At 46.6% G+C, this 57,513-nt stretch carries 57 protein-coding genes; 19 read left to right on the forward strand and 38 right to left on the reverse strand.

The annotated features are described in order from the left end of the window. The 8 genes from RIF36_RS22930 to RIF36_RS22965 all read left to right on the forward strand — a co-directional run. Positions 1-446 (forward strand): hypothetical protein (locus RIF36_RS22930; RefSeq protein WP_350149660.1); only part of this gene is annotated, 446 nt, incomplete at its 5' end. A gap of 33 nt (positions 447-479) precedes the next feature. Next, on the forward strand, positions 480-974 hold the full coding sequence (locus RIF36_RS22935) for a hypothetical protein (RefSeq protein WP_350149661.1): 495 nt from the start codon (positions 480-482) through the stop codon (positions 972-974). Between the two features lie 312 nt (positions 975-1,286). Further along, a complete protein-coding gene (locus RIF36_RS22940) occupies positions 1,287-2,339 on the forward strand; it encodes a ThuA domain-containing protein (protein ID WP_350120511.1) in 1,053 nt (350 codons plus the stop codon). Between the two features lie 79 nt (positions 2,340-2,418). Beyond that, a complete protein-coding gene (locus tag RIF36_RS22945) occupies positions 2,419-2,607 on the forward strand; it encodes a hypothetical protein (protein WP_350072018.1) in 189 nt (62 codons plus the stop codon). Further along, positions 2,604-2,864 carry a type II toxin-antitoxin system death-on-curing family toxin gene (locus tag RIF36_RS22950; protein WP_350120508.1) on the forward strand — a complete coding sequence of 87 codons (261 nt, stop codon included), beginning with the start codon at positions 2,604-2,606 and terminating at the stop codon, positions 2,862-2,864. The genes RIF36_RS22945 and RIF36_RS22950 overlap by 4 nt, the downstream gene beginning before the upstream one ends. Positions 2,865-3,091: 227 nt before the next feature. Continuing rightward, positions 3,092-5,071: a hypothetical protein gene (locus RIF36_RS22955; RefSeq protein WP_350120505.1), complete on the forward strand. Its 1,980-nt coding sequence runs from the start codon at positions 3,092-3,094 to the stop codon at positions 5,069-5,071. 24 nt (positions 5,072-5,095) lie between these two features. Further along, positions 5,096-6,229, forward strand: coding sequence for a YncE family protein (locus tag RIF36_RS22960; protein ID WP_350149663.1), 1,134 nt, complete (start codon positions 5,096-5,098; stop codon positions 6,227-6,229). A gap of 146 nt (positions 6,230-6,375) precedes the next feature. Continuing rightward, positions 6,376-7,653 (forward strand): serine hydrolase domain-containing protein, encoded by a 1,278-nt coding sequence (locus RIF36_RS22965; RefSeq protein WP_350120499.1) that lies wholly within the window; start codon positions 6,376-6,378, stop codon positions 7,651-7,653. Positions 7,654-7,711: 58 nt separating this feature from the next. On the opposite strand, the gene RIF36_RS22970 is transcribed toward RIF36_RS22965, so the two are convergent. The 17 genes from RIF36_RS22970 to RIF36_RS23050 all read right to left on the reverse strand — a co-directional run bounded on the left by RIF36_RS22970 (position 7,712) and on the right by RIF36_RS23050 (position 24,413). Then, entirely contained in the window at positions 7,712-8,035 is a 324-nt protein-coding gene (locus RIF36_RS22970; RefSeq protein WP_350120496.1) for a putative quinol monooxygenase, read from the reverse strand. Between the two features lie 2 nt (positions 8,036-8,037). Next, complete coding sequence (locus RIF36_RS22975) at positions 8,038-8,817, reverse strand: glutaminyl-peptide cyclotransferase (RefSeq protein WP_350120493.1); 780 nt, start codon at positions 8,815-8,817, stop codon at positions 8,038-8,040. A gap of 112 nt (positions 8,818-8,929) precedes the next feature. After that, on the reverse strand, positions 8,930-9,340 hold the full coding sequence (locus RIF36_RS22980) for a DoxX family protein (RefSeq protein ID WP_350120490.1): 411 nt from the start codon (positions 9,338-9,340) through the stop codon (positions 8,930-8,932). Positions 9,341-9,462: 122 nt separating this feature from the next. Further along, positions 9,463-9,912, reverse strand: a complete 450-nt coding sequence (locus tag RIF36_RS22985; RefSeq protein WP_350120487.1) for an SRPBCC domain-containing protein — start codon at positions 9,910-9,912, stop codon at positions 9,463-9,465. A gap of 68 nt (positions 9,913-9,980) precedes the next feature. Further along, on the reverse strand, positions 9,981-10,976 hold the full coding sequence (locus RIF36_RS22990; protein ID WP_350120485.1) for a 2-hydroxyacid dehydrogenase: 996 nt from the start codon (positions 10,974-10,976) through the stop codon (positions 9,981-9,983). 181 nt (positions 10,977-11,157) lie between these two features. Then, positions 11,158-12,249 carry a signal peptidase I gene (gene lepB / locus RIF36_RS22995; RefSeq protein WP_350120482.1) on the reverse strand — a complete coding sequence of 364 codons (1,092 nt, stop codon included), beginning with the start codon at positions 12,247-12,249 and terminating at the stop codon, positions 11,158-11,160. Positions 12,250-12,411: 162 nt separating this feature from the next. Next, on the reverse strand, positions 12,412-13,146 hold the full coding sequence (gene dapB, locus RIF36_RS23000) for a 4-hydroxy-tetrahydrodipicolinate reductase (RefSeq protein ID WP_350120479.1): 735 nt from the start codon (positions 13,144-13,146) through the stop codon (positions 12,412-12,414). A 2-nt stretch (positions 13,147-13,148) separates the two neighbouring features. Then, positions 13,149-13,805, reverse strand: coding sequence for a DUF5683 domain-containing protein (locus RIF36_RS23005; protein ID WP_350120476.1), 657 nt, complete (start codon positions 13,803-13,805; stop codon positions 13,149-13,151). Then, positions 13,805-14,716: a ParB/RepB/Spo0J family partition protein gene (locus RIF36_RS23010; RefSeq protein WP_350120474.1), complete on the reverse strand. Its 912-nt coding sequence runs from the start codon at positions 14,714-14,716 to the stop codon at positions 13,805-13,807. The genes RIF36_RS23005 and RIF36_RS23010 overlap by 1 nt, the downstream gene beginning before the upstream one ends. Then, a complete protein-coding gene (locus RIF36_RS23015) occupies positions 14,716-15,504 on the reverse strand; it encodes a ParA family protein (protein WP_350072030.1) in 789 nt (262 codons plus the stop codon). Before RIF36_RS23015 ends, RIF36_RS23010 begins: the two co-directional genes overlap by 1 nt. Before the next feature lie 241 nt (positions 15,505-15,745). After that, entirely contained in the window at positions 15,746-17,566 is a 1,821-nt protein-coding gene (yidC, locus tag RIF36_RS23020; protein WP_350120470.1) for a membrane protein insertase YidC, read from the reverse strand. A gap of 24 nt (positions 17,567-17,590) precedes the next feature. Beyond that, positions 17,591-19,213: a CTP synthase gene (gene pyrG, locus RIF36_RS23025; RefSeq protein ID WP_350072032.1), complete on the reverse strand. Its 1,623-nt coding sequence runs from the start codon at positions 19,211-19,213 to the stop codon at positions 17,591-17,593. 197 nt (positions 19,214-19,410) lie between these two features. After that, complete coding sequence (locus tag RIF36_RS23030) at positions 19,411-19,983, reverse strand: YceI family protein (RefSeq protein WP_350072033.1); 573 nt, start codon at positions 19,981-19,983, stop codon at positions 19,411-19,413. Between the two features lie 100 nt (positions 19,984-20,083). After that, entirely contained in the window at positions 20,084-21,205 is a 1,122-nt protein-coding gene (locus tag RIF36_RS23035) for an aspartate aminotransferase family protein (RefSeq protein WP_350120467.1), read from the reverse strand. Between the two features lie 111 nt (positions 21,206-21,316). After that, positions 21,317-22,534 carry a DUF5050 domain-containing protein gene (locus RIF36_RS23040; RefSeq protein WP_350120464.1) on the reverse strand — a complete coding sequence of 406 codons (1,218 nt, stop codon included), beginning with the start codon at positions 22,532-22,534 and terminating at the stop codon, positions 21,317-21,319. A 90-nt stretch (positions 22,535-22,624) separates the two neighbouring features. Next, a complete protein-coding gene (locus RIF36_RS23045) occupies positions 22,625-23,530 on the reverse strand; it encodes an aminotransferase class IV (RefSeq protein WP_350120461.1) in 906 nt (301 codons plus the stop codon). Between the two features lie 163 nt (positions 23,531-23,693). After that, complete coding sequence (locus RIF36_RS23050; RefSeq protein WP_350120458.1) at positions 23,694-24,413, reverse strand: sulfotransferase-like domain-containing protein; 720 nt, start codon at positions 24,411-24,413, stop codon at positions 23,694-23,696. A 237-nt stretch (positions 24,414-24,650) separates the two neighbouring features. Here RIF36_RS23050 and RIF36_RS23055 point away from each other — a divergent pair, with 237 nt between their 5' ends. Continuing rightward, on the forward strand, positions 24,651-25,838 hold the full coding sequence (locus RIF36_RS23055; protein WP_350120455.1) for an MFS transporter: 1,188 nt from the start codon (positions 24,651-24,653) through the stop codon (positions 25,836-25,838). A gap of 4 nt (positions 25,839-25,842) precedes the next feature. Here the strand turns inward: RIF36_RS23055 and RIF36_RS23060 are convergent, their stop codons facing one another. From RIF36_RS23060 to RIF36_RS23070, 3 genes are read right to left on the reverse strand one after another with little or no spacing between them, the layout of a single operon-like run. Further along, positions 25,843-26,838: a nucleoside hydrolase gene (locus RIF36_RS23060; RefSeq protein ID WP_350120453.1), complete on the reverse strand. Its 996-nt coding sequence runs from the start codon at positions 26,836-26,838 to the stop codon at positions 25,843-25,845. A 34-nt stretch (positions 26,839-26,872) separates the two neighbouring features. After that, entirely contained in the window at positions 26,873-27,175 is a 303-nt protein-coding gene (locus RIF36_RS23065; RefSeq protein ID WP_350072040.1) for a DUF1330 domain-containing protein, read from the reverse strand. Positions 27,176-27,201: 26 nt separating this feature from the next. Next, a complete protein-coding gene (locus RIF36_RS23070) occupies positions 27,202-28,029 on the reverse strand; it encodes a LytR/AlgR family response regulator transcription factor (RefSeq protein ID WP_350072041.1) in 828 nt (275 codons plus the stop codon). Between the two features lie 179 nt (positions 28,030-28,208). Here RIF36_RS23070 and RIF36_RS23075 point away from each other — a divergent pair, with 179 nt between their 5' ends. Then, on the forward strand, positions 28,209-28,829 hold the full coding sequence (locus tag RIF36_RS23075; protein WP_350072042.1) for a hypothetical protein: 621 nt from the start codon (positions 28,209-28,211) through the stop codon (positions 28,827-28,829). A 10-nt stretch (positions 28,830-28,839) separates the two neighbouring features. Then, on the forward strand, positions 28,840-29,988 hold the full coding sequence (locus tag RIF36_RS23080) for a serine hydrolase domain-containing protein (protein WP_350120450.1): 1,149 nt from the start codon (positions 28,840-28,842) through the stop codon (positions 29,986-29,988). Between the two features lie 49 nt (positions 29,989-30,037). On the opposite strand, the gene RIF36_RS23085 is transcribed toward RIF36_RS23080, so the two are convergent. From RIF36_RS23085 to RIF36_RS23115, 7 genes are all read right to left on the reverse strand, one after another. Then, positions 30,038-30,481 (reverse strand): NUDIX domain-containing protein, encoded by a 444-nt coding sequence (locus tag RIF36_RS23085; RefSeq protein WP_350120447.1) that lies wholly within the window; start codon positions 30,479-30,481, stop codon positions 30,038-30,040. A gap of 118 nt (positions 30,482-30,599) precedes the next feature. Then, positions 30,600-30,746 carry a carboxypeptidase-like regulatory domain-containing protein gene (locus RIF36_RS23090; protein ID WP_350149692.1) on the reverse strand — a complete coding sequence of 49 codons (147 nt, stop codon included), beginning with the start codon at positions 30,744-30,746 and terminating at the stop codon, positions 30,600-30,602. Positions 30,747-30,983: 237 nt separating this feature from the next. After that, a complete protein-coding gene (locus RIF36_RS23095) occupies positions 30,984-32,666 on the reverse strand; it encodes a TonB family protein (RefSeq protein WP_350120444.1) in 1,683 nt (560 codons plus the stop codon). After that, the gene (locus RIF36_RS23100) at positions 32,663-33,025 is read right to left on the reverse strand and encodes a BlaI/MecI/CopY family transcriptional regulator (RefSeq protein WP_151997073.1); all 363 of its coding nucleotides are present in this window, start codon (positions 33,023-33,025) and stop codon (positions 32,663-32,665) included. Before RIF36_RS23100 ends, RIF36_RS23095 begins: the two co-directional genes overlap by 4 nt. 148 nt (positions 33,026-33,173) lie before the next feature. Continuing rightward, positions 33,174-34,430, reverse strand: coding sequence for a beta-ketoacyl-ACP synthase II (fabF, locus tag RIF36_RS23105; protein ID WP_350120441.1), 1,257 nt, complete (start codon positions 34,428-34,430; stop codon positions 33,174-33,176). Between the two features lie 37 nt (positions 34,431-34,467). Further along, positions 34,468-35,034 (reverse strand): TetR/AcrR family transcriptional regulator, encoded by a 567-nt coding sequence (locus tag RIF36_RS23110; protein ID WP_350120438.1) that lies wholly within the window; start codon positions 35,032-35,034, stop codon positions 34,468-34,470. Positions 35,035-35,088: 54 nt separating this feature from the next. Next, positions 35,089-36,669, reverse strand: coding sequence for an N-acyl-D-amino-acid deacylase family protein (locus RIF36_RS23115; protein ID WP_350120435.1), 1,581 nt, complete (start codon positions 36,667-36,669; stop codon positions 35,089-35,091). Positions 36,670-36,881: 212 nt separating this feature from the next. On the opposite strand from RIF36_RS23115, the gene RIF36_RS23120 reads away from it, so the two are divergent. The 4 genes from RIF36_RS23120 to RIF36_RS23135 all read left to right on the forward strand — a co-directional run bounded on the left by RIF36_RS23120 (position 36,882) and on the right by RIF36_RS23135 (position 43,947). Next, the gene (locus RIF36_RS23120) at positions 36,882-38,879 is read left to right on the forward strand and encodes a tetratricopeptide repeat-containing sensor histidine kinase (protein WP_350120432.1); all 1,998 of its coding nucleotides are present in this window, start codon (positions 36,882-36,884) and stop codon (positions 38,877-38,879) included. Positions 38,880-39,061: 182 nt separating this feature from the next. Beyond that, complete coding sequence (locus RIF36_RS23125) at positions 39,062-39,454, forward strand: BlaI/MecI/CopY family transcriptional regulator (protein WP_350095069.1); 393 nt, start codon at positions 39,062-39,064, stop codon at positions 39,452-39,454. Then, positions 39,451-41,547 (forward strand): M56 family metallopeptidase, encoded by a 2,097-nt coding sequence (locus RIF36_RS23130; protein WP_350120429.1) that lies wholly within the window; start codon positions 39,451-39,453, stop codon positions 41,545-41,547. Before RIF36_RS23125 ends, RIF36_RS23130 begins: the two co-directional genes overlap by 4 nt. 261 nt (positions 41,548-41,808) lie before the next feature. Then, complete coding sequence (locus RIF36_RS23135; protein WP_350120426.1) at positions 41,809-43,947, forward strand: hypothetical protein; 2,139 nt, start codon at positions 41,809-41,811, stop codon at positions 43,945-43,947. Here RIF36_RS23135 and RIF36_RS23140 read toward each other — a convergent pair. Beyond that, complete coding sequence (locus tag RIF36_RS23140) at positions 43,944-44,393, reverse strand: DinB family protein (RefSeq protein WP_350120424.1); 450 nt, start codon at positions 44,391-44,393, stop codon at positions 43,944-43,946. The two genes, RIF36_RS23135 and RIF36_RS23140, sit on opposite strands and share 4 nt — an antisense overlap. A 57-nt stretch (positions 44,394-44,450) precedes the next feature. Further along, positions 44,451-44,972, reverse strand: coding sequence for a hypothetical protein (locus RIF36_RS23145; RefSeq protein WP_350120420.1), 522 nt, complete (start codon positions 44,970-44,972; stop codon positions 44,451-44,453). A gap of 429 nt (positions 44,973-45,401) precedes the next feature. Between RIF36_RS23145 and RIF36_RS23150 the strand changes: the two genes are divergently transcribed. Next, a complete protein-coding gene (locus tag RIF36_RS23150; protein WP_350120417.1) occupies positions 45,402-46,319 on the forward strand; it encodes a ThuA domain-containing protein in 918 nt (305 codons plus the stop codon). Between the two features lie 10 nt (positions 46,320-46,329). Here the strand turns inward: RIF36_RS23150 and RIF36_RS23155 are convergent, their stop codons facing one another. The 4 genes from RIF36_RS23155 to RIF36_RS23170 all read right to left on the reverse strand — a co-directional run bounded on the left by RIF36_RS23155 (position 46,330) and on the right by RIF36_RS23170 (position 50,377). Then, positions 46,330-46,923 carry a hypothetical protein gene (locus RIF36_RS23155; protein ID WP_350120414.1) on the reverse strand — a complete coding sequence of 198 codons (594 nt, stop codon included), beginning with the start codon at positions 46,921-46,923 and terminating at the stop codon, positions 46,330-46,332. Positions 46,924-46,987: 64 nt separating this feature from the next. Continuing rightward, positions 46,988-48,181, reverse strand: a complete 1,194-nt coding sequence (locus RIF36_RS23160) for a Gfo/Idh/MocA family protein (protein WP_350120411.1) — start codon at positions 48,179-48,181, stop codon at positions 46,988-46,990. Between the two features lie 98 nt (positions 48,182-48,279). Beyond that, positions 48,280-49,470: a nucleoside permease gene (locus RIF36_RS23165; RefSeq protein WP_350072061.1), complete on the reverse strand. Its 1,191-nt coding sequence runs from the start codon at positions 49,468-49,470 to the stop codon at positions 48,280-48,282. Positions 49,471-49,519: 49 nt separating this feature from the next. Continuing rightward, complete coding sequence (locus tag RIF36_RS23170) at positions 49,520-50,377, reverse strand: phytanoyl-CoA dioxygenase family protein (RefSeq protein ID WP_350072062.1); 858 nt, start codon at positions 50,375-50,377, stop codon at positions 49,520-49,522. Between the two features lie 223 nt (positions 50,378-50,600). Here RIF36_RS23170 and RIF36_RS23175 point away from each other — a divergent pair, with 223 nt between their 5' ends. The 3 genes from RIF36_RS23175 to RIF36_RS23185 are packed head-to-tail and all read left to right on the forward strand — an operon-like array spanning position 50,601 to position 53,558. Beyond that, positions 50,601-51,914 carry a gluconate:H+ symporter gene (locus RIF36_RS23175; protein ID WP_350120408.1) on the forward strand — a complete coding sequence of 438 codons (1,314 nt, stop codon included), beginning with the start codon at positions 50,601-50,603 and terminating at the stop codon, positions 51,912-51,914. A gap of 58 nt (positions 51,915-51,972) precedes the next feature. After that, entirely contained in the window at positions 51,973-52,434 is a 462-nt protein-coding gene (locus RIF36_RS23180; RefSeq protein WP_350072064.1) for a RidA family protein, read from the forward strand. 11 nt (positions 52,435-52,445) lie between these two features. Then, complete coding sequence (locus RIF36_RS23185; RefSeq protein WP_350072065.1) at positions 52,446-53,558, forward strand: D-TA family PLP-dependent enzyme; 1,113 nt, start codon at positions 52,446-52,448, stop codon at positions 53,556-53,558. Positions 53,559-53,646: 88 nt separating this feature from the next. Here RIF36_RS23185 and RIF36_RS23190 read toward each other — a convergent pair whose 3' ends face one another. The 5 genes from RIF36_RS23190 to RIF36_RS23210 form a co-directional block, all read right to left on the reverse strand. Next, positions 53,647-54,621, reverse strand: a complete 975-nt coding sequence (locus tag RIF36_RS23190) for a glycosyl hydrolase (RefSeq protein ID WP_350072066.1) — start codon at positions 54,619-54,621, stop codon at positions 53,647-53,649. A 148-nt stretch (positions 54,622-54,769) separates the two neighbouring features. Next, positions 54,770-55,489, reverse strand: a complete 720-nt coding sequence (locus RIF36_RS23195) for a rhamnogalacturonan acetylesterase (protein WP_350072067.1) — start codon at positions 55,487-55,489, stop codon at positions 54,770-54,772. 12 nt (positions 55,490-55,501) lie between these two features. After that, a complete protein-coding gene (locus tag RIF36_RS23200; protein ID WP_350120405.1) occupies positions 55,502-55,930 on the reverse strand; it encodes a putative toxin-antitoxin system toxin component, PIN family in 429 nt (142 codons plus the stop codon). Then, entirely contained in the window at positions 55,927-56,130 is a 204-nt protein-coding gene (locus RIF36_RS23205) for a hypothetical protein (protein WP_350120402.1), read from the reverse strand. Before RIF36_RS23205 ends, RIF36_RS23200 begins: the two co-directional genes overlap by 4 nt. Positions 56,131-56,233: 103 nt before the next feature. Further along, positions 56,234-57,460: a DUF711 family protein gene (locus RIF36_RS23210; protein ID WP_350120399.1), complete on the reverse strand. Its 1,227-nt coding sequence runs from the start codon at positions 57,458-57,460 to the stop codon at positions 56,234-56,236. Positions 57,461-57,513: the final 53 nt, after the last annotated feature.

The raw sequence follows: 57,513 nt of genomic DNA on the forward strand, positions 1-57,513 counted from the left end.
GAAAATTATTTGTCCAACATGGCAAAATGATTAAATATCATCATTCCGGGTTTGCACAATATTTTGAGGAGGAAACAGTAGTTGAAATTCAGGAGGGTAATCTTATGGATCGCCAGCATTTTGTGAATGGCTATCGACCTGACGATACTGGCCTTCCAAGTAATCCCGACTCAATAATGGCAGAAATTTATAGTCGGATCAATTGGGACGGTTTACCAGGGTTTTCGAAAGACTATAAAGTATTTGTGGATCTAAAAATGGGTAAGGTTGATAGCCTCACAATTATTCGCAGTATTGCTCCCGGACTATACGTTCAGGAGGTTCAGAGAGTATTGATTAATTTTCCCCAGCTTCGAAAGTTCTATTCAAGAGGTGAACCTTTATACGAAAGCTACATACTCCCAGTGATTTTCAGTAATGAGCAACGAAAACGATTTGCTCGCTAATTCTCAGTTGTCGACCATACCTAGGCGCATAACATGCTGTATCAATTAACTCTGATTATTTTCTTTATAACTGTTGAGACCCCGACAACGGAACTTCCTGACTGGGCGTGCAAGCGTTTTGTTCAATTCTCTGAGAGGTTCGACATCTACGATCAGATTGAGCCAGCATTTATCGAGCTTGACCTTGATGACGACCAAACAAATGACGTGGCGATTTTTGTGAGAGAAAAGTCCATCAATAAAACAGGTATTCTATTTCTGTTCGACGGTGATGGAGAACGGTATTTTCTAGCTGGAGCTGGTGACTCATTTGGAGCAGGTGGCGACGACTTCGAATGGGCTGACAAGTGGGAAATCTTTCTAAAGTCGAAAACTCATCAAACAACGTTTCTTCCAAATGGAGACATCGATGGGACAAAAACAGTTGAACTTAAGAATCCAGCAATTAGCATAAGAGAGAATGAGGGGTCTGGAGGCCTCATCTACTATGACGGAAGCAGGTTTATCTGGATACATCAAGGCGATTAAAGCTCGCTAACACAGCGGTAAACATGAATGTGGGCTTCATCGGTTGTCATTGTCAGTTGGTTTGGATTGTCCGCCACAAAGTATAAATTTATCAGCGGCGTGGCTAACTGATAGTGGAGACAGAAGTGCATAACATTCCACCACTCATGTTAGTGAGGCGTCAGCAGCATTGTCAACTGACAGTAACAACCCCGACCAATCTATACCGCTTTTCACAAAGCTTTTTGTAGGCATTCTGTAATCCTTTAACTTATCTTTATTCCTGGCAAATGCCGGATGTCATTAGCATGACCCTATCTTAAACTACGTATAATGAAAAAAATCAATTGGATTGTTGCAGTCGTACTTCTGGCCACGGCTTGCGGCCCGGCCAACAAGGAAGAACAGGCCAGCAACGAAGAAGCTGAAGCTTCGAAACTCAAGGTGCTGATCGTTGACGGTCAGAACAACCACTACATCTGGCCTAAAACCACCATGATGATGAAGGACTACCTGGAGGAAACCGGTCTCTTCGAGGTAGACATCCACCGCATGGATTCTGTATGGCTGGGCATCAAATACAACAAATCACGTCCTGCAGCCTACGAGTACTATATCCAAACCTATCCGCTGGATTCAACGGCTTACGACATTTCTAAAGGGCCGGTGAAAACCTCCCGGTTTTCGATCGACTTCACTCAATACGATTTGGTTGTTTCTAACCTGGGGGCAGAAAGTCCAAGGTGGCCCGAGGCTACAGAAAAGGCTTTTGAAAAGTATATGAGCGAAGGCGGTGGACTGATTGTGGTGCACGCCGCCGATAACGCCTGGGGCGATTGGGAAGAATATAATAAAATGATTGGCGTGGGCGCCTGGGGTGGTCGTGACAGCATCACGGGCCCCTATGTATATTACAACGATGCCAACGAACTTATCATTGATCCTTCCGCAGGCTTTTGTGGATCGCACGGTGCTGAGTACGAATTTCTGCTGACGACACGTGCCCCCGAGCATCCCATCATGAAAGGTTTGCCTGCTGCATGGATGCACACCCAGGATGAGCTGTATGAGCGCATGAGAGGGCCATGGGAAAACGCCACCGTGCTGGCTACTGCCTATGCCGACGTAGAGGGCAATTCGCCTCCATGGAACCCTAAAGTAAAAGGTATGGGACAACATGTGCCCCTGCTGATGGCCATGAACTACGGGCAGGGCCGGGTGTTCCATACAGCATTGGGCCACTTCGACTACTCCATGGAATGCGCAGGCTTTATCACCACGCTACAGCGGGGTGCAGAGTGGGTGGCTACAGGTGCGGTTACCCAGGCAATTCCAACAGATTTTCCTTCTGAGGAAAAGGTGGCCGTAAGAAAATGGGATAAATAGAAACGACGGGCGTAAGTGTCTTTCGTTACCTTGAGTTCAGTGAGAGGCAAGTTTCACGGCGTTTTCGTAAATTTGAGTTATGAGCAGAGAAGAAGTAAAAACAGCCATTCAAGAGCTCCTGGATAATTCCTCTGAACAAGTGCTCAATGAGGTTTTTGAATACTTGAAAGCTACAGAAGGAAAGTCTTCGGAAGCCGTGTCTCTTTCCAGCCATCTTCGGACTATCCTGACTGAAGACAAGGAACTGCTGGAAAGACTAGCCCAATGATTTCAGAGCAGGAAGTTCTTGGAATTCACTCGATCCTGATTGAACGGTTTGGCGGATCAAATGGAGTCCGGGATGTAGGGCTTTTACAATCAGCGCTGGGTCGGCCTTACCAAACATTTGATGGTGGAGAACTTTATCCTACAGCAATTGACAAGGCAGCGGCAGTTCTGGAAAGTATCGTCAAAAATCATCCATTTATTGACGGAAACAAGCGAACTGGATATGTGCTGGTCAGGCTTCTGTTAATGAACGAATAAATGGATATTTCTGTCAGCCAACAAAAGAAGTATCAATTGGTGATTGCCGTTTCGACTGGCAAGCTGACTTTCGAACAGATCAGAGACTGGCTTAAAAGGAACTCAAAGTAAGCGAAGCAGGAATAGATATACCCGCTACGCCAGCCAACGACACCGCCATTTGTCCCATTCTATCATGGTCAGTACTTCACTTTTTGCTACATTCAACAATCAATCAAACCCAACCTATGAAAAAGTTTATACTCCCCTTTGTAGCCCTGTTCCTTAGCGCAGGATTTCTGCAGGCCCAAAAGCTGTCTCTTAAAGTCAGTTCAGAGAATGTGTCCATGAAAATCGGCCAGTCGATGCAGCTGGATGCTGTGGTGGTAGATGCCGCCGGAAAAAAAGTAGCAGACCGTGACTTTATTTTCTATTCAAGAAACCAGCGTGCTCTGTCTGTAGTAGACAGCACCGGAATGGCTACGGCCATCAGGCACGGAGAATATGGTGTGGTAGTGATAAGCCCGGGCGAGCCCATGCTTAGAGCGAACATTACTGTCAATATAGCGCCCGCACCTATAGCCAAGGTAGCCTTCGGGCCAATTCCTGACAAGATCTATGCTGGAGTGAACGTACCACTTACGCTGATAGTGACGGATGAAGCCGGATTTGAACGCCCGGAAGTCGCTGTCTCGCTGAAATCGTCGGATGAAAGCAAGGTCGCTGTTGCGCCGTTCTATAAAATAATTCCCCGTGAAAAAGGTAAAGTGACCCTGACGGCTTCAGTTGGCGGTGTGCAGGGAAAGCTGGAGGTGAATGTAATGGAAAATCCCATTGCAAAAATTGATCTGAAAGCCGACATGACGGAAGGCAGATCGGGTGACGTATTTACATTGACTGCCGTGGCGATGGACAAAAGCGGAAATGTGGTCAAAGACGCACCCATCAATTATTCATTTACCGGTGAGTCGTATGATGTGTCGGCGGCGCCGTCGGGTTTAATGACAAAAGAAGGGAAGTTTGTAGCCGATCAGCCTGGCCTCTATGTGTTGAATGCTACCTGTGGCCCGGCTGCAGCCTCTGTCACTGTGAGCGCTAATAACCGCAATATCTCACGGAAAATCGACCTGGTAGGTCAGGGTTCTGTCAACAACAAGCACACGTCTGATTTTTGGATTTGGGAGGGGGTTGATGGAAAAGACTACGCCGTAACAGGTACATGGGGTGCTGATGGCACAGCCTACTTCTGGGACGTAACCAACCCAGCCAGCATGCAACTGATTGACTCGGTGAAAGTAGATGCCCGTACCGTGAACGATGTAAAAATCTCGGAAGATGGGAAAATCTGTGTGATCTCAAGAGAAGGGGCTTCCAACAGGAAAAACGGCCTGGTAATTATCGACGTGACCAACCCAAGGGATGCGAAGGTTATCTCTGAGTTTTCTGAAAACCTAACGGGAGGGGTACACAACGTATTCATTTACAAGAAGCATGTTTATGCTTTGAGCGCAGGGAGAAAATACTACTCGATTAATATTGAAGACCCCGCCAAACCGAGAATTGTAGGGGAATTTGAGCTGGATACGCCCGGTCACGCCATCCACGATGTGTGGGTGCATGATGGCATCGCTTATTCTTCTAACTGGGACGACGGCGTGCAGCTGGTGGATGTGGGCAATGGCATTGCCGGTGGCTCTCCATCGAATCCGGTGCAGTTTGCCAGCTATGCCTATCCAAGCGGATCGAACCATGCGGCGTTCCCTTACAAAGACGAAAAGACGGGCAAATTCTACGTCATTCTCGGCGACGAAGAGTTTCCTTACGGCCTTGATCCCGACGGACGTAAACCTGGCAGGGCAGCAGGCTTCCTCCATATCATTGACTTCACAGACCTTAAAAACCCCAAAGAGGTGGCCTGGTTTCAGGTGCCGTTTGCGGGATCGCACAATTTCTGGATAGAGGGCGATGTGCTCTATGTCGCTTTCTACAATGCTGGTGTGCGGGTGGTTGACTTGAGCGGCGAGCTGCTGGGCGATTTGAACCGCCAGGGCCGTGAGATTGCCTGGATAGTGCCAGAGGATCCCGATGGTTATATTGCCAATGCGCCATTTACCTGGGGAGCGCAGCCGCACAAAGGCCACATTTTCTATTCCGACTGGAATAGCGGCTTGTGGTCGGCCAAGCTGAGACCAGTGGTGCCGGAGAATACCAAGATACAAACTAAGTAGGCTCACGCTTTGCATATGAACACTATGATTAAATCATTCCTGCTGTCAGCGGCCATCTTCTTCGGCTTCAGCGCAGGTGCGCAGAATTACTATGTGTATGTCACTGCGGAGTCGGAGGATGAAGTAGCGCTCATCAAATTTGACGGAACGAAGGCCACAGTAGAAGAGACCATTGCCGTGGGTATCTGGCCGGCGGAAATTGAAGGGCCTCATGGCATCAATGTAAGTCCGGATGGAAAGTACTGGTACCTGTCGCTGGCACATGGTAACCCTTACGGCACGCTCTATAAGTTTTCCACTGAAACCAACCAGGTAGTCGACACTGTCAGGCTGGGGCTTTTTCCGGCCTCTTTGCAGGTGTCAAAAGCGACTGGTCTGTTGTACTGTGTAAATTTCGACCTGCATGGCGACATGGTGCCCAGCACGGTGTCGGTGGTAGACCCGGAAGAAATGATCGAGATCGATCGCATAGAAACCGGGGTCATGCCACACGGTTCCAGGATCTCTTCCGACGGGATGTACCACTATTCCGTGGGCATGATGTCGGGTGAGCTTTTTGAGATTTCAACAACTAAGCTAAAGGTTACCAGAAAGCTGAACCTGGACGGAAAAGAGGAAGAGCCAAAAATGGCCAGCATGGGTGGTATGGATCACGGTGCCATGGATCATTCCCAAATGGGACATTCTATGATGGCTGCTGGCGGCGAGAAGATGTACCATAGCGCTGTTAAACCCACCTGGGCCATTCCCCACCCGACAGAGAGAAAAGTGTATGTGGCTGGCAACGGATCGGATGAGATACTGGAGGTGGACCTCGACAAATGGGAAGTCACCAACCGTTTCAAAACAGGGAAGGCTCCTTACAATGTGGACGTGTCACCAGATGGCCGTTGGATGGTAGCCACCTACAAAGGCAGCGCCGAGACGGGTGTTTGGGACTTGAAAAAAGCGAAAGAAACCGCCAGAATAAAGAATACCCGCAATGTGTCGCATGGCGTCTCCATTTCATCTGACAGCAAGTATGCTTTTGTTTCCGTGGAGGGAATTGGGGGCGAGCCCGGCACCATGGATGTGATCGATATCAAAAAGGGCACCAAGGTGGCTTCTGTAGACATGGGCAAGCAAGCCGGTGGGATTATCTTTTGGAAAATGGAATAGCTTAGTAGACCATAGGTATGCTAAAGTTAAGAAAGGGTCAGTTGCTGATCCTTTTTTTATTTTATAGCGACCCGTATTTGGTGGGCTAGATAAAAACCTTCACTATCTTTAATCAATTAGATTATTCAAATCCTACTCCACCTACTATGAAAGCTACCAAATACCTTTTCGCAATACCTCTCCTTTGTTTTATCGCCTGCAGCACTCCCAAAGAGGAAGCAGGTGTTGTTGCCAATAATGAAAAAGCCAAAGCACGACTTGATTCTACGCTCAATAGCCTGGTAGAAACAGGTATGGTGGCGGGCGCTTCTGCGCTGATTTTTGAAAAAGGTGAAGAAGTATACTTCAATGCCTATGGATATGCTGACCGGGAGGCCAAAGTGCCCATGGACAGAAACACCATCGCCATCATTTATTCAATGACCAAACCGGTGACGGGTGCGGCGCTGATGACGCTTTACGACAAAGGCGCCTTCCAGCTAGATGAGCCACTGTCGAAATATGCTCCGGAGTTTGCGGACATGCAGGTGTTTGCGGGGATTGACTCTGTTTCCGGAGAAATGATTTTAGAGCCGTTGGAACGCCCCATCACCATCAGGGACATTACCCGTCATACAGCGGGTTTTGCCAATAATCCCAATATGCCTGGCTTGGGCGACGTATTGAGGGCAGTTGATCCTGCCAACAGAGAGAACACCCTCGTGCAGATGGCAGAAAAGATGGGTACCATCCCGCTGATGTTTCAACCGGGCACGCAGTGGGCCTACGGGCCTTCGGTAGACGTGCAGGCTTTTCTGGTAGAACGGCTGTCGGGCGTGCCCTACGGAGAATACGTGAAGAAGAACGTGCTTGATCCTCTGGGAATGAACGAGACCAGGTATTTCGTACCAGAGAGTGATCGGGAGCGGATATCGGCTATATACAGAAAAAGTGAGGATAGGACGCTCACTCAGCTACCCGATTCGTCCGCCCATTCTTTCAATATCAACCAATGGGCGCTTACTCCGGGCGGCTTTGGTCTTACCTCTACCGTGGACGACTATATGCGGTTGGCTCAGATGTATGTGAATGATGGCACACTGGATGGAGCCACTATTCTAAAGCCAGAGACGGTAAAGCTCATGGCCACTAATCACCTCGATGAAAATATCAAGGAGCGCATGTGGCTACCCAGCAAAGGACAGGTCGGCTTTGGGATTGACTTTGCTGTGAGGTTACGTCCACCAGCATCAGCCGATGAGAACCATGGCATTGTCGGTGAGTTTTTCTGGGATGGCGCTGCTAGTACCCTGTTTTGGGTGGACCCTGTGAACGACCTGACGGCAGTGTTGTTTGTGCAGATATTTCCTTTTGCTGGCCAGGTGCACAAGAAGTTCAGGGACGCGGTGTATGGATCTTATGTGCCAGCACCTGCGGGTAAATAGAACAAAATGCTTTGTTCGCTGCTTTTACAATTGGTGGAAGCAGTGAACCTGTGCGTGATTACACGCCCAATCCACCCACTACTTCCCAAACAATACCCTTCTCAGGCATCCCGTCCAGCAGCGGCATGGCTTTGGCAATGGCGGCTCTCACACTTTCCAGTTTCAAGGAGTTAGCATGATCCTCTTTTGTTTCCCAAACCTCCGAAATGAGTATGGAGTCTTCGTTGTCAGGGTCTTTGCCAATAAGATATTGCAGGCAACCCGGCATGCGGGTGTCAGCCTGTGCGTTTTCCATTAGAATAGCGATGAGTTCATCGCCTTTGCCGGGCTTGGCCTTCAGCTTTCCGAATAAGCCATACTTTGTTTTGGTTTCAGCTGCCATGTTTATTCTTCCAGTTTGAGTGCGTAGATGGTGGGCCAGTACTTACCCGTGACCAGCAACGACTTGGTACCCTCATACCAGGCAATGCCATTGAGTACATCCACTTCAGGGTTTTTGATCCTGGCTTGTTCGGCCAGGGCGGAGAGGTCGAGAACGCCTGCTACCTCACCATCGGCAGGATCAATTTTCACAATGGAATTGGTTTGCCAGATGTTGGCGAAGATATATCCGTTTACATATTCCAACTCGTTGATCATGGTTACGGGCTGGCCCTGGTAGGTAACAGGAAGTGTTTTTATGACTTTGAGGGTAGCGCTGTCAAGATAAAACAGGCTGCTTTTACCGTCACTCATAATCAGGTCTTTGCCATCGTGGGTAAGTCCCCAGCCTTCGGTTTCATAGGTGAACTCATTCACTTTTTCGAAGGTGCTCAGGTCGTAAACAAAGCCCTGCTTGTTCTTCCAGGTGAGCTGATACACTTTATTGTTCAGGATAGTAATCCCTTCGCCAAAATACTCTTCAGCCAAATCCACCTTCTTTTCCGGCTTGCCTGTTTTGATATTAAGCACACCAAACCATGAGTGCCCTTCTTCGCCGGTGCTTTCATACAGTTTGCCATTGTGCACAACAAATCCTTCGGTGAAGGAGCCGGTATCATGAGGTAATTGGCTGTGGATTTTAAAGTCTATTCTATCCGACGTAGCTTCTTCCTTTTTGTCGGTTGAAGTACAGGCCGCTGCCAACACGGTAATGATAAGCCAGGAAAAGCTTTTGTAAGTCATATAGTACAGTCTACTTTTCCTGGCAATTTAATTACTTTACTTTCTCTATAGGAGAAAAAAAGGCCCAACTTTTCCAGAAGAGCAGTTTCTTGAAGAAGCGCTGGTCTCCATATTACTTTGCTGCAATCGGTGCTTTTTTTGATCTTCCCCAGCCCACAAAAAAGGCCAACGCCATAAAGACCAGATTAAAAGCAATGCCTGAGTATTCGCCTCTACCGGCATGAAACAAGGCAGCCAGCAGCATGACGATGACCAGCCCCCAGCCAGCGTATGCTGTGAGTATAGGCTTGATACGGGTGAGGGCAGGAAGGATTAAACCCAACGCCGCTGCAAGCTCAGAAGCACCGATGAAACGGACAAGTGCGGCCGGTATATCGCCAGGCCACACCATCTGGGCAGTCAGGTCGGAAATTGGTGTCGTAAGTTTCATAAAACCGGCCATGCCGAAAGAAAGGGCAAGGAGGACTTGTACGACCCATAGTGCGACATGAAGAGCTTTTGAGGTTTTTTGTTCTGTAGCCATAGTATTTTGCAGATGTTTCTTTAATGAATGTACATACATTGATAAGAAAAAACATCTTTTATAAAGACTTACTTACACTATACTTCAGGATAGTATGGCCTCAACTGTAAAAAAAACACAATTTACGCCTCCACAATGCCTTTGATCTGCTCGAGAATGCCAGCCCATCCTCCTTCATTCATTGTGTCATCATACCGTTTTTGCCCTTCAGCCACCGATGAGTAGTCTCCCTGGGTGACCGTGAATTCGGTGCTTCCACCTTTCTCCACTAGCCTATAAGTAACGACAAGGTGATTTTCAGGCAAATCGGGGTAGGTGCCATTGGGATCGAACGTGGTGTAGGCAAGTGTTTTTCCTTTGTCTATGCTGACCACCTTTCCGGTGACCGCCACCAATTCTTGCCCGTCAAACACGCCTCTCCAAATGATTGAACTCCCAGGCACCCAGTCGGTCACAGGCTCGCAGCCAAACATGTATTTTTTGGTGTGCTCAGGGTTGACAAGGGCGTCCCACACTTTGGAGGCGGGTGCAGCAATAATAACAGTGTTTTTGATGATCATTTCTTTGGGCATGAAGCAACGGCTTTAGATGAAACATAGGACAAAGAAACGTGGTCTACTGACAACCCTATGTCAGTGGCTCAGCTAAGTACCTCGGGGTTGATGATATAGGGAACCTTGCCAGTCTTGTAGAATTCGATAATATTGACGGCCGCCATTCTCGACATTTCATTTCGGGCATTCACCGAAGCAGAGCCAATATGGGGCAGCACTGCCACGTTTTCCATTTCGAGCAGAGGATTGTCCGATTTCATGGGTTCGGGGTTGGTTACATCAAGCCCTGCTCCCCAGATCATGCCTGCCTTCAATGCTTCGATGAGGTCGGTTTCATTATGAGTGCCACCACGGGAAGTATTGATAAAAATAGCCGAAGTCTTCATTTTACCGAAGGCTTCCTTATTGAATATACCTCTGGTTTCATCGCTGAGTACGCTGTGCACAGAGATAACGTCACTTTTCTCCAGCAACTCATCGAAGCTCACTTTTTTGGCTCCAAAGCGTTTTTCTGCTTCTTGGTTCTGGCTGCGGTTGCAGTAAATGATCTCCATGTCGTAGGCACCATGACACCGTTTGGCCATTTCCATGCCGATAGCCCCCAGACCAAAGATCCCCAGCGTTTTCCCTTTTTGCTCCAGGCCCAGGTTGGCTTTTGGCTGAAAGGCACCCCATTCGCCTCTGCCAATGGTTTTATGCATGTGAAAGAACTTGCGGCTCACTGCCAGCATCAGACCGAAGGCAATGTCGGCAGTGGCATCGCTCATCGCTCCGGGCGTATTGCCAACTGGGATACCTGCCTTGATCGCAGCCGGTATGTCGATGTTGTCGTACCCTGCCGCAAACTGTGATACAATGTCGAGATGGCTGCACTCCTGAAAGAAATTTGCGTTTAGTTTGTCGGCGCTGAGGGTAACGATGGCGTGCATTTGGTTTCCCTTCTCGATCAGCTCTGGCTGCGTCATCGGTACCTTCCCCGGCCACACCGTTACCTGAAATCCAGCCTCTTTTAGCATGTTGATTCCGAGATCTGGAATCTCTCTGGCTACAAGTACTTTGGTTTCGTGGATCGGTCTTTTCATAACAACTTGATGGAGTTTAATACAAAGATAACACCCAAACCGGGTTTATAGGTTTTGAAGGCTGCTTACTGATGTAACAAATGACAGGGTCTTTTCCGTTAGCCTACCCTTACATAAAAAAGGGCCACCCCTAAAAAAGGATGGCCCGTATTATCACGCCTGGGAAGTTTCTACAATATAGTTAATCAATCAGATTGAAGAACCTGCGCCACCTGATTTTGTTCAGGAAGCTCTCCTGTGCATCAAGTGATAGCCAGATGAAGGCAGCTTCACCCACCACGTGGTCGGCAGGCACAAACCCCCAAAAGCGGGAATCTTCAGAGTTGTGGCGGTTGTCACCCATCATGAAGTAGTAGTCCTGCTCAAACGTGTAGTCCGTCACTTCCTGCCCGTCAATATACAGTCTGTAGTCTTTTACCTCAGCATTTTTATGGCCTTCGTAGTCAACAATGGTGCTGCCATACTTGGCAACGAGCGTGTCGTTCAGTTGAAGCTTCATCCCCTCATAAGGGATTTCAAGAGGGCCCCAGTTGTCGGCATTCCAGGGAAAATAGTTGGCATCGGGAAAAATGCGTGGGTTGGGCTGATCAGACGGCATCAAGGTGCTTATCACATCTTCTATAAAAGGTTCTGCCTTCAATAGTTCGGCGGTGGCTGGGGTAGTATGCACCAGATAGCCACCCTGAAGCTGGTTGTGCTCTGAGATTTCGTATTTCGCAAATACCCTGTCGTTGATCCTTTGATCAGTTTTTATAAAGTACCTGTATTGCATCAGTTCCGGGTTTTCACCCTTTTCGCCGTTCACGTACACTTGCCCTTCTCTTACTTCCACCACGTCGCCATGGATACCAATGCAGCGCTTGATGTAGTGGGTTTTCAAATCGACAGGATGCTCGAACTCGGGTGGATAGTTAAAAACAACCACATCGTTTCTTTCCACCTCGCTAAAAGCAGGCAAACGGTACTGAGGTAGCTGTATCCAGTCGAGGTAAGATGGGACGTCGGTTCCCCAGATTTTAGCGTGCGTTAATGGTATTTGAAGTGGAGTAGCCGGCGTGCGGGCACCATACGATACTTTGCTCACAAATAGAAAATCACCAACCAAAAGAGACTTCTCCATGGAAGGGGTGGGGATGGTGAAAGCTTCCATGAAAATCCACCGGATGAGCGTGGCGGCTACCACTGCAAAAACAATGGCGTCTAACCACTCTCTCAGAGGAGATTTTTTCACTTGCTCCTTTTCTTCCTTTTTACCAAAAAACTTCAATTTCATTTGAGTATAGTTTGCTTTCAGCGGCCAAAGGGAATAGCAGACACCGTTTTGAGCCTAAATTTGATGGTTTACATGCATGTTCATGCTCTCTGGGTGTGCCTTTCCTTATGGCTATTTCATCTGTGTCTCTAATTTATTCCGGGTATTCGCCCGCAATAATAACTAAAATTTTTCACCTTCTTTTGACCCCATCAAATCATCCATGCCTCGCACTCCTTTTTTGTTGAGCAGCCACTCCGCAGCCACTACAGCGCCAAGAGCAAAGCCTTCCCGGCTGAACGCCGTGTGTTTGATTTCTATTTCGTCGATTGGCGATGTGTAGTGTATGCTGTGGGTGCCTGGCACGTTCGTCATTCTGAAGGATTCGATACCTAGCACACCGGGATTATCACATTTATCATTGATCAGTTTGGTGAACTCAGGGCGCTCTTTTTGGATGCCTTCTGCCAGCGTAATGCCTGTGCCGCTCGGAGCGTCTTTTTTCTCTGTGTGGTGAATCTCCTTTAGCCCTACTTTGTACTCAGGGTAGTCTTGCATTAGCCTGGCTAAGCCTCTGTTCAGCCGAAAAAACAGGTTGACGCCAAGGCTATAATTGGAAGCATAGAAAAAAGCTCCATCATTTTTTTGGCAGCTCTCCACCACCTCATCCCATTTGCCAAGCCAGCCAGTTGTGCCACACACCGTAGGAATGTTCACTTCCATCAACGAGGTAATGTTTTTTACTGCACCTTCCGGTTGGGTAAATTCTATGGCAATGCTGGCGCCGCTGTCCTTTACAAGCTTTCCAACATTCTCCACCTGGTTTTCAAGTGTGCCTGCAATCTCGTGGCCACGTGAAATGGCTATTTTTTCAATGGTCTTACCCATTTTTCCATAGCCAACTAAAAATATCTTCATCCTTAAAAACTTATTTTAATGCCCAGGCCTGCGTAGGCGTAGCCATTTATATTGCCAATAGTGGGTGTGTAATTGATGACAAGTTCGTCATTTATATCAAATTCGTCGAGGTGGGCAGCGATATGTGCGTCTACAATGTTCAGCATGTATACCACGCCGGAAATAACAATCATATAGTCCCTGTTTCGGCGGAAACTGTCAGTATTACGGCGCAACGCCGTTTCGTTAAACCTCGGAAACGGATTGATAGTGTTCGGATCCTCGTCTACTTCAGCAAAAAGAGATTGCCGGAAGATGTTGTAAAGGCGGTTGTTGGTGTAAATCATATGTCCTAAGACGATGAAAGCACCATAGTAAACTGGCACTTTCCAGATTTGCCCCACATACGCCTGTCCCATACCGGGAAATATGGCGGAAAGCATGGCAGCTTTCTGCGGATCAAGCGTGCTGAGCTCTTCTTCAAGCATGATGCCTTTGGGGAGGTTTGAAACACTATCTCCTCGTATGATCAGGGGCTCGCCGGTTATTACTTCAACTGAATCACCTGATATTTCCTGGGCTTGCACAAATTGACATAAAAAAAGCAGCAACGCCGCCAAAGATATACCTCTCCAGGCAGGTGTAGCTGCTATCAATTTTAAAGCTTCCTTTCGGAACATCAGATGTTCAGTATTTCCAAAATTCTGTTGAGGTCCTCGGTAGAAACAAAAGGTATTCTAATTTCTCCTTTGTTTTTTTCATCTGCCTTAAGCGAGATCCGGGTGCCAAAGTGCGAAGATAGTTTATTTTGGAGGTTTTTTACTTCGGGTGATAACGAAGGATTGGCCGTTTTATTGAGGTTCGGTGATTCAGGAGCTTTTTGAGTGTACTCCCTTACCAACGACTCTACTTTTCTGACAGAAAGATCTTCGCTGATAATTTTCTTAAAAATACTCAGCTGAGTAGCAGGATTGTCGATGCCAATGATGGCCCTCGCATGGCCCATAGAAAGCCTGCCATCACGCAGTGCTATCTGGATATCAGGGGGAAGCTTTAAAAGCCTGAGGTAGTTGGTGACAGTTGTTCTGTTTTTACCAACCCTGTCACCCAGTTCTTCCTGCTTCAGGTTGCATTCGGAAATAAGCCGCTGGTAAGACAGCGCAATTTCAATGCTATTCAGGTTTTCCCGCTGGATATTTTCTATTAGCGCCATTTCCAGCATCTGCTGGTCATCGGCTGTTCTGATATAAGCAGGGATGCTTTCGAGTCCGGCTAGCTTTGATGCCTGTAAACGGCGCTCACCGGAGATCAACTGAAACTGGTTTTTGCTTAATTGCCGGACGGTAATTGGCTGAATAATGCCCTGAACCTTGATGGACTCAGAAAGCTCAGCTAATGCTTCTTTGTTGAACTCAGTTCGTGGTTGAAACGGGTTGACCTCTATTTGCGCCACAGGAATCTCACCGATAGAATTGGCGGTACCTGCTCCGGAGCCGCTTAGCTTTTCAGAAGTATTGGTATTGTCGTCAAGCAAGGCTCCAAGGCCTCTTCCTAAAGCATTTCTTCTTTTAGGTAGTTTATTGTCCGTCATCAAGCGCTCACTTTTGGAATCCTCATTTCATTCCTTTTCAGGATTTCTTCGGCCAGGTTGAGGTAGCTGATAGCTCCCTTGCTTTCCGCATCGTGCGCTATAGCCGGCAAGCCGAAACTTGGAGATTCACTTAACTTAATATTTCTTGGTATGATTGTTTCAAACACCAGTGACTTGAAGTGGGTATTAACCTCCTCCACCACCTGGTTAGAAAGCCTGAGCCTCACGTCGTACATGGTGAGCAAAATGCCTTCTATTTCCAGCGCTGGATTAAGCCTCGACTGAATGATCTTGATAGTATTCAGGAGTTTACCCAAACCTTCGAGGGCGAAGTACTCACACTGAACGGGCACCATTACCGAGTCGCTGGCAACGAGGGCGTTGATGGTGATCAAGCCCAATGATGGAGAACAGTCGATGATGATGAAGTCGTACTCGTCCTTTACCAGGCCAAGAGCGGTTCTCATTTTTTCTTCTCTGCCGCTGATGCTTACCATTTCTACCTCGGCACCTACCAGGTCAATGTGGGAGGGCATCAGGTACAGGTACTCCAAATCCGTTTTCACAATGGCGTCGTGAGGATCGTCTCCGTTCACCATACATTCGTAAATACTAACTTCCACCTCCTTTGGGTTCAAGCCTACACCTGAAGTAGAGTTGGCCTGAGGGTCAGCGTCTACAATGAGGGTCTTGTACTCCAAAGCGGCTAAGCTGGCAGCTAAATTGATGGCCGAGGTTGTTTTACCTACTCCGCCTTTCTGGTTCGCAATCGAAATGATTTTGCCCATGAGAAAATCCAAAAATTGGTTCAGGAAACTGGTTTAAACCTCCAAATAAGCGACTGATTTAACAAAGGTCTTCTTGGGGGAAGCACAAATATAGATGAATAAAGAAGAATTGTTAGTGAATGGCTTATTTGGTAATCCCCAAGTTATCCACGGGTAATTCACAGTGGAGAGAAGTTGTTTGTTAAAGGTTATCAGTTAATAGTTTTTTACCACTATTAACCAATAACCAATAACCAATAACCTATTTCTTCTTCCTCGAAGCATTGCCAGCCTTCATGGCTTCGTCCAGTCGCTGCTGGAACGATGATTTTTTCTTGTTGGCGTTCTTCTTTTTGTTCTCTTCCAGTTTCAGTTTGATTTTGTCTTCATCCACAAACCGCCTGATCAACATCTGCTGGCCAAATGACAGAATGTTAGAAACAAAGTAATAGTAAGTCAAGCCCGCTGCGTAAGAGTTCAGGAAAAAGAGGAACGTAATAGGCATGATGTACTGAAGCGTTTTCATAGGCCCCTGCACGGTGGTCATCTGGCTGTTGCTCCAGGTATACAGTATGGTAGAAGCCGTCATCAGCAAAGTGAACAAACTGACGTGGTCTCCATAAAATGGGATCACGAAAGGAAGGTTCAACACGCTGTCATAAGTAGACAAGTCATGCGCCCAAAGGAATGATACCTGCCTTAGCTCGATGGCATTTGGGAAGAAATAGAACATCGCAAACAAAATTGGCATTTGCAGTAGCATGGGAATACAACCGCTGAGAGGGTTAATGCCAACCTTCTGGTACAGGGCCATGGTTTCCGACTGCTGCTTCTGCATGTCGTCAGGGTACTGTGCCTTGATTTCATCTATCTCGGGCTTAAGCACCTTCATTTTCGCCATGCTCATGTACGACTTGTAGTTGAGCGGGAAAAGAATCATTCTCATCAGAATCACGATAATGATAATGATGATACCGTAGTTGGTCATGAAGCCTTCCAGGAAATGAAAAACTGGGATCGTAAATCCTTTATTGATCCAGCCCAGTATGCTCCAGCCCAGGTTGATATTACTGCTGAACTCTGGCGCTACGTCTTTAAGGGTATTGTATTCGTTCGGGCCAAAAAACAATTTGCCAACCAGGCCACTGGTTTTCCATCTTTCGGCTGGGAGGGTAAGGCTTACCATGGCCTCTTTTACCTTGGTGGTGTCGGCTACGGCATATTTGGTGGCCACATAAGCACCGGAAAAACCATCATTGGCAATAATAGCCGCTGTAAAGAATTTCTGTTTGATGGCTACCCATTGAATGGATTCGCTGATTGTTTCTTCCTCCAGATCTTCCGATGTGGCGCTGAGTTCATCAGTTTCGCCTGCTGTAGTGTAATAGTTGATGGTCGTCCGAATGCGGGAGTCTTTGAGATCACTCTCAACTCTTTTCACATCATTTTTCCACTGGAGCACAACAGGTTCCTGACTAAGGTAATTGTCCAGCCCTTTGGTAGTCAGTGAATAGCCAATCTCATAGCCTTTACCATAAATGGTATAGGCCTGCTCGATGTACTGACCAGTGCTTAGGGATGCTCTAAGAGTAACTGTGACAGAATCCTTGCCCGATACCTTCTTTGATGTAACAGAAGGCTTAAAATAGAAATCGTCAAGCTTCAGGTTCCTGTTTTGGCCGCCAAAGCTCAGGTTCATTTTAGAGCTTTGCTCATCCAGCAGGATAAGCGGTTTGCCATCGAACGTTTTGTAGTTCTTCAGCTCAACCGAGGAAACAAAACCGCCCTTGGTGCTGATAGACACTTTGAAGTCATCATTCTCCAGTGCAACCTCATTGTTCTTACCTGAAGCAATGGCTGCAAATGCACCAAACTTTTCTTTGAGCTGGCTGTCTTTTACCGAATCAGCTAAAGGCATGAAGGCGGTGGTAGTAGTGTCGGCTGAAACCTGCGAAGGCTGCACCACGCTTTCGGTAGTGGCTACTATCGGCTCTTCAACTGGAGGATCGGGGGCAAAAAATGTAAAATAAACGGTGAGCAAGATCAACATCATGACCATCCCAATTACTTGCTGTCTATCCATTATTTCTTATTCTGAGGTGATGTTTTATTTATATGTTTCTTTTTTGAAGGCAAGAGCAGCCTTTACGAAGCGGACAAAAAGAGGATGGGGGTTCATCACGGTGCTTTTAAGCTCCGGGTGAAACTGACTACCAACAAACCATGGATGGTCTTTCAATTCCATTATTTCCACAAGCTTAGTGTCGGGGTTTATACCCGTAGCAAGAAATCCTGCTTCTTCAAATTGCTCCAGGTATTTACTATTAAACTCATAACGGTGTCTGTGGCGCTCCATAATTTTTGAGTGACCATAAGCCGAGAAAGCTTTGGAACCTTTCTTCAGCTCGCATGCATATGCACCCAGCCTCATGGTACCACCCATTTTGGTTACTTTTTTCTGAGCTTCCATCATATCAATGACGGGTGCTTTTGTCTTCGGATCCATCTCAGTTGAGTTGGCCTTCGGTATATTTAGTACGTTTCTTGCGAATTCAATTACAGCACACTGCAAACCAAGGCAAATTCCAAAGAATGGAATCTTGTCTTCTCTGGCATATTTTACCGCCTGAAGCTTGCCTTCCCAGCCACGTTCACCAAATCCTGGTGCTACTAAAATGCCATGTTTGTCCTTCAAAAGGCGCACCACATTGTCGCCGTCAAGTTCTTCAGAATTAATCCACGACAGCTCCACACGGCACTCATTATGCGCTCCTGCATGTACGAATGCTTCTGCAATAGACTTGTAGGCATCTTTGAGTTGCACATATTTACCCACAAGGGCGATTCTTACCTCATCTGTCGGATTCTTAAGTCTGCCCAGGAATTCCTTCCACTGGTCAATTTGAGGTTCTTTCTTGTGAGAAAGCTTCAGCTTGGTGAGTACTCTTTCATCCAGCTTTTCTTTTCTCATGAGAAGAGGCACATCGTAGATGGTCTCAGCATCCTGTGCTTCTATCACGCAGTTGCTGGCCACGTTGCAGAAAAGCGCCAGCTTCTTGCGGATTTCGCTGGTAAGGGTGTGTTCAGTCCTGCAAACAAGGATGTCTGGTTGGATACCAGCCTCCAGCAGTTGTTTTACAGAGTGCTGCGTTGGCTTGGTTTTTTGTTCGCCTGCAGCCTTCAGATAAGGAATAAGTGTCAGATGGATGGATACAAAATTATTGATACCCAATTCAAACCTTGCCTGGCGAACTGCTTCAATAAAAGGAAGCGACTCAATATCGCCTACGCAACCTCCGATTTCAGTAATGACGATATCGTAGTCGCCTGTTTCTCCCAGCTTGTAAAAGTTGTTTTTTATTTCGTCAGTAATGTGCGGAACCACCTGAACGGTCTTTCCCAAAAAATCACCCCGACGTTCTTTGGTGATCACATTGTTATATATACGCCCGGTAGTGACGTTATTATCCTGTGAGGTTTTTATGTCCAGAAATCTTTCATAGTGGCCAAGGTCAAGGTCGGTTTCTGCGCCATCATCAGTTACGTAACACTCACCGTGCTCGTAGGGATTTAATGTACCCGGATCGATATTAATATAAGGGTCAAACTTTTGGATAGTTACCCGAAAACCCCTGGCCTGCAATAACTTGCCGAGAGATGCTGAGATAATACCTTTGCCTAGTGAAGACGTAACGCCGCCCGTTACGAAGATGTATTTTGCTTTGGACATAAGAGGTGAGTTCCGAAATATTCTTTCGGGACACAAAGGTAGGCCTAAAACTGAAATAATTAAACTTTAATGAAATTTGATTGGACGCTATAACCCAATCACTCGGAAAAAGTAAAAGGCAGGACTAGCCTGCCTTTCTATAATCAAATTAGGGTGATTCTCGGGTTATGTTAAAATGGAAACCTCCACAAAGTTAATTAACTTTTCGGAGCATTCAACTCAACATTACAAGTAATCTGAACTTCGTCGGCCACCACGAGCCCGCCAGCTTCAAGCGCAGCATCCCATTTCAACCCGTAGTCAAACCTGTTGATTGCGCCGGTCACTTTAAAGCCAGCTTTCATGCCTCTTCCTGTATCGACTTTGCCATTATACTTAACATCGAATTTTACTGGCTTAGTTACATCACGCATGGTGAAGTTTCCTGCCAGGTAATACTTACCTCCCTCATTCACGATTTTGCCGCTGAACTTGATGGTTGGGAATTTTTCTGCATTGAAGAAGTCATCGGATTTCAGGTGGGTGTCTCTTCTCTCGTTGTCGGTATCAACAGACGCAGCTTGAGCAGTGAACTCAACGACAGCGCCAACAAATTTATCGTCACCACCAGTCACTGTTCCCGAGAAATCCCCAAAAGTCCCATCGACTTCAGAAACAACCATGTGAGTAACTGTGAATTTGATGTTGGTGTGAGATTTGTCCAACTCCCAGCTTTGTGCAAAAAGGTGTGTGCTGGCCACTGCGAAAATTAGTGTAAGAAGTTTTTTCATAGTACAATCAGTTTATGTGTTGGTACAGATAACGGGATAGCGACCCTATTGTTTTACTAATAGACTAACTATCCATATTTGAGGACGTTTGTCAACACTTTCAGGATAGCTCTGCCTTTAATGCCGTAGCGAATAGTTCGATCTCTTCGGGTTTTAAGGCAAGCGAGGGAAGGAGGCGGATCGTATTGGGTTTTGCCTCGCCTGTGAAGATGTGATGCTTCATGAGTAAATCTTTTCTCACCGTTGTTTTCGTGTCAGGTAAGTCAAATCCTATGATAAGGCCCCGACCTCTTACATTTTGGGGGCCAACAAGACCCTGAATTTCTTTGATCCACTGGCTGCCGAGAGAGAGCGTATTGCTCATTAATTTCTCGCTTTCCATCACCTCAAGCACGGCCAGGCAAGCCACGGCTGCCAGGTAGTTGCCGCCGAATGTTGTGCCGAGCATACCGCTCCACGGTTTGATGTCGGGGTGAATGAGCACGCCTCCCACGGGAAAGCCATTGCCCATCCCTTTGGCAGTGGTAATGATGTGAGGTTTGATGCCTGCGTACTGGTGAGCAAAAAATTTACCGGTACGGCCATAGCCACACTGAATTTCATCGAGAATGAGAATGCATTCCTTCTCCTTACACTTTTTATCAATGAACTGTAGGAAGGAATCACTGGGCATGCGGATGCCTCCTACGCCCTGTATGCCTTCTATGATGACCGCAGCGACATCGCCATCCAGCGCTTCGGTGAAAGCTTGCTCATCGTTGAGCGGGCAAAAGACGATTTCGTGACCAGCATTGAAGGGGGCCACAATCTTTGGATTGTCAGTGGCGGCCACAGCGCCGGATGTGCGACCGTGGAAGGCCTTGTCAAACGCAATGACCTTCTTTTTGCCAGTAACAAACGAAGCGAGTTTCAGTGCATTTTCGTTTGCTTCTGCACCTGAATTGCAAAGAAAAAGCTGATAGTCGGGATACCCGGACATGTTGCCCAGCTTTTCTGCCAATTGTTCCTGCTGCGGATTCTTGATGCTGTTGGAGTAAAATGAAATTTTCGAAAGTTGCTCGCTTAACCTCTCTACATAGTGCGGATGGGAGTGACCGATGGAAATAACCGCATGACCTCCGTAGAGGTCGAGGTACTTGTCTCCTTTGTCGTCCCACAGCCAGGAACCCAGTGCTTTTACCGGCGTGATGTCGAAAAGAGGGTAAACGTCGAATAGTTTCATTTTGCTTGAGAATAAGGGGGCAAAGATGAAAAAAAACGTCAGATTAAGTGTTAAAAATGAGAATGCTTTTACCGATCAAGCCAGGCTTAAATGCAAGTGCTCAATCACCGCTTAGAGTTGTATGAGGGTGTTTCCGATAGACAATTCAGTGTTTGATAGCCAGTCTATTTTTTGATCGAACCACCCACCTCTTTCAAAACCAGTTAGCTGCCGGTAGCTTGTGTTTGAAAACTCGTAAACCCAAAGCGCCCTTTGACCGCTTCTTGTGCTGTAAAAAGCCAATTTTTGTCCATCCGGAGATAACGATGGAGAGAATGATGACCATTGATCATTTAATACGACTTCTGCTGTCCCGGACTTTTGGTTATACCTGTAGATTTTGGAAACCTCGTTTTGTGATCCAGAAAAGTAAATATCCTCTCCATTGGAGTGGATGCTGATTCTATCTATTTCAAAGCCAGTTGTTTTCTCGAGACCAGCAGTTTGTCTGCCAACAACCATCTCCTTTTGTTGTCCATCAGTTTTGATCCTCCAAATCAGGTTGTTCTCGCTGTCATCTACATAGTAAATCCATTTACTGTCCGCAGAAAACTCAATTGACGCTAAAGATTCGGATTGTACAGACAAATCGTTGAATGAATTGGCTTTAATAGTGTAGACCGAGAGTTTAAGGCTTTTATCAATCGAATTACTGTCATCCATTTTCTTTAGAACTGCTATCAATTCCCCGGATGGTGACCATTCGCATTCTGCAATGTTTTTGCCCACCTGCACGGATTCATTGTAGTAAGGGTAGATATATAAATCGGGCGTTTCGCTCCAACCACTGTAAGTTATTTGCGCAATAAAAGCCGCACTGTCGGTAGTAGGGGAGAAAGTGATTTTTTGTGCCTGGTCGTAGCGCCAGGAAATACTGCGTGTCTGCTTCAGCTTTGAAGCCACTACCATAATAGTGTCGTATTGCACTAACGAGAACCCTCTTTTGTTGGCTCTTACGGTAATGTAGTAGGGTATCCCGTTTTCAAGGTCATTAAGGGAAATTCTGTTTTCGTTTGTGAACTGAGTAGCAGTTCGTCTGAAATCGATGCCAGGTTCTTTAGAAATAAAAATATCGTAGGACTCTGGTCTGTTTACCTTCTGGGGGAGTTGGCTAAGAGCTCCTGGTAGCAAGCCATGACCGGGCCGGGTAAACCGTATGTCGACTCCAGACTCTTTTGGATAGCCAACAAGCTTATAAGGGAGCAGCGGTTCATCCGAAAAATCCTCTTTGCTGCATGAGAATGAAATAATCAGACCAGAAATAGACAGCAGTGCAACTAATTTTCTCATAGGGTATCCTTATTAAGATAAATATAAGAATATTAGAAGAACGAAATGGTTGGGGGCGGAATATAAATACTTAGTATTTTTTGCTAAAAATCAACCAATTTTTACTCCCCGCACCCTTGTCTCTTCTTCATGCCATTTCTGGAACTGTTTAGTCACAGGCCCAACTTTTCCATCCCCAATCTGCCTACCATCTACTTCCACAGCGGCAGCTAGGCCACCCTCTGTTCCAGTGGTGAACATCTCATCCATGGTGTACATTTCGGCAATGGTCACGTTCTTCTCTTTCCACTTCATGCCATTTCTATCGGCTAGTTCGAGCATAAGTGCTCTGGTGATACCAGGCAGACAGAAATCTGCGAACGGTGTGATGAGCTCTCCCTTTTTCACAAAGAAAATATTGGTGGTGTTGGTTTCGCTCACATAGCCATTCAGGTCAAGCATCACAGCACCGTCGCAATTAGCATGGTTGGCTTCGATCTTCGCCAGGATATTATTGATCAGGTTGTTGTGGTGGATTTTTGAATCCAGACACTGAGGAGAGTTCCGGCGGATGGAGGACGTAATCAGTGTCAGGCCCTGCTCGGTGGTATAAATAGGGGCTTTCCATTCTGCCAGCACAATGAGCGTGGGGCCATACTGGTTCAATTTTGGATTCATGCCGGAGGTAATCTTTTTGCCTCTGGTAAGAGTCAGCCTGATATGGGCATCGTTCATCATGCCATTCACTTTCAGCGTTTCTACCACAGCCTTTTTCACTTCCTCTTTCGTTGGTGTACCAGCAAAAGCCATAGCCTTGGCCGAGTTGACTAATCTTTCGAGGTGTTCGTCCAGCATAAACACTTTCCCGTTGTACACTCTCAAGCCTTCCCATACTGAATCTCCCCCCTGCACTACGCTGTCAAACACCGACACTTTGGCGTCTTCACGGGCATAAAATTCACCGTTGATGTATACTCTGATATCGTTGTTTTTTGGGTTAGGTAATTTTGGATCCATGAGGAGAAAGTTAATGGTTATTGATTAAACGTTATTAGGGGAGGAGGACGGTAATGGACAATTAATAGTGTACAACAGATAATGGATAATTGGCAATGGGTTAATAGTTATTGGTTAATAACCTTGAGCATACTATTAACCATTAACTATTTCTTGATGCAATTTACACTTTGACAGCACTTTTGTAAAGCTCTTCATATAGTTCAATGCTTTCATCCATCAGCGGCTGTAGGTCGGGCCGGATCTTCTCATTTTTAGGGGTGTATTGGGCGAAACCAGTCGACTTGTGCACGTTGTCGTACCAATAGGGAGCCCAGGCTCCATCTTCCGGCCTTGCGCCGGCCTCCCAGGCCAGCATTTGTTTGTAGAACGGGATACCGACAAAGCTGCAAAATGCTCTTAGCATACCCTCCGGATTAAGCAGAAGGTCTTTGGAGTCGAAAATGAATGTTTCTTTACCGGACGCCTTGAGTCTTTGGTACAACTCCAATTGCTTGTCAAGGCCGGTGTCACGCAGGATGGGATGAGGTAGCTGATTGACAAGCGACGGAAGCATTTCTCTTGGGTCACGAATGAGAAAAAGGTTGACGAGGTCATCGAGAAATGATTCATCAAGGCCTGTCAGGTGGTGGCACATGTTCTTGATGAAATAGACCGGTTTATCGTTAAAGCCCAGGATAGTTTTAGAGATAATCTTGTCAGGATCTTTTTCCAAAACTTCCAGCAAATGGTCTTTCCCGGGGTGCTCTGAACCAGTCACTTTTAGGTAATAGCCGTACAGCGGCTCATCCACTACCGCAGTGTCGGGCCGTTGGGCAAAAGAATACATCAAAGCCGTGGAAACATTGCGTGGGCCGGACCAAACTGAAATGCGAAGCGTCATAAACTAAGAATGATAGGCGAATATATTTTGAAATGGGTGTAAATGGTACTAATACAATCGGTTTCGGTGATAAATACCCATTGAAGCTTTCATGCATGCATCGGTTTGATGATTTTTGCATGCCATTGAGTTAAGAGCATTTTACCCTTGCATTCCCTAAAGGGCTCAACTAGCATTGGGTTCTCCCTTTAGGGTTGGGGTTAGAAGGGTGATATTGATCGTTAACCTCTTAACTCAATGACGTTGATCCTTATGGATATGACCGACCAAACTTCCTCTGTAATTTTGAATAAAACAAGGCTTCGGATTGCTGTGGCCTCTATCTTTTTTGTGCACGGTCTTAACTTTTCCAGCTGGGCAGCACGAATACCTGATATTCAGCTTAAACTGGGACTTAGCGAAGCAGCGCTTGGCGGTGTGTTGTTGGTTTTGCCTTTAGGTTCTCTTGCTTCGTTACCGTTTTCGGGAGTTATTATCGATAAGCTCGGTAGCCGCCTGGTGGTGCTGGTGGCAACACTTGGATACGCTCTTACCTTGCCTTTTCTTGGCTTTTCTTCCAGTGTAGCTATGCTAAGTGTTGGGCTCTTCATCTATGGCTTTTTTGGCAACACCGTGAATATAGCTGTGAACACACAAGCCATCGGTGTTCAGACACATTACGGGCGAACCATTATGGCTTCGTTTCACGGCACCTGGAGCCTGGCGGGTTTTACCGGAGCGGGCATCGGTACTTTGATGGTGGCGCTTGGCGTTGAGCCTCAGATGCACTATCTGATCATGTTGGCACTGGTAGTAGTAATTCTATCAATTAACTACCCGCATACCCTGAAAGAAGATGTGAACAGGAACACCGGTAAGTTCAAATGGGTAAAACCCGACGGAACGCTGGTCAAGATTGGCCTTATTGCGATGTGTGGTATGATGAGTGAAGGTTGTATGTTCGACTGGAGCGGTGTCTATTTCAAAAAGGTGGTGGAAGCTCCGGAGGCTTGGGTTCCGCTGGGTTTCAGTGCCTTCATGATGACCATGGCAGGGGGTAGGTTTATCTCCGACCGACTCACGAATAGATTCGGCATAGGCACGGTGTTGAAAGCCAGTGGCATCCTCATTGCCAGCGGCCTGCTGTTCGCAGTGGCTTTGCCCTATTTTGCGACTGCGTTGATTGGGTTTCTTCTGGTGGGCTTTGGCGTGTCTTCGGTAGTGCCCCTTGCTTATTCGGTGGCTGGCAAATCAAAAACCATGTCAGCTGGCATGGCGCTGACCATGGTAAGTTCTATCTCGTTTCTCGGATTTCTTTTAGGCCCGCCACTTATCGGTTTTATTGCCGAGGCCAGTAGCTTGCGTGCATCTTTCCTATTCATCGCTGTTATTGGTAGCCTGGTGGCAGTTATTACCTCGATGAGCAAGACGATTCAGCGGGCCTGATATTTTACTTTTTTGGCTGATACATCATCAACTCATCAATCAACTTGTTGACTTTGCTGATCTCCATTTTCTCCACCAGACGAGCATGGCCTTTACCGCCTGTGTCCCAGGTGTTGGTGCCAGTGGAGTCGACGGACATGTGGCCTGATTCAATGCTGTAGTAGGGATCGTAGCCTTTTACAGCTACCAATACTGCCGTTTGATCCCAACTCATGCGCCCTGCTGAGTCTTGTGGATCCAATGGAATGGCAATGCGAAACGCATCTTTCACAGGACTGTTTTTGATGGCTGCGTTATTGATCAGGGGAAGTCCGGTTTTTATTTTTTGCCCAATGTGAAATCCGCTAAGAAGGATGGGGGTCGGCCACTCTTCCATTACCTGCATCGATGCGATAGGGTCTCTTTTTACATTATATTCTGCCCCAGTTGGAAACCAACCAGCCATGCTTACCAGCTGCTTTACCTTTTTGGATACCAGCTGCTTGCCGGTGAGGTCGCTGAATTCGTCGGGAGCCGAATTGAGGAGGTTGGCAAGATTGGTAAAGAAGCCCACCGTAACGACGGTCACGCTGCCGTCGGGTTGGGCTGCCAGTACCTTGCGGTAGACCTCCACTGCGTCTGGTGCCTCATCATTTGACTGTAGCCGGTGGGGGTAATTAGCAGTTACCGAATCGGTCCAGTGCTGCTTGTCGGTGTCGGCTACCGATGGCCCTTTAGGAACGCCGATGGGCAAGCCTGGCCTTCCAAAGTAAGTGTTGAACACGTCAATGGCCGCAGCTGCGTTCGGGTGGCTACAGCTGGCAACGGTCGCCAGAAAATTCACCTGACCACTGTCGGCCAATGCATGGAGGAGGGTGATCGCTCCGACATCATCGTAGTCCGGTCCAAAGTCCGTGTCGAAGATCAGTAGAACAGGCTCTGTCTTAGTTTTAATTTTATCATCGCATGCCGCACTGCCAAGGAGAACGACTACCGCAGTTAAGAGACTGAAATTCTTCATCTTTTTTTGCTACAATATACAGCTAACTGCCACTCTATAGTTTCTCCCCTTTTATCAAAGTCACCGACTTGATGGATTCTTCCTTCAGGTGTAGAAATTTCTTTCTTTCCTCGTCCTTCATATAGGCCTCGAAATCGGCTTGCGATTCGAAGCTCACATAGTGAATTTCGTAGGGCTGTTCTATGTCAAGATCAATGTACGACTCCCTTGTAGGCCGAAGTCTGAAAAGCAGCTTTCCGTTGTAGAGAGGGATACGGGGAATGGCTACAGCTTCAAACTGATCGAAGACGTCTTCTTTGCCTTCTTTGAGGTAAATGAGTTGTGTAAGATAAAGCATCTTGGGTGAGACTAATCAGGGTTTGTTTATTGCTGCATCCAACTTCTGAATTCCTGCGCTTTTTTCCTACTCACAGTTATCTCTTCAGGCGGGCTCGGCGATAGTTTTAACAGTACTTTACCTGTTGGGTCATTTTTCATAGAGACGATGGCTCTCCGCTGAGCAATGCACTGCCGGTTGATTCTGAAAAAATCAGTTTTTTCCAGCCATTGTTCCAACTGGTCGAGCGTGTCATCTAAAGTGTACTCCTTACCTTCGAAAGTTTGGAGTGTGCTAAAGTCGCCTACTTTGTGTACGTAAGCAATAGTAGAGGCTGGGAGTGGCACCTTAGCTTTTCCAAAGTTGGCCAAAATCGTTTTTCTGGATACGGTATTTGTTTCCTGGGCTCCTGCTTTTTGCTCGAGCTTCGCCTCGTAATGTGCTCTCATATAGAGCAGACCGTAGGCCATTTGAATGATGGTGACCATCAGGCAGGCAAAAGGCACATCGTAAGCAAAAACTATGGCAACATTGAACTCTGGAGGCCTGGTCATGAAGAATTCGTTGTAGAAAAAGCTCACCAGCACAGTTAGCAGCACAGTAAACCCGTACACAACAAACCCCTGGATAAATCCCCGAAGCGCTGTTTGATCCTCCCAGGCCACTCTTCTGTCGAAGTGTACAATGGTTGCCCTTGTGACTGTAAAAATAATGCCGATCACCAATATGCTGGTGATTATGTCGAGGTAGTAAATCGGGGTGCTGAGCAGGTCTTTAAGCGAAGCCGTCTCCCCTGTATGGCGGTAAAGCACCCCAAAGAAGGGGACAAGCAGCCAAAGCCACTTGTCCTGGTAGCGATGTGAACGATGCTCCATATTTCACAAATATAGTTTTTCGCTAAATCTGTTTGTTGGGATTTTTTTGGCTGTTCTTTCAGGTGCCTAAAAGGTCACTTCGGGCGCTCAATTTGTTCTTTCATTCTTAAAAAAGCTGCAGCAAGCTAACGGAGGCACTTTTGTGACGTAAAACGCTCTGTCAAAAAAAACTCAGAAGAATGAAACGGAACTTAAAAAGAAAGATGCTTTTGATCAGTTGCTTGTTGTTCGCCATCTTGGGTTGCCAGCATGCAACAGAAGCTCAACAACTGCCGTCGCTAAAAGTAAGTGTGCTTTGCCAGGGGTTTGGTCATAGCCTGTCGGGTGTGCCCAACCCTTCGTTATCGTACGGTGTAAGGGTGGGCACAGAATGGAGCTACTTTACCAAAGGTATATTTGGCGTCGGTCAGGATGTCAACCTGGGCTGGTATGTGCACAAGCGCATGCAGCATTCCTGGATAGTGTCGACGGCACCCACCATCCGCATTGCCGCTAATGGTGGCTTTGAAGCGCATTTTTCATTTGGGGCCGGCAAGTCATTCAACCAGATGGCCCAAACGGGCTACAAAGACAATGGTGACGGAACCTTTACCAGGGAGAGTCATGCATTTTATTCCCCCTGGCTTCTCACAGGCTCGCTTGGGATTGGCTACAATCTGGCCAAGCGTTCAAACCTGAAAATGGCAGTCTTTGCTGAAACGCAAACGATAGCCGAACTGGTGCGAAATCAGTATACACCAGTTTTTCCTCATCACTTGCTTCACATAGGAGCGAGAATTCCTCTTTCGTCCAACTTTTAACATTCCCAAAATGAATAAGCTTGTCTATTTTTTATTGGTTTTCGGCTGCCTGTTACTGACCTCCTGTGTGGGAGATGTGGCGCCAGGTCCTGAGGTGTCGGATTGCAATACGAGTGCATACGATGTGCCTAATGCATTATTTTATGATTCACTGCTGCGGGAATACTGGCTTGAAACTGGGAGCCCGGGTGTGGTGGCCATGATCAGTCAACCCGGGAACACCTGGGTAGGGGCCGCCGGGCAAGCCGACATGGAAAGTGGTACTGCTATGCAAACCTGCCATCAGTTTCAGACGGGAAGCATTTCCAAGATGTTTACTGCCGCCACAGTGTTATTGCTACAGGAAGATGGCAAAATTGACATCGACGAAAAGGTGAGCACCTATTTACCGCAGCTGAGAGGGAATATTGAGCACGTTGACGTAATGACGGTGAGGCAGCTATTGAACCACACCGCCGGTGTACCAGATTACTACTACATGCAAGCGTATATTCTTGACATGATGAATGACCCGTCGTCGATTAAGCGTTCGGCAAAGGAGGCGCTGCGGAAGTATAACTACGGCAAGAAGGCCGATTTTTTCCCAGGAGAAGGGTGGAATTACAGTAATTCGGGTTATGTCATACTTGGTTGGATAATTGCGGAGGTGACCCAAAAGCCGTTTGAAGCCGTGGTGAAGGAGAAAGTAATTGACCCTTTGGGATTAGTGGATACCTATATGGTGGACTTCAGAAATTCCCGAAGGGCCAAGAACTATGTTGACCTGAGTGGCAAGGGTGTGCTGATTGAGTCGTCTAAATATGACGACGACGTGATAGGCACACCGGAAGGAGGTGTGGTGAGCACCGTGCAGGACTTGACGGCTTTTGCCCGTGGACTATTCTCCGGAGGTTTACTGAAAGAGGAATCTTTGAGTGAGATGATGTTTGTTCCCTGCGGACCGGATGCTATTGACGAAGGAGTTTGCGGATACACCCTTGGGTTGAGTTATTGGAAGGATACTGACTATGGCGACGCCTTTGGGCACAGCGGTGGCGAGGTGGGCATGGAATCGCTCCTGCTTTATTTTGTTGAACACGACGCCGTAGGGGTGTTTTTCAGAAACCGAAATGGCCCTTCGAGAAAGCAGTTTCTTTTCGATATGCTGATGAAAGAATAAAAAAATGGCCCTCACAGTATCGGGGGCCAGTTTTCATAGTATTCAGCATCTATATGTAATTGTAGAGCAGACTTACTTTGAACGTAGAGTGTTCTTTTCTTAACTCTTCAAAAAACCGTCTCGTAAATCCGCCCAGGTCATAGCTTTCAATTTTTTCAAGTGGTACCCATTCAAACTCTTCCGCTTCGTCATTCAAAACCACTTCAGAGGAGTTGGTTTTGCAAAGGAAGTCGATAAATATGAAGTGCTTTTGGGCTTCAAATGTGTCGCTGTAAACGGCTTCCTGCAGGCTGATTAGCTGGATGTCAAAGATGTCAAGACCGGTTTCTTCTTTTACTTCTCTTACCAGGGCATCTTCCATTTTTTCGCCCAGCTCTATGTGACCGCCGGGGAAAACATATTTGTCACCCCATTTCTTTGACTTACATAGCAAGATTTTGTTCTCGGGGTTGAAAATGATAGCGCCAACTGTTGGTTCGGGGTATTGTTTCATGTTGAACTATTGATAACGAATTATGCCCACTCAAAATAGCGGGCACAAATCAAGGTATCCAAAAATAACTGTCTATCCTCTGTTGCCCAACGATATCAATTTGACAACATGGAAATAATCAAAAAGCGGTTTTACGAGTTTTAAACCCTACGAATGAAACGATCAGATCACCACTTTCAACTTCAGTTACCAGCTTAAATGTTCCGTCGAGGTCAGAGACAGTACCAACTGTAGTTCCGATAAGTTTGATTTTTGGATGAAGAATCTACAGGTTTAAGGAAATGATAGCTGAATTTGACAATGTATTTCTCAGTAAAAGCAAAAAATACCTCAATACCTCCTGACTGCTGAATGATTGCAAAATGATAAACGCTAACAATTTGCCACGCCTTGTGAATACTGGAACACTAGAGCGCATATTCATGCAGCCAAATTGAATAAACTGTCATTTTTCCGAACGCATCCTTTGCTACATTAATCACTAAAGTTTTAGTACCGATTTCTAAAAAGCTAGTTTCTTGGTGTCGAAGCCTACGAATGAGAATACCACTTCACCGCTCTGGAGCGAAGTTTGTAGTTTGAATGAACCGTCACGATCCGAAACGGTACCAGCGGTTGTTCCAGCCAAAATAATATTGGTGCCGGGTATTGCCTCCCCTGATTCTAGTTTTATTTTGCCAGTTATCTCTTTTATGTTGCCGACTTGTTTCACCTGATAGCTATCGATCACAAACTTATCATTCACAAGGGTAGCGTGACTGGGAGCATCGGATTTAGTATTGGCGGTGAGCGAAAAATTGATGGGCAAAATCATTCGTTGACGAACTTTCTTTCCACGTTGTTGTGCGGGTGTCCACGGTGCAGAAGTTTCGATTACCCTCATGGCTTCTTCATCACATCCATCGCCTATCCCTGAGGTGATTTTCAGATTGGTGATTCGTCCGTCTTTTTCAACTACAAATTCTACTAGTACTTTGCCCTCTGTGCCCTTATTTTTAGCGATTGCTGGGTACTTTAGGTTTGAAGACATGAATTGATAGAGTGCCTGTATTCCCTCTGGATATTGGGCAACCTCTTCTACTAAGGTAAATACCTCTCCGCCTGTAAGGCTGGCCAAGAGGTAACCTTGCTTGTCTTCTGATATTGCGTAGGTTTTTAAAAGAATATATCCATCCCCTAATGAACTCCTGGCTTCGTCTGCGGATAGCTCCATGTAAACGAATTCTTTATCAGGGTACATTTTTCTGAAGGTGGGTATGTCAGCTTGCACCTCCTTGGGATACTGATTTGCTACAGTGCTGTCGCCTTGCTCTTGACAGGAGACAGCTATAAAAAATGCACCCAGGATAGGAGCAAACGCTGCCAGCTTCCACCACCCTGTTTTTTGTTTCATTGACTTGATCATGGCAATTCTTTTTAATGTAAGAGATTTATTGAAGTGATTCGCTATGTGATAGCCAGCTCCGGTCAGAGCCAGCCTGGCAATAAGGCTGCAATACAGCTGCTCTTCCCCTTTACTTATCGACAACTCGTCGGCTCGGTACTCGTGGGTTTCTACGAGGGCTTTTTTTAGCATATAAATGGAAGGATTGAACCAGAATAGGATTCGCAGGAGCTCCACAAAAAGAATGTCCAGGCTATGCCATTCTTTGTAATGCGCTAGTTCATGTGCAATTATTTTATTTTTAGAGTGCTCATCCAAATCGCTTAGCTGCCCAATGAAGACATGGTTGAAGAAAGAAAAGGCATAGTCGGTGCTATCCACTTCGTAAACTTTCACCGACCCGACATTTTTTACGAAACGGCCAGTAGATCGCTGTTTCAGCAAGGCAGCTATTCTTAATGTAAACTGAATAAAAAGTACTGAGACTATGGCCCAATATACCCAAAGGCAGATGGTCAGCAGGCTGAGAGATTCGTGTGTTGCTGGTGTAGTGGCTTTTTCTGCAGTCAGCAGAATGGCAGGTAGGTAATATCCATTCATGCCCATCGGGTCAGTTGGCAGCGAGCTAAAGGCTGTATGGAAAGACAGCAATGGCAGCACTGCCGCCGCAGTCATCATGCCGAGGAGCAACAGACGCTTTAAAAGAAATATTTGCTCTTGTCGCAAGAAGACTATGTAGGCCAATGCGAAAAGAAGAAGGCCAATATTCGCTTCGATTAGGTAAGAAAGGTAATTGTTCATTCTTGCTGGTTTTTAGCTTCCTCCATCAATTTTTCAATTTCCTCCTCAGATAAATTGTTTTCTTTAACAAAAAAGGAGACTAGCCCCTCAAAAGACCCATTGAAGTAACCCTTTAGGAAGTTGTTGAGGTAGAAGACGGTATATTTTTCTTTGCTTATAAGAGGGAAATATTCGTGGGTCTTTCCGTAAGCCTTGTGCGACAGGAACCCTTTTTTCTCCAGAATTCTCACCGTGGTGAGCACGGAGTTATAAGCCGGTTTTGGTTCGGGCATTTTCTCCAGAACGTCTTTCACCAACCCCTTCTTCAGGGCCCAGAATATTTTCATTATCTGCTCTTCAACTCTTGCCAGCTCTTTCATGGAAATTTTAAAACTAATTAATTAAGAATAAAACTAATCGATTAGTTTTAAAATTCAAACAGCCGAGTGAATTTTTTTTTTGGCGCCGTAAAAAACAGAAAAGGCACCCCAATCGGGATGCCTTTAAACTTTCGGTAATTAATAGTTTCTAGCTGAACCGTTTCAGAATTACTGTGGCGTTGTGTCCACCAAAGCCGAAGGTATTGCTCATCACATAGTCTACCTTTCGTTCCTGAGCCGTTCCAACCGTTAGGTTCAAGCCTTGCGGCAGCTCAGGATCCAGTGTTTGGATATTGATCGTAGGAGGCACCAACTGTTTCTGGATAGCCATGAGCCCCGCCAGGGCCTCAATCGCCCCTGCCCCGCCTAGCAAGTGGCCTGTCATAGACTTGGTGGAGCTGATATTCAGCTTTTTGGTGTGGTCGCCAAATACTGACATGATTCCTTTCAATTCGCTGGGATCACCCACTGGTGTTGAGGTTCCGTGTGTGTTGATATAGTCAATGGACTCCGGGTTTATTTCAGCATCCTCCAGTGCTGCCCGCATGCCCAGAGCAGCTCCTTCGCCCTCCGGGTGAGTCGCCGTGAGGTGATACGCATCGGCCGACATGCCGCCGCCCACAACTTCGCCATAAATAGTGGCGCCACGCCTGGTCGCATGATCCAGGCTTTCCAGGATGAGTGCTCCAGCTCCTTCGCCGATCACGAAGCCATCACGGTCGATGTCGTAAGGGCGGCTAGCAGTTTCTGGACTTTCGTTTCTTGTCGAAAGGGCTTTCATAGCACCAAACCCACCCACACCGGTTTCATTTACCGCCGCTTCTGACCCTCCGGTGACAAATGCCACGGCTTTACCCCACTTGATATAGTTAAAGGCGTCGATGATGGCGGTGTTGGAGCTTGCACAGGCCGATACGGTCGTGTAGTTGGGTCCACGGAAGCCATGGCGCATGGAGATTAAACCAGCTGCAATGTCGACGATCATTTTGGGAACCAGGAAAGGGTTGAATCTCGGCGTGCCGTCGCCCAGAGCAAACTCCATAATGTTTTCCTGAAGGGTAAGCAGCCCGCCATTGCCCGATGCCCAGATGACACCTACTTTGTCTCTGTTAAGCCCCTCAAAATTCAGTATGCCTGAATCAGCGATGGCTTGCTCTGAAGCTGCAATGGCGTATTGAGAAAACAAGTCATTGCGGCGAAGCTCACTTCTTTCGAGGTAAGGGCTGGGGTCAAAGTCTTTTACCTCGCAGGCAAAGCGGGTTTTGAACTTCTCTGCATTGAAATGTTTGATATTGGCAGCGCCAGACTTTCCAGCCGCCAGGTTGTCCCAAAACTCCTTTACTGAATTCCCAAGCGGGGTAATGGCACCAAGGCCAGTGATAACTACTCGTTGAGGATGTTGCATGGTTGTATGTAAGAGTTAATATTCATTTCAGATGGTTTTATTGGTTTACTCCCAGATCGATTTTGATGCCCTTAATCAAATCACTGAAAGTCTCATTCCCCATGAGCCTGGCTATTTGCACTCCCGCCGCAAGGTTGGTAATGATCATTGTTGCTTTCGTTTCGGGTTTCATGTCGAACGTAAACATACCTTCGGCTTTCCCTATTGCCAAAAGATTGGTGGCCCAGTCATGAATAAGGTGTGTAAGCCCCTTCATCACATTCGTCATATTCTCTGGTAACCCGTAGAATTCAACACTGATGGCACCCACGAGGCAGACTTTGTCATTTTCTGAGTTTATTGAATAGGTTTGAATGAAGGCATCCAGTTGTTCCTCAAGCGACAATGAGGCGGTTTCTTCCTTGAAGTCTTTGAACCGTTGTATAGCACTCCTGATTACTTCAAGGCCCAGTACCTCTTTCGTTGGGAAGTGGTAGTGAACAGCTGCATTTTTCACACCCAGCGTATGAGATATTTCGTGGTAGCTAAAGGAGTTGTATCCCTTGCTGCGGATGAGGTCTTCAGCCAAATCCAGTATCTGCTGACGTGTATCAAGGCGTGCCACAACGCAAACTTACTTACTAATTAGTAAGTTTGCAAATACCGGCCAATTCACCCACTAGTTATTTACCTTTTTCAGTACTCTTCCCGCCCCGGGGTTGATTGATCCATCTGGCCTTACGGAGATTATACCATTGACGATAACATAACTAATCCCCTCCGGATACTGATGAGGATTTTCAAAAGTTGCTTTGTCGGCAATGGTCTCAGGATTGAAGATGACCAGGTCGGCGTAGTTGCCCACTGCTATGCTTCCCCTGTCAGTCAGGGCCAGCCGGGCAGCTGGTAAGGATGTCATTTTTCTTATAGCTTCTTTCATGGGAATGACGCCGAGGTCTCTGCTATAATGCCCAAGCACTCTTGGGAAAGTGCCATAGCTCCTGGGGTGCGGATGGCCATCTCCTGGCTCTACCAGCGAACCGTCGCTGGCCACCATGGCCATAGGGTGTTGCATGATCCGTTGCACATCTTCTTCGCTGATAACGTGGAAAATACACGAGGCTCCCCCGTTTTCCTGTGCCTTCATTACCAGCTCAGCACCTGTGGAAACTGTGGGCTTAAGCCCTTCCATTTCTGCCCAGTCCTTCAGGGTTTTTCCCTCCAGCTCGGGCTTCCATGTAACCCTACCGAACTGTACTCTGTTCAAGTCTCCACCCCCTCTGTCGTTAAGGATATTGAATTCTACATCAGCCTTTATGTCCGATCTTGTTTTTTTGTCGTTTAGTCTGGCTCTGTACTTTTCAATCCCGCCTTCCATTGCCCAGGCTGGAATGAGTACTGCAATACCCGTCTGACTGGCAGTATATGGATACTGATCCATCATCACGTCGAGGCCAATGGCCCTGGCAGAGTCGACCATGGCCAGTGTTTTTTCACTGGCACCCCACATGGGTAGTCCAATGGCTTTGTGGTGGGTAAGCACCACAGGAATTTTGGCTTCTTGTGCAATTTGAATGGCCTCCTGAACCCCGTCAATCAGTCCAAGCCCTTCTTCCCTGAGGTGCGAGGTGTAGATTCCGCCGTGCGACGCTGCAACTTTTGATAGCTCAATGACTTCGTCCACTGTTGAAAATGCCCCGGGCAGGTACTTAAGACCCGTCGATATTCCGAAGGCACCGGCCTGCATGGCTGTGTCAACCTGTGCTTTCATGGCGGTGAGTTCTGCTGGGGTAGGTTGCCTGTCTTCCAAGCCCATGATGTTGCTTCTTACGGTGTTGTGTCCTACAAGATAAGCGACATTGGGGCCCAGCTTGATTTCAGCAAGTGAATCGAGGTAGGGTTGAAATGGCCACGGGCTGCGGCCATCGGGCCCGCCCAGGGTGAGGGTGACGCCCTGCCTCAGGTGGGAAGAGGCTGAAGGAATTTTCAATAGCCGTTCAATATGTGTGTGAAGATCGATGAAGCCAGGAGACACAGCCAGACCAGAAGCGTCGATGGTATCTTTGCCGCCGTGTTTTAGCTTCCCAATAGCGGCAATGGTGTCGCCATTGACGGCAATGTCACTGAGGATGGGCTCATTGCCGAGGCCGTCGTACACCTGTGCGTTAAGAATGACCAGATCGTACACTTTCCTGGGTTGGCAACTTATTAATGTTGAAAACAGCGCCAGCCTTGCTAGCCATAAAGTTATTGTGTACATCAGTTGATTAATTGTCGAAAGAAAAGGTGCAAAAAAATACAGTTGCACACATGTAAACTTACATGGCCGGGGAGCAAGACGCCCGGAGTCAGGCAAATATGTCAGGTAATGCCGTTATTGTGCCTTTATGTAGATTACATTTCCTAATTTTATCCAGCCAAAAATCGAAGAATCTATTGATTGCGGCGCTCTTTTTCCAGAAGAGAATTTCTATGCCGTTTAGTAAGTATTTCCTTTGCGTTTCCTTCTTTATTCTGTTTCATGGTGCCAGCGCCAGCGAGACTGACAGCCTGTTCATCCCCAATGCAAGTGGTTATAACGCCGACTTTTTCCGAACACTTAGACAGAAACTTGCCAAACTGAAAACTGATCAGGCTGTCTTATTGCTAAATGAAGAAATAACGAAACAAGAGGCGCAGCGTGAGTATCGAAATGCTGTAAACCTCAAAATCGTCCTGGGGCTTATTCTAAAACGCACCTCAAACGCTGACGGATTTATTAAACTTCAGGATGCGATTGCTGAGGCAGATCAAAAGCAATTTCTTTATGAGAAGGCTTTGGCACTTTTCGAATCAGGAAGGATTCTGCTTGCAAGTGGCGAGAAGACAAAGGCTCTGGAGAGTTTTCTTAAAGCCGAAGAAGCTTGTGCCAAGACATCCGAAAAAGCATTGTTGTTTCAGATTTCTTTTGCGATTGCAAACCTGCAATACTCGTCTGACAACTTTGAGGAAGCGCTTCTGGCAATGCAAAATGGCGTAAGTATCTATTCTATTGAAGAATGGCTTGAACAGGAAGACTATTTACAATTCGACGTAATGAGGGCCTTCAATACAATGGCACTATGCCATTTGCAAATGGAGGAGTTTGATGAAGCATTGGATAACTATAAAGTCTCGCTGATTTTTGCCCAGGCCAGGCAGGATGAGTTTTGGAATGGGCTGGTTACGGGTAATATGGGACATGTTTTGCTTAGACAAAACAAATTGGACACAGCCGAAGCCCTTCTGCAGTACGACCTGGGGATCAGCAAAAAATACAAAGCATTTTCGAGTGTTGCAGCTACTTATCTTTCTTTAGCTCAGTTGCATCAAAAACAGAACCTGTTTCAAGAGGCTGAAAAGTTCTTTGATTCGGCGAGCTACGTTATCAATTCTAATAACCTTTCGCTCCCAAGCTATTTTAAACGAAGGTCTGAACTCGCCTACGAAATGCGTAAGTATAAAACAGCCATCGATCTGAGAAATATATATGACAGGATGGCGGACTCGTTAAGTGGAATCAAGAAATCAAAAGATCTTGCGCTTCTGAACTCCAATTTTGAATTCTTGTCCAAACTTGAAACAGTTAAGCTGTTGGAAAAGGAGAACCTCCTCAAAGACGAAGAGCTCAAAAATAAGAACTTGATTATCTTCGGTGGCACTTTCATCACTTTTCTCGCTATAGCCTTATCAGTTGTTGTGATCAGAAGTAACCGCCTTAAAATTAAACTCAATAAAGAGCTTGAAAGAGAAGTTGAAAAGAGAACCAGGCGATTGGCCAGCACGGTGAAAGAACTTGATACTTTTATCTATAGGCTGTCGCACGATTTCAGACGCCCGCTTACCACATTGATCGGACTCGATTCATTGGGCCGCACAATAAGCAAAGATTCAGAAACGAATGATCTTTTTTCCAAGGTTGGAAAGACTGCCAAGCAAATGGACAGAATGTTGCTGAAAATGACATATATCCATGAGGTCAACACTTTGGAGCCAACTATTACTCAGACAAATTTGAGGGAAGTTGTAGAGGAAGTGATCGCTGGCTTTGGCGAAGACTTCTCGGCACTAAAGACTCAATTGATTGTAAATGTGCCTGACGACATGATAGTTTCAACCGACCCACGATTTTTGCAGTTAATACTGACCAATTTGATAGAGAATGCTTTTATTTTTGTCGATGAAGGAAAAGATAAGCCTATCATCAGTATCGGCGTCAAACCAACTGAAGGCGGTTGGAAAATATTGATCAGCGATAATGGTGTTGGCATTTCGCTCGAAGTCAGAAGTAGAATATACGAACCATTTTTCAGGGGCAGCTCGATTTCGCAGGGGAACGGCCTAGGACTTTATTTGGTAAAAAAGGCTACGAGAAGACTGCGTGGAAAGGTCGTCGATTATGCTGGAGATCATGGAGAAAGCGTCTTTATGCTCGAGTTCTTCGTCTCTTGATAAGACTTTCTGCCTTCATTACTTTTTTCGAACCAGTTTGGTGTATACTATAGTTGACACCAACCCCGCTGTGAGTCGTTTTCAGAAACCTAATTACGAAATATTTCGTAGAACTTCTTGCGAGTTCAAAATCAGTTCCTATATTTGAACTACGAAACTATTCGTACATCACAGAAATCACAATGAGTAAGAGCACACCGACAGATGCTGAACTAGAGGTACTCAACGTCCTTTGGGCAAAAGGCCCCTCTACAGTTAGGGAAATCAATAAAATGCTGAGCCAGGAGAAGGAAGTGGGATACACCACCACACTGAAGATCATGCAAATTATGACGGCGAAGGGTTTGCTCGAAAGAGATGAGAGTAGCAGAACCCATGTGTACAAGCCCCTGATGAAGGAGAGCGATACGCAGCGGACGATGATGGATAAACTTCTCAATTCGGCTTTTGGGGGCTCGGCTTCCAAACTTGTGATGCAGGCACTTGGCAATAATAAAACAACAAAAGCTGAGCTGGATGAAATCCGCAAGTTTCTGGATGACCAGCTGGAAAACAGGAAAGGAGATAGAGAATGAACATGCTTCAACCTTACTTATCCGACACACTGGTGCAAGCCCTTGGGTGGACATTCCTTCACTCTTTGTGGGTTGGGGCACTGTTAAGCGTCATATTTCTTGGAGTGAGATGGATCATGAAGTCTTACAGTGCGCAGTCGAAGTACGTGGCAGGACTGTCATTCCTTAGTTTGCTCCCCGCCATTATGCTGCTCGTTTTTGTTTACACTTTTAACGAACTGGCCCAGTTGAGCTCTTCCGATACGCCGGAGATGGAGCCGGGCACGACCCAGCTGGCTGAATTTACCACAGGAGCTGCTGATGTTGAATCACAATCGGCTGAAGTACCATTCTATGTAGGATGGCTCAACGAAATCAGGACTTATTATTTTTACAAGTACCATTCGTTTCTGGTCACTGTTTGGCTTCTTGGAATAGCCTTGCTGTCAGCTCAAAATATTGGTGGCTACCTCTATTCAGGCAGGCTTCGCAAACAGGGACTTTTGGAGCCCGGCGATGAATTGATAAAGGCGTTTAATTCATTGCTCAAGACTTCCGGGGTGAGCAAGAGCGTTCTTCTTATGGAGTCTCTTCTTGTAAAAGCGCCTGTGCTTGTCGGTTATTTTAAGCCTGTAATTTTGCTCCCAATCGGTCTGGCATCCAGCTTGTCAGTCAGTGAAGTGGAGGCTATACTTGCCCACGAAATAGCCCATATTCGTCGCCATGATTTCCTTGTCAATATTCTGCAGTGCTGCGTGGAGGTACTTTTCTTTTATCACCCTGGTGTTTGGGTCATTGGTTCAGCCATCAGAAGCGAAAGGGAAAACTGCTGTGATGATATAGCCGTCCAGCTAAGTGGCAACAGCATGAGCCTCGCTTTGGCACTCACGCATGTGGAAGAGTGGAAACTGACCAGCAATGTGGCTTTAGGATTTTCAGGCAACAAAAACTCATTACTCAATAGAATAAAAAGGATAATCAACTACAAGACAATGAAAGCACAAAACAGAGACGGTAATTTACTGGCGGTAGCCATCATTGCCGGTCTTTGCCTGAGCACGCTCACGGCATTGAAGGGAATCGATTATGAAATGGTACAAGAAATACCCGCTCAGGAGGAAGTGGCGCAGGAGCCAATAGAGGTGGAGCCAGCAATAGAGATGACAGAGCCTGTTCAATCTGAGGAGCCTTTTGTGGTTGCAGAAGCTGAACCTGTGGAAGAGCGTGAAGCCGCTGCAGCGGCGGTGGTAAGCGCTGACACGTTGATTCAAGGGGAAGCTGCTCCATTGCCAGCGCTGGCCCCACTGAGTGGCCGGGCTACTACGCAGCCTTTGGCAGAAACTCCCCCTTTGCCACCGGTAGGTGCGGTGTCGGCTGTCAGCTCTCCGGATATGTACTCTCTGGCAGCCCCGAGAGCCAGGTGGAGCTATTCATCGTCCGCCGACAGCAAATGGAATGTGGTGGCGTCAGGCAGCGATACCGTCGTTTGGGATGCGCCCGCACCGGCAGACACCCAGGAATTTGCGATGCACATGCAGGATATGGCCCGGGAAATGGCTCATATGCAAGAGCACATGGCGAGGGAAATGGCCGAAAGGGCTGTAGAAATGAGCAAGGCTGCCGAGAATATGTCGCTTCACCATGAAGAAATGGCATCAGAAATGGCCAGACATCAGCAGCAGATGGCCGAGGAAATGGCTGAACGACACAGGGAAATGGCGGAAAAGCATGCGTTAATGGCGCAGGAATTTGGTGAAAAACATCAGGAAGAAATGCTGAAGCATCAGGAAGAAATGATGAAAGAGCAAAAAAAGATGCTTGCGATTCAGCAGACTGAAATGAAGAAGATGGAAGCCGAAATGAGAGTACACGAGGAGAAAATGAATATCTTCGAGAAGGAACTCAGATCGGAGCTGGTGAAGGATGGAATCATCTCTTTAAAAGACGACCATTTCAAAATGAGGATCAACGGGAAAGAGCTGACTGTCAATGGGGACAAGCAATCTTCCGAGATGTACAAAAAATACCGAAAACTTATCCAGGAGAAATTTGGCGATGACTACAGTTTTGATGCTGACGGTAGTGAAGAGATGAATCTGAGTTTTAGTTTTTAATTTCAAGTCCATATAAAGTTGAAAGGCTGGCCTCAGGGTCAGCCTTTTTTATGTGCGGCGGTGGAGCTTTTTTAGCTTGTAGAAAATTCCCATCTGCCGGACAAGGAAAAGGCATCTGTTGCCGTTTGTATAGGTTGTAGTACCATAGCTTCACCTTCTTTTGGCTTGTGATAAAATATAATTCTAATTTTGGTGCCGGAAGTTCACCTGGCCTAATCCTTTGATCTAAGTTTTCACGCACCTTTGTTAAAAGTGTTACTCATGCGCATAGCAACCACCGTAGTATTCTTCCTGTTTGTTAGTATTTCTTCAGCACTGGCCCAAGGTCAAAGCGACCCCAGGAGTTTGTCTTATTATTTTTCGGATGTAGAAATGCACGTCGATACGATGGTGTATTCGTGGAAGAAAAATTCTCAAATCATTCAAAACAGACGCCAGCTGCCGTTTGCTTACGACGAGGAAAATGAGGTGGCTGAATTTTATTTGAGATTTAGCCAGATTGGCGATAGCAACAACCTGAGACTGGCACCTTCAAAAGACTATGAGTTGATTGACTCTTTGTTGGTTTATCCCGGCTATGCTCGTTTCAAAGTGAGGTTTAGAGGGCTTACTGAAAGTAATTTCCTCAAGTTTACCTTTGAGGTGAGTACTGATACTTCATCCTACCAGCTAACAGAGCTTCCATTATTCCCATACACCCAAACGTATGTAGAAATTTATCCACCAGCAGATGAGGTGTTCATTGGGGAGGAAGTTTCGTTCGACATAACAACCAATAATGCGGGCAATATCGTTTACGATAATCGCTGGACTTCGGGGCTGCCCATTAACTATCGAATAGATAAGCAGGGTAGTCAGCTGGTGATGTCGATTGTGCCAAGAAACCTCGGGTATCAGCAAGTATCTATCCCTCTGCTTGTTCGGAAGCCGATTTTGACGCCGGAGGGATTCTCTTACCATTTGCAGCCACTTGAGTATACATTTCAGGTGAAATCAGGTCGGCTCGTGTTTCTGCAAATGGATAAGCAGGAGATCACACCGCCCGATGACAATACGGAGCCTATTGAGATTCTTATAGACAATAACCGAAACCTTGAGCTGGGCAAAACCTACCGGGTAGAAAACCAGGAGGCACAGGGTGGTCCGCTCATTGCTGAGCTTTACACTAAGAGCCGACTTACGACCAACAAGATCCTTTGCCTGATGCGGCTCTATGGCAATCACAGAAAGTCGGAGGGTTATTTGTACATAAAAGACGGGGATGAGGCGAAGTTTGTGACCAATGTGGATATTACACCCAAGACTGACATTAAGACCATTTTTGTTCAAAGAGAGGGCAAAGACTGGCAGGCAGGAAATGCCGTGTATCCGGGCGAAACAGTTTCCATTAAACTTGAAGGACAGGGGCTGCATAAGGGAAATTTCTTCTTCCAGGGGGCAGACAATTTATTGCTCGATTCGCTGATCCGGAATGAGAACATGGCCGTTTTCAGGATCAAAGTGCCTGAGACGACCTCGTCCACCAAGATTGAGATCTTCAATCACCGGGAAAATACAGGCAAATACCTGACTGTGACTGAGTACCAGAAAGCCCGCAAGTTTGACTTCATGAAACTCGATTTCGGCAATGAGCAAATGCAATTGGATGAAATCAACAAGCCGATTTACTATGATGGAACCATTACCGATCTGGTTTTGGCCTTTGATCGCTCAAAAATCGACAGACCGGGAGACCTCAACGGAAAGCAATACCTGAAGATTGACGTAAAGGTCAGCAACAAACAAGGCAATCTGCTTGAAATATATAAGTTTGACCAGGTAGGTATTTGTCCTGCTGAAAACTCGCCCAGGTTCGGGCACTACAGCCAAACGGACTGTCAGGCAGAGAACATCAATTTCAACAACTACTTATCCAGAAAGACTTACGATCTGGACGAGTGGTCAAAAATAGAAATTGACATTAGCCATGTAAATGAAAAGTATCCGGGGCAGCAGGTGTCCAAGAAAAGGATCATTATTTACCTGAAAAGGAATCACACATTTGATGTGGATGTATCTTTCCCCGGCGGACTTTTGATATTAAAGGCTGGTAGTGAGGATTTTGCGAACTTTGGAGGTATTAGCTTTGCGATGATTGCCCAATTTAGTTTTTATCAGGAGGGTAGGATTGCCAAAGTGAAGCCATATAAGCTGGGAGCTGGTTTCATTGCCATTAATGCATTTAATTTCTCGGAGGCAGCGCAGGCTAACAGAGACGTGGGGCTCGTCGTAATGGGATCTCTCTATCCGATTTCCAGTACCAACAAATTGACATTCCCATTGTATGTTGGGTTTGGCTACTTAATGAAGGAGGGTACATTATTCTCCCTGGTAGGGCCGGGAATCAGGGTGCAGTTTTAGTGCCTGGCTGTTATTTGCTTCAGGTGGTGTAGCATGTGGGCGTGGTAGTCTTCGATAAGAAACTCCAGCGTGTGGAGTTCAATAGCCTCCTTGCCGGTGTCACAGGTGTTCTTAAGTGCAGCCACCGGAATATTTCTGACTGTTCGCACAAGCTGTTTATTGATAAGCAGCCAAAGCTGTTGAAGTTCGCCTATATCTGCCGACTGGTAGTTCTGACACCGCACCCATTCATCCTGATGATAGTATATCTTGTCATCAGGCTCGTGCTGGGATACGATGAACCGACGAAGGTTGTTTTGAGCGCTATCAATCAAGTGCCCGAGAATTTCTTTTTTTGACCACTTTTCAGGAGCCGGCTTAAAAGTCCATTCTTTTTCCTCAATGAAAGAAAACATGCCGATGCTTTCAGTAAGAAGCATTTCTATTTGATCAACCACTGCTGCCATATTTGTTGGTTGAAAACCATAACCTTTTCAATTTGGAATCAAACGATCCTGGCTAGCCTATTTTACAGGTTTTAAATTTTTCAAATACCTCGTGAGTTGGCTAATTTGTCCATCTCGTTCCTCACGAAATTGTAGCCTTAGCAACTTATGAACTTTGCCCGAGCGGGTGCTTAGAAATATTTTGTAAATATAGTCCATGCTCCCCTCCTTAAATGCACTTACATCTGAAGAAAGCTCATTTTTCTCACCATAGAGGTCAAAAATGTCGTGGATGGCGATTTCGTTTCCGAGGATAATTCCTTTTTTGATATAGACAGCCTCTTCATGGATATTAAAAGTCACCATTTTGGGGAACCTCCACCTGTCGTATAAAATGGGAACGAGAAGCAAAAGCAAGACTAAAAGAAGAATTGTGGGGTTTACACCAAATAAAAAAGCAAAAATGGCGATTGTAAGTGATACCTGGGATTCAAGCTGTTTGCCAGAGGACATCTTAATTGTGATGGAGCCAGTGTCATAACTAACAACGTATTTGTTGTCGTTAAGCATTTGCACCAGGTGTTGATCCAATTTTAACATCTATTTCTTCAGTTGGCCACTAATATCTTCTCTTTGCTCTGGATATACCATGTGAGCTACTTCGAGAACTAAAAATACCTCTTTTGGAGATTTGATTACATTATACGTAGAAAAAATGGAAGTATGAGGACAAACGCCATCGTTATATCCAAAAGAAAACCAGAAGGGGGCACCAACTTGCCTTTGGAACGAGGGGCGAAAAATCAAGTTTAAAACGAGTAGTAAATCTTTTTTCACGTAAAAAAATGAATCTGGAACTCTAAAATAAGACAGAAATATAAGAATGCCTATAATGGAGGTGTTAGGGGCCGCCAACTAACTAAGTGAGACATTGTTTGTATTATGGTCGAAATCCTTTGGCAGAAAGTGCCTATATTGGGTGTGTGCTTTACTAGCTTTTTTAGATTGAAAGCCAACCAGAGAATAGCTATGATGAATAAAACCCTTTCCACAATTTGCCTGCTTTTGTGTGTTGCTTCGATATGCGCTCAGGACTTGAAACCTTTCGAATTGACGGACGCCTGGCTTGCTGGCGTGGATGAAATCGCTCCATCTTCTACTACAGTTTCCGTAAGGAAAAAGAAGACCCTACTTATTTTCTCCCTGCATACCGGCTTTGAGCACTGGACGATTCCACACACTGAAGCGGTGGTACAACTGATTGCGGAGAAGAGTGGGGCGTTTAAAGTGGTAACCTCAAAAGACATAAGCGTTTTTGAAAAAGACAACCTGAAGAACTACGACGCTGTTGTGCTCAACAACAACTGCTCGATAGGTGATGAACGAAATATATTCTGGGACGTGTTGAAAAAAGACAGCACACTTACCGAGCAGGTAGCACGCATGAAAGCAAAGCAACTGGAAGACAACCTGCTCAGCTATGTGGATCGTGGTGGTGGGTTGGTGGTGCTGCACGGGGCCATAACGATGGAAAATAAGTCAGACAACTTTAGCCAAATGGTGGGAGGAAGCTTTGATTATCACCCGAAGCAGCAAAACATTGCCGTGAAGCTGGTAGACCCAAACCACCCGATGGTTCAGGCATTTGGGGGTGAGGGATTTGAGCACATAGATGAGGCCTATATCTTTAATAACGCCTATTCACAGTATAACTTCCGTCCTTTGCTTTATATGGAAGCGGACAAAATATCAGGGCTAAAAGAGCCCATTGGCGACAATATTAAGTACATTTCATGGATCAAGCGGTATGGCAAGGGGCATGTTTTTTATTCGTCGCCTTCACACAATGCCCAGGCATTTGAAAACCCAAAGCTACTGAGGTTCCTGCTGGACGGGATGCAATACGCAGTGGGTGATCTGAAGTGTGATGACTCACCGATGAAGTAATTGGACAGGACTATTTTTGGCCTCCTTTTCTCTTCAAGCCCTTTGTCATTCTCTCAAAGTAGGCTTCCATGCTTTCTCCTGGCTTCATTGGCAGATTTTTCAAACCATCTTCGACGATATCAAGCAACAACGTGTAGCGGCTAAAGTTTGCCTCCAACACACTTTTGTCGTTGGTTTCCCAGTATTGTCCTTCATCGAACAAAACAAAGTCCTCGAGATATTTCTCTTTCAGGTACTTCAATAAGTGAATGATCACCTGGTGGACATTAATTCCCGCAAATTGTGTTTTTGTGGAAAGTTGGTAGAGGTACTTATTTTCATCTTCGTCTCTCTGTTCTCCAAAGAATTTTAGCGCAACCGGAGTACTCATTCTTCCATTAGATAAAAATGATAGCCACACTGGTTCGCAGTTTGGCGGGGAGAAGGCAACCCCGTAAAGCTCACTATCGACCAGCTGTCCTTCATCTGCGTGAACAGGAAACTCTTCTTTGAAAACAGACAGCTTCCATTGATGGATATTGGCGATGTCTTTTACCTCTTCTATTAAATCAGGCAAAGATGCTCTGTTTCCTATTCTTCCGCTATAGTGAATAGATAGCCCCATTGAGGTTTAATGTCAATTAAATCTATTAGCTTTCAAATGTTCAAGCTCTCCGATACGTTACTCCTTACTTCTCAACCCTTTCTATAAATTTCCCGGTAGCTTTCTCTTTTAGGATCAATTTTTTGGCTCCATAATGAGTCATCTCCTCTTTCACCAGATAGTGGTCAGCGTCATATTCTACCAGATGGCCATCTTTACTAACGCCTGTTTTTCCACGCCAAATATCGAGCTGCACAGGTTCCCATTGCTTGGTTTTGGCTGACTTATAGCAAGCATCGAGGATACAGTTGACCACATAGCCATCATAAAAAGTTTCCTTGGCCTCCCTGCCTTCTTCTATGGCATCGAACATGTCCATGAACATGTGGTTGTAGCCGAGCTCGTTCATTTCATCACCTACGGGAAATAGCCAGCCGGTATTGCTTTCCGCTTTTTCGGCTACATAGTCAGCTCCTTTGCCGGTGGTGAACATTTCGAAGCCGGTGCGCAAAAAGCTATTGATCCAGATGGTGCCTTCGGTGCCCATCACCTCATCTCTCAGGTCCATGCCGCCACGGAATGTCCAGCTGACCTCAAACTGGCCAATAGCGCCGTTCTCATACTTTACCAGTGCTATACCATGGTCTTCCGCATCAATCGGCTTCACCTGCGTGTCGGCCCAGCACATCACTTCCACTGGTTTGATGTCTTTGCCGATGTAGCTGCGGGCAATTTCCACGCAATGACAGCCTAAATCCAGCATACAGCCGCCACCGGCCTGCTCCATGTCCCAAAACCAGTTGCTGTGAGGGCCCGGATGAGTCTCTCTGGATTTGGCCCAGAGTATTCTGCCAAGGGCACCGTTCATTACGCTTTCGTGGGCTTTGATATGCTTGGGTGTATAAACAAGGTCTTCCAGATAGCCGGCAAAAATGCCCGCCTTTTCCACAGCTTCCAGCATTCGCTTCGCTTCTGCTGCGTTTCGGGCCAGGGGCTTCGTACAGATGACCGCTTTTTTGTGTTTGCAGCACAGCATCACAGCTTCTTCGTGCAGGTTGTTGGGCAGTGCCACGCAAACGACGTCCACCTCAGGGTGAGCAATGGCCTCTTCCATGTTGGTTGTCCAGTGTGCTACATTGTAGTCTTTAGCAAACTGAGTGGCGGTTTCCTCTCTGCGTGCATATATGCTTACCACTTTGTCTTTGTTGCGGTAGCCTTGAATGGAGTCAGTGTAGAACCTGCCAATAAAACCACCACCAAGCATTGCTAATTTTCTCATCGTCGAAGTAGGTTAAATGTTCATTTGAAGATTCGATGAAGGCCTGTCAGGGGACAGGCCTTGGATTTGGAGTAGAGCCTCATGTAACAAGATAATAACTAGGCTGCCACCTTTACCTCTTTTTTCTCTCTGAAGAAAAGGATGAAATAGATCATTACGCCAATAGCAATAAAGGCCGGCACCCACCAAATGCTTGTCCAGTCCTTCACGCCGTCAGTGGTATACATGTCCACTGCGTAGCCTGAGAACCACGTGCCTATCGTCATGCCTACGCCGTATGTAGCAAAGGTGAAAAGCCCCTGGGCTGCATTCTTGATTTTTGCGCCCGCTTTCTTTTCGGTATACATGTAGCCTGTAACGAAGAAAAAGTCGTAACAAATACCATGAAGGATAATCCCTGCGTAGAGCATCCACATGCCAGCGTCTACATTTCCGTAAGCAAAACACACGTAGCGGAGAATCCAGGCAGCCATGCCGAGTAGCAGCATTTTCTTTACCCCTATGCTGTTGAACAGGAAAGGAATGGCAAGAATAAATACTGCTTCAGACACCTGTCCCAGGGTCATTTTGGAAGCGGCGTTTTCCATCCCTACATCGTTAAGGAAGGGGTTGGCAAAGCCATAGTAAAACGAAAGAGGTATACACACCAAAATGGCGGCGACAAAGAAGATCAGGTAGGGCTTGTCTTTGAAGAGGACGAAAGCTTCTGTGCCCAGTGCTGCCGAGGCGTCTTCACCACCTTTAGGGGGAGTGTTGGGCAGCATAAAACTAAAGATGCCAAGTACAGCAGAAACTACCGCAGCCATTACGAAGGTGGAAGGTGTTTTTTCAATGCCCAAAAAGCCAATCATTAAGCCAGCGACAATCCAGCCAAGCGTTCCAAACACTCTGATCCAGGGAAATTGTTTGCCCGGGTCGGTCATTTGCCCGAAGGCAATACTGTTCGAAAGGGCGATGGTCGGCATGTAGAGCAATGAGTAGGCCATGATGATCCAATAGAAAGACGAGTTGTCAGCTACCTGTGTGGCAAGGAAAAGCAATGCCGCTCCCAGTAAATGAAGCACTCCCATGATTTTTTGTGCGGCAAAAAACCTGTCGGCTACCATGCCCACGAAAAACGGCGAGATCATGGTGGCGATGGCCAGGGCACTGTAGGCGGCACCAATGTGGATGCCCGTTGATCCCAGGTGTTCTGACATATATGTGCCCATGGTTACATACCAGGCGCCCCATACAAAATATTCTAGGAGCATCATGATGGAAAGTGAAATTCCGGTAGTTAGCTTCATTGGTAGCTGAGATGTTAGTTGTTAATAGTCAATTATTTGATGTGTAGTTCTACTTCGTGACGACCTCTTTTTCCCAGCCCGTTTCTTTCAGTGCCGGGTCTTTTTCTTTCTTCAGAAAATCGGCCTGGGTGGTGGCTCCGACGGCTGCGGCCTTCATCAATGCATTATCGTCTACCATCGAAATTGGCTCACGCCACCCCAGAGAATCGTCGTTGTAAGCTGGGTTAGAAAGGGAGTTGTAGCAAGAAATAAGTGACCAGCGGGGGCTGTCAGATGTGTTGGCCTCCGACCGATGTAAGAGATTAGGATGGAAGAAGAGGGCGTCGCCAGGTTGTAGCTCCACATACATATGCTCCAGTGTCGCCAAAGCGTGATCCACCATCACCATGTCTGCTCCCACCTGCTCGCCTGTGAAGCCGTGGTTGACCCTGCCGAGTTTGTGCGATCCTTTAATGATCTGAAGACACCCGTTGGCTTTGTTGGCTTCGGTGAGGGCGATCATTACACTGGTGAGCTGTTCCGGATATAGAAACTGGTTTTTGTACCAATAACCATAGTCCTGATGCCATTCCCAGGCACCACCAACCTTAGGCTCTTTTTGCATCAGCTTAGAATGGAAGTGACAAACGGGGGAACGGCTATCAAGAAGTTTCTCAACGGACTTCACCATTCGCTCGCTTCGCACCAGCAAACTGTAGATGTCATCGCCGGGTTTGAACCAAAGTGTGAGCCTGGTTTTTTTACCCGTTTGGTCGTTCAGGTCAACGGCATTCTCTTTCATTACCTGGTCACCGGTGGCCACCTTGTAAAGCTTGTCTATTTCGGGGTTACTAAAGAGTTTTTTGACGATAACGAAACCATCCTGTTGATAGGAATGGACTTCTTTGTCTGACAAGACATGTGTCATGAGGTATAAATTTTGGGTGTTCAGTAGTAGCCAATTTACAAACAAAATGATGGATTGGAGTGCCGGTCAGATAAATTCTGTCACAGGAATTTTCGTTTGGCCAGGTGAATACATTAATGGTCATAGTGTGCAGGTTCTGTGTATTCCCTGGATAATATTTGTTGGCACCAGCGAGTAATTCTGCTATCTTCCAATTTCAATTATAACTCACCTACTTTTAACCATGTCGATATTCATCATCCTGCTTTGCATCCTCGTGCTGGTTCTGCTCATCACCTGGGGCAAGGTCAATCCATTTCTGGCCTTTCTTGTAGTTTCCATTGGCACCGGTTTGGCACTGGGCATCCCCCTTGAAAATGTGGCGGGTTCTGTGCAAAAGGGTATTGGTGGGCTTCTTGGGGATCTTGTTATCGTGATAGGTCTCGGCGCCATGCTGGGCAAACTTGTAGCAGAAAGCGGTGCTGCGCAAAAAATCAGCCAGGTGCTGATGAACTCCTTTGGAGAAAAAAACATACAGTGGGCATTGATGGCTACCGGCTTTGTGGTGGGTATTCCACTGTTTTATAATGTGGGCTTCGTGCTTCTCGTACCTCTTATTTTTTCAGTGACTTACCAGTACAAGCTGCCCGCTGTTTACATCGGAATTCCCATGCTTGCAGCGTTATCTGTGACTCACGGATTTTTGCCACCACACCCGTCACCCGCTGCGCTGGTTGGTCAGCTCAATGCAGATATGGGCCTAACTCTTTTGTATGGCTTCATTGTGGCAGTGCCAACCATCATTGTCGCCGGGCCAATTTTTGCCCGCACATTGAAGGGAATTGATTCCAAGCCATTGGCTACTTTTCAGGCCAAGCCAATGCCTGACGATCAGCTTCCAAGTGGGTTCACCAGCTTTTTTTCTGCGCTACTGCCGGTAGTTTTGCTGGCAAGTGCGGCACTTCTGAATAGGTTTGGTGACTTTTCAGGAGGTACTGCCAAAGTGGTTTCTTTCTTTTCTGACGCCACCATTGTGATGATTATTTCGCTGGCTGTTGCTACCTACTCCATTGGACTTGCTTACAAAAAGAAAATGAGTGAGGTAATGGGCTACTACACAGAAGCTATTAAAGACGTTGCCCCTATTCTTTTGATTGTGGGTGGAGCAGGTGCTTTAAAACAAGTATTTAGCGACAGCGGAGTGAGTGTTGAGATAGGGGCGTTGCTACAAAATATGGACATTCACCCTCTGATACTGGGTTGGATGATTGCCGCTTTTATCAGAGTATGCATTGGCTCGGCTACGGTGGCTGGATTAACCTCTGCCGGTATTCTAGCTCCAATTATGCCACAGCTCGGCGTGGATCCTAACCTCATGGTGCTGGCGGTGGGCGCTGGCAGCCTGATGTTTTCACACGTCAACGACTCTGGCTTCTGGATGTACAAAGAATACTTCAATGTGAGCATCAAAGACACCATTCTTTCCTGGTCGCTGATGGAAACGGTGGTTTCGGTGGTGGGTATGGCTGTGGTGTTACTGATCGACTTGTTTATATGATTATCATTCAGTGTACAACTGAGAATTTTGAAACTAACAATTGAAAATTGGATATCGAATGACTGCTGACGAAAGATTTGCCCAGCTAGGCCTTGAATTACCACCGCCGCCCGCTCCAAAGGGAGTGTATAAGCCCTACTTGATTGATGGCCGACACCTCTATGTATCTGGTCACGGCCCGGTAAAAACAGACGGCACCCTGATCTTTGGCAAGGTAGGAGGTGAGCTGGATATTGAGGAGGGGAAGCTGGCCGCCCAGCAGGTTGGTTTGACGATCCTTTCGACAATTAAAACCAACCTTGGTAGCTTAGACAAAGTAAAACGAGTGATTAAAGTACTGGGCATGATCAATGGAGTGCCAGCATTTGACAAACATCCTTATGTAATCAATGGGTGTAGCGAGTTGTTTGCCGAGGTGTGGGGGGAGGAAAATGGCATTGGAGTGAGGAGTGCAGTAGGCATGGGTATGCTGCCTGAGAACATCCCGGTGGAAATTGAGGCACTTTTTGAATTGAAATAACTGAAGGAGCTATGAGTAGTGAATGGTATACAATTGACAACATAGATGAGCTTGATTCGCCAGCCATGGTGGTGTACCCTGAACGGGTGCGTGAGAACATCAAAGGGGTGAAGGGAATGATTGATGATGTGGACAGGCTGCGGCCCCATGTGAAGACCAACAAGGCAAAGGAAGTGTGTAAGATGCTGATGGATGAGGGCATCAAGAAGTTCAAATGCGCCACCATTGCTGAGGCAGAAATGCTGGGGATGATCAGGGCGCAGGACGTGGTGCTGGCCTACCAGCCAACCGGACCCAAGCTGGCCAGGTTTATGCAGTTGATCAGGAAGTATCCAACCACCACCTATTCCTGCCTTTATGATAATGCGCAGTCAGCGCAGGACATATCTATCGCCTTTGCCAATCAGGGACTCCGCATCAACGCCTACATGGACGTGAACAATGGCAACGACAGATCGGGTATCATACCAGGCCCGGAAGCTGTCGCTCTTTACGAAAAAGTAGCCACGATGAAGGGCATCGTGCCAGTGGGGTTTCATGTATATGACGGTCAGCATCGGCAAGTTGATATTGCGGAAAGAACCAAAGCTTGCAACGCAGCTTTTGAGGCGGTGGAGAAACTTAAGACAGATATTCAACAGCTCGGTTTTCCTGAGCCTGTCATCCTGGCTGGTGGCTCACCAACATTCCCTGTTCATGCGCAGCGAAAGGATGTAATATGCTGCCCCGGCACTTTTGTTTATTGGGACAAGGGCTATAGCGATATTTGCTCAGAGCAGCCTTTTGTGCCAGCTGTCCTCGTCGTTTCCCGGGTGATTTCCCTGCCCACAAAAACCAGGATATGTACAGACCTTGGGCACAAGTCCATTGCCTCTGAGAACATTCTAACCAACCGGGTTCACTTTCTCAATGCGCCTGACCTGAAACCTGTGAGCCAGAGCGAGGAGCATCTTGTGCTGGAAGCGGGAGAAGGACATGGTTACAAGGTGGGCGATGTATTGTACGGGCTGCCTTTTCATATTTGCCCAACCGTAGCACTTTATGAAAGAGTTAATACAGTGCAAAAAGGGAGAGTGAACGGCGAGTGGAAGGTGATAGCCAGAGATAGAAAGATTGAGGTGTGATGTTGGAGTCGCCAGGATTCCGTTAACCATGCGCAAGGATACCCTGAAATGGTTATGCTTCTGGCAAAAGCGAAGCTGCAACCTCTAACTATTTTAATGTCACAATTTTCGGAGAGTTCATCAGTTCAGCTCCGTGCAAATTTCCAGTGACGTTGTAGAAGCCGGTGTCGCTCCAAAAGACAAACCCTGCCAGCTCAGGGAAGGTGTTTTCGAGCTTGTTTAGCACATCCAGGCAATCTCTCGGAGCATCTTTCTCGCCTCTGATGCCTAGTTCTGCCCACCAAATTACTTTATCGTGATTTTTTTTCTTCTCAACTGCCCAGTCGTACTCGGTAAACACTAAGCCGGTTCCATAGGCTGATTTTCCAATGACATCTACATAGGCATCGCCTGGGTAGTAGTCAATCAGGGCACCTTGCCTCTGTGTGGTATGGTAAGCCCAAATGATGTTTTTCAGCTTTTTGGTATTTGCGAAGTAGTCGTGAACCAGTTGGTATAGCTTAATAGCATGTTCAGCCCCTTCTTTGGCATGCCACTTGTTCTTATCGTCGCTTTCCACGAAAGGCGTGTAGACAACCGGTATTTTCTGGTTTTCCAGCCACTGGAGGTTGGCTGCCATGCGATCCATTTGTTTGTAAAAATTTGATTTAGTCGGATTGTCGCCGTCGGCGAAAATAGGGTCGATGTCAAGTGGGTCGTTCCATTTGCCCCCGGCGGGGTTGGCATACCAGCTATAAATTCCCACAATCATTCCTCTGTCCCACATTTTCCTGGCTGCGTTGTTCCATTCTTCGTCGGTAAATGGATTGTCGTCAAAGTCGTAGGTGATGCAGCCGTACCGTGGTATTTTTCCCGTGTGGTCGTACACCTTTTTGATCCAGTTGCTTTCATCGTCCATGTCAGGATTTTCATTGTGAATCCAGGTGCCGACTTGTCCGAACAGGTAGGTGCCGTTGCCAAGTCCTTTCATGTATTTGATTACTTTTTTTGTCGGTCTGGCATTGGCCTGAAAGGTAATGGCAAGAATAAAAAGTATGGAAACGGGCAGCTTTAATGACTTCATGGGGTTGGAATTTTAGTAACGGTCTTATGTTGCTGACTTCATCAAAAACAAGATATAAAAATGCGCAAAGTTTGCCGAGCTTCTTTCCTCCAATGGAGTGCACACATTCAAGGGCGACTCAGTTTGCATCTATGGTGCTTGGTGGCTACTACTTAAAGATGGAGGCAATCGGTAACCTCTGCGCTTTAGCTTCTTCCACAAACAGCCCCGCCACAATACCGGCTCCTGCCACATTCAGGTGAGTAGAGTCCTGCTTGGTGTCGGTGAAGAGAAAAATGTCTTTCGACTTTTCCGGCCCCAGGTCTGACACCAATTGGCGGGTAAGCGCTTCCATGTTCACATACGGTGTCTTAGTTTCCCGGGCGATCTGCTCTGTAGCAGTTATGTAGTCGCCATGGGTATCTTTCAGGTTACCTTCTGCATCAAAATGGCGTCTGACAATGGACGAGCAAACTATGGGAATGGCCCCTTTTTTCCTCGCTTCATCAATGAATTTTTGAATATTCTGCTTAAAGCTACCAAACGGCTCTGTATGGCGGGTGGTGTCTGTTTTTTCGTCGTTGTGGCCGAACTGTATGATGACGTAATCTCCTTTTTGCAGGCTATCGAACACCGATTGCCAGCGGCCCTCGTTGATGAAACTTAGGCTGCTTCTGCCGTTGACGGCATGGTTGTGGACTTTGGTTTTCTTAGTGACAAAATCAGCCAGCCCCTCCCCCCAGCCCAGTTCAGGATAGGCTTTGACAGACTTTGGTGCCATGGTGGAGTCGCCTATCAGCCAGATGTTTACGTCGTTTCTATAAACAAATGAAGTTATCACAAGCATAACAAAAGAGAGACTCAGAAGCAGAATTGCCTTTTTCATCATGGTTGGTTGACTTTAGGATTTGATCAGACCTTCCAATAGGTTGGTGCTGAGTATTTCTATACCACTAATTTCACGTTGGAGCTTTTTGTCGCCTGTCCATAAGGCGCACTTAAGCTCGAGAGCAAGCGCTACAAATGTAATGTCATCGCTATCAACTGTAGCCGTAAGCTGGTCAGCGGTTATCCAGTTTTGACTTGAAATCTGTTCCTCTTCAACAAAATGGATTCTGTGAGTAACAAGATGTGTTAGTTCGAGGATTTCATTTGTACTAAGTTTCAATGCCTTTTTAAGCTTTTGCCGATGCTCAACCAATTCAGACAATAGGTAGGTAGGGGCATACAATATTAAACCAGAGTCAGGCATTGTAAGGAGATTGGCGATTCTGCTATTTGTATTCAGTATGGCGCTAAAAACAATATTGGTATCGACAACCAGATTCATTTGATGAACCTATCTCTGTTCTTTAACCACCAGGATTTGTTGATGTTGGAAGCTAGCTGGTCAACTTCTTCCTGAGTGACAGTACTCTTCGACGTTAGCTCACCATACCTGATTAGATCCAGCACGCTTTGAAGCTTTTCAGAATCGAGACCTATGGGTATCCGAACAACAATTTCTTTGTCTGATCTATCTACTTGCATACATTAAATGTAATGAATATTACTTATTTCATCTAACGCCTAAACTTCAGGACAAGTTTGGTTACAACGGCACCAAAGTAGAACTGACAAACGGGGTCCACTACTACTCCACCCTCATCACCTTCGCCGCTGTCAGATAGGGATTGTCGAAGGTCACTTTGTCGCCAACTTTTTTGCCGGGGATAAGGAACAACCTGGCTGACAGGGCTTTGTTGGTGTATTTGAGGGAAAGAGAAGCCACATCGGTAAAGATGTGTTCAACAGTAGCCTGCGAAGTGGTGCCTGCCAGTGGGATCACATCCAGCCCGGTGCCAGAAACAGAAGAGAATAACAAAAGCTCCTGAACGGTGTACCGATTTTCGTTGGCTCGTTGTGCCAATACTTTGTCTTCAATGACGGGCAACATGAGGCCGGAGTAGCCGCAGGTTTTAAGGTCGAGGTTCTTGATGACATCTGTGATCAGGGAGCAGGCACTCAGGGTTGACGGCCCGCCGAAGGGTTGTTTGGTCAGGGTTTCGATAGCCGTGCCAATGCTGGCATCTAGTCCGGGAGCAGGAGAGGTGTCGATGCCGTCGTATTGCCAGCCGTAGGTGAAAGATATTTTTGTAGCGAGGGCCTGCACGGGTAGGAACTGTTTTTCCAACTCGGCTTTTAGGGCTTCTCTCGCATTGACCATGGTCGATTTCGAGAATACTTCTGTCAAAAGGTTGGGGTACTCAAGCCCGACGGCGAAACTATTAACACCAGAATGGAAGGCTGCTGGAAAAAACGGAATCCCGGCGGGGCAATTGGCTGAAGCAGTAAATCGGAAGTTACCTTCGCCGCCTTTGCCCACTTTAGCGACGGCCACCACTATTTCGGCGGCGGCTTTGATGCCGTTGCGATGGATGCCCAGGGCTGTGGAAGACACGGGCAGACTGAAATTGATAAGTTCTGTTTGGCCAATGAGTTTGGCGGCCCAGCTTGCGACTTCTGCACTATATTCGTTGGGCGGAAGCACCGCTCCGATGGCAAAAGATACATCATCTCTCTGTGCGATTTCATCAAATTTCTTCAGGTAGGGCAGGGCCTCGTTCAGTGTTTTTTCGCCGAGGTACTCATACAGGTTCTGCGTAGCAATTCGGATGGTTTGCACCTCGTAGCCAGCATTGGTGTAGTCGGTTCGGGCCTGCTTGAGGAATTCGACCGCTTTAATCACGGAGGTGGTATCTGAGAGGCTTTCTACGGTAATGCCCGCTGTGATGGTTCTGACTCTGAAGAGGTGGGGATGCTGGCCGTAGGATACCAGTGCCAGGAAAGCAAAGCCAATAGAAAGGAGTAAGCGAAACATGGGATAGGTTTTGGTGGAGTTAAAGTTAACAAAGAAATGGATAGCCAAGGCGA

Source organism: Imperialibacter sp., from assembly GCF_040222815.1.
In the GTDB taxonomy this organism is placed as follows: Bacteria; Bacteroidota; Bacteroidia; order Cytophagales; family Cyclobacteriaceae; genus Imperialibacter.

Coding starts and splice junctions, on each gene's coding strand:
- RIF36_RS23195 (WP_350072067.1), bottom strand. CDS start 55,489: ATGATGAAAAAGGCAATTCTGCTTCTGAGTCTCTCTTTTGTTATGCTT.
- RIF36_RS23170 (WP_350072062.1), bottom strand. CDS start 50,377: ATGACACATGTCTTGTCAGACAAAGAAGTCCATTCCTATCAACAGGAT.
- RIF36_RS22980 (WP_350120490.1), bottom strand. CDS start 9,340: ATGGCTACAGAACAAAAAACCTCAAAAGCTCTTCATGTCGCACTATGG.
- RIF36_RS22945 (WP_350072018.1), top strand. CDS start 2,419: ATGAGCAGAGAAGAAGTAAAAACAGCCATTCAAGAGCTCCTGGATAAT.
- RIF36_RS23150 (WP_350120417.1), top strand. CDS start 45,402: ATGATGAATAAAACCCTTTCCACAATTTGCCTGCTTTTGTGTGTTGCT.
- RIF36_RS23045 (WP_350120461.1), bottom strand. CDS start 23,530: ATGGATCCAAAATTACCTAACCCAAAAAACAACGATATCAGAGTATAC.
- RIF36_RS23005 (WP_350120476.1), bottom strand. CDS start 13,805: ATGTTCCGAAAGGAAGCTTTAAAATTGATAGCAGCTACACCTGCCTGG.
- RIF36_RS23205 (WP_350120402.1), bottom strand. CDS start 56,130: ATGCAAGTAGATAGATCAGACAAAGAAATTGTTGTTCGGATACCCATA.
- RIF36_RS23140 (WP_350120424.1), bottom strand. CDS start 44,393: ATGGCAGCAGTGGTTGATCAAATAGAAATGCTTCTTACTGAAAGCATC.
- RIF36_RS23210 (WP_350120399.1), bottom strand. CDS start 57,460: ATGTTTCGCTTACTCCTTTCTATTGGCTTTGCTTTCCTGGCACTGGTA.
- RIF36_RS23155 (WP_350120414.1), bottom strand. CDS start 46,923: ATGGGGCTATCTATTCACTATAGCGGAAGAATAGGAAACAGAGCATCT.
- RIF36_RS23095 (WP_350120444.1), bottom strand. CDS start 32,666: ATGAACAATTACCTTTCTTACCTAATCGAAGCGAATATTGGCCTTCTT.
- RIF36_RS23175 (WP_350120408.1), top strand. CDS start 50,601: ATGTCGATATTCATCATCCTGCTTTGCATCCTCGTGCTGGTTCTGCTC.
- RIF36_RS23125 (WP_350095069.1), top strand. CDS start 39,062: ATGAGTAAGAGCACACCGACAGATGCTGAACTAGAGGTACTCAACGTC.
- RIF36_RS23130 (WP_350120429.1), top strand. CDS start 39,451: ATGAACATGCTTCAACCTTACTTATCCGACACACTGGTGCAAGCCCTT.
- RIF36_RS23070 (WP_350072041.1), bottom strand. CDS start 28,029: ATGGAGCATCGTTCACATCGCTACCAGGACAAGTGGCTTTGGCTGCTT.
- RIF36_RS23085 (WP_350120447.1), bottom strand. CDS start 30,481: ATGAAACAATACCCCGAACCAACAGTTGGCGCTATCATTTTCAACCCC.
- pyrG (WP_350072032.1), bottom strand. CDS start 19,213: ATGTCCAAAGCAAAATACATCTTCGTAACGGGCGGCGTTACGTCTTCA.
- RIF36_RS23015 (WP_350072030.1), bottom strand. CDS start 15,504: ATGGGCAAAATCATTTCGATTGCGAACCAGAAAGGCGGAGTAGGTAAA.
- RIF36_RS22965 (WP_350120499.1), top strand. CDS start 6,376: ATGAAAGCTACCAAATACCTTTTCGCAATACCTCTCCTTTGTTTTATC.
- RIF36_RS23010 (WP_350120474.1), bottom strand. CDS start 14,716: ATGACGGACAATAAACTACCTAAAAGAAGAAATGCTTTAGGAAGAGGC.
- RIF36_RS23030 (WP_350072033.1), bottom strand. CDS start 19,983: ATGAAAAAACTTCTTACACTAATTTTCGCAGTGGCCAGCACACACCTT.
- RIF36_RS23200 (WP_350120405.1), bottom strand. CDS start 55,930: ATGAATCTGGTTGTCGATACCAATATTGTTTTTAGCGCCATACTGAAT.
- RIF36_RS22990 (WP_350120485.1), bottom strand. CDS start 10,976: ATGAAAAGACCGATCCACGAAACCAAAGTACTTGTAGCCAGAGAGATT.
- RIF36_RS22940 (WP_350120511.1), top strand. CDS start 1,287: ATGAAAAAAATCAATTGGATTGTTGCAGTCGTACTTCTGGCCACGGCT.
- RIF36_RS23060 (WP_350120453.1), bottom strand. CDS start 26,838: ATGAAGAATTTCAGTCTCTTAACTGCGGTAGTCGTTCTCCTTGGCAGT.
- RIF36_RS23145 (WP_350120420.1), bottom strand. CDS start 44,972: ATGTTAAAATTGGATCAACACCTGGTGCAAATGCTTAACGACAACAAA.
- RIF36_RS23165 (WP_350072061.1), bottom strand. CDS start 49,470: ATGAAGCTAACTACCGGAATTTCACTTTCCATCATGATGCTCCTAGAA.
- RIF36_RS23160 (WP_350120411.1), bottom strand. CDS start 48,181: ATGAGAAAATTAGCAATGCTTGGTGGTGGTTTTATTGGCAGGTTCTAC.
- RIF36_RS23040 (WP_350120464.1), bottom strand. CDS start 22,534: ATGAGAAAATTAGTTGCACTGCTGTCTATTTCTGGTCTGATTATTTCA.
- RIF36_RS23180 (WP_350072064.1), top strand. CDS start 51,973: ATGACTGCTGACGAAAGATTTGCCCAGCTAGGCCTTGAATTACCACCG.
- RIF36_RS23185 (WP_350072065.1), top strand. CDS start 52,446: ATGAGTAGTGAATGGTATACAATTGACAACATAGATGAGCTTGATTCG.
- yidC (WP_350120470.1), bottom strand. CDS start 17,566: ATGGATAGACAGCAAGTAATTGGGATGGTCATGATGTTGATCTTGCTC.
- RIF36_RS23035 (WP_350120467.1), bottom strand. CDS start 21,205: ATGAAACTATTCGACGTTTACCCTCTTTTCGACATCACGCCGGTAAAA.
- RIF36_RS23055 (WP_350120455.1), top strand. CDS start 24,651: ATGACGTTGATCCTTATGGATATGACCGACCAAACTTCCTCTGTAATT.
- RIF36_RS22975 (WP_350120493.1), bottom strand. CDS start 8,817: ATGACTTACAAAAGCTTTTCCTGGCTTATCATTACCGTGTTGGCAGCG.
- RIF36_RS22955 (WP_350120505.1), top strand. CDS start 3,092: ATGAAAAAGTTTATACTCCCCTTTGTAGCCCTGTTCCTTAGCGCAGGA.
- RIF36_RS22985 (WP_350120487.1), bottom strand. CDS start 9,912: ATGCCCAAAGAAATGATCATCAAAAACACTGTTATTATTGCTGCACCC.
- RIF36_RS22935 (WP_350149661.1), top strand. CDS start 480: ATGCTGTATCAATTAACTCTGATTATTTTCTTTATAACTGTTGAGACC.
- RIF36_RS23080 (WP_350120450.1), top strand. CDS start 28,840: ATGAATAAGCTTGTCTATTTTTTATTGGTTTTCGGCTGCCTGTTACTG.
- RIF36_RS23075 (WP_350072042.1), top strand. CDS start 28,209: ATGAAACGGAACTTAAAAAGAAAGATGCTTTTGATCAGTTGCTTGTTG.
- RIF36_RS22950 (WP_350120508.1), top strand. CDS start 2,604: ATGATTTCAGAGCAGGAAGTTCTTGGAATTCACTCGATCCTGATTGAA.
- dapB (WP_350120479.1), bottom strand. CDS start 13,146: ATGAAGATATTTTTAGTTGGCTATGGAAAAATGGGTAAGACCATTGAA.
- RIF36_RS23100 (WP_151997073.1), bottom strand. CDS start 33,025: ATGAAAGAGCTGGCAAGAGTTGAAGAGCAGATAATGAAAATATTCTGG.
- RIF36_RS22970 (WP_350120496.1), bottom strand. CDS start 8,035: ATGGCAGCTGAAACCAAAACAAAGTATGGCTTATTCGGAAAGCTGAAG.
- RIF36_RS23190 (WP_350072066.1), bottom strand. CDS start 54,621: ATGAAGTCATTAAAGCTGCCCGTTTCCATACTTTTTATTCTTGCCATT.
- RIF36_RS23135 (WP_350120426.1), top strand. CDS start 41,809: ATGCGCATAGCAACCACCGTAGTATTCTTCCTGTTTGTTAGTATTTCT.
- RIF36_RS23065 (WP_350072040.1), bottom strand. CDS start 27,175: ATGCTTTATCTTACACAACTCATTTACCTCAAAGAAGGCAAAGAAGAC.
- RIF36_RS23120 (WP_350120432.1), top strand. CDS start 36,882: ATGCCGTTTAGTAAGTATTTCCTTTGCGTTTCCTTCTTTATTCTGTTT.
- RIF36_RS23115 (WP_350120435.1), bottom strand. CDS start 36,669: ATGTACACAATAACTTTATGGCTAGCAAGGCTGGCGCTGTTTTCAACA.
- RIF36_RS23050 (WP_350120458.1), bottom strand. CDS start 24,413: ATGACGCTTCGCATTTCAGTTTGGTCCGGCCCACGCAATGTTTCCACG.
- RIF36_RS22960 (WP_350149663.1), top strand. CDS start 5,096: ATGATTAAATCATTCCTGCTGTCAGCGGCCATCTTCTTCGGCTTCAGC.
- lepB (WP_350120482.1), bottom strand. CDS start 12,249: ATGAAATTGAAGTTTTTTGGTAAAAAGGAAGAAAAGGAGCAAGTGAAA.
- fabF (WP_350120441.1), bottom strand. CDS start 34,430: ATGCAACATCCTCAACGAGTAGTTATCACTGGCCTTGGTGCCATTACC.